Source organism: Halomonas ramblicola (genome assembly GCF_030409215.1).
Lineage (GTDB): Bacteria > Pseudomonadota > Gammaproteobacteria > Pseudomonadales > Halomonadaceae > Halomonas > Halomonas ramblicola.
Genome location: NZ_JAUFPL010000028.1, coordinates 436,519 through 493,746, shown reverse-complemented (window position 1 = coordinate 493,746; position 57,228 = coordinate 436,519). Strand labels below are relative to the sequence as shown.

The 57,228-nt window shown below is 70.0% G+C and carries 47 protein-coding genes (1 of these 47 only partly in view); 27 read left to right on the top strand and 20 right to left on the bottom strand.

From position 1 onward, the window contains the following. On the top strand, positions 1-1,439 hold the 3' portion of the coding sequence (gene clpA / locus QWY80_RS13315; RefSeq protein ID WP_290232298.1) for an ATP-dependent Clp protease ATP-binding subunit ClpA. It extends 838 nt beyond the left edge of the window; the window shows 1,439 of its 2,277 coding nt (coding positions 839-2,277); its start codon lies off the left edge, out of view; it ends in the stop codon at positions 1,437-1,439. A 108-nt stretch (positions 1,440-1,547) separates the two neighbouring features. Here clpA and infA read toward each other — a convergent pair whose 3' ends face one another. From infA to aat, 3 genes are all read right to left on the bottom strand, one after another. Further along, the gene (infA, locus tag QWY80_RS13310; RefSeq protein ID WP_010627817.1) at positions 1,548-1,766 is read right to left on the bottom strand and encodes a translation initiation factor IF-1; all 219 of its coding nucleotides are present in this window, start codon (positions 1,764-1,766) and stop codon (positions 1,548-1,550) included. A 129-nt stretch (positions 1,767-1,895) separates the two neighbouring features. Beyond that, a complete protein-coding gene (locus QWY80_RS13305; protein WP_290232282.1) occupies positions 1,896-2,633 on the bottom strand; it encodes an arginyltransferase in 738 nt (245 codons plus the stop codon). A gap of 25 nt (positions 2,634-2,658) precedes the next feature. Next, entirely contained in the window at positions 2,659-3,402 is a 744-nt protein-coding gene (gene aat, locus QWY80_RS13300) for a leucyl/phenylalanyl-tRNA--protein transferase (protein WP_290232280.1), read from the bottom strand. A gap of 152 nt (positions 3,403-3,554) precedes the next feature. Between aat and QWY80_RS13295 the strand changes: the two genes are divergently transcribed. Both QWY80_RS13295 and lolA read left to right on the top strand, forming a co-directional pair. Next, positions 3,555-6,608, top strand: coding sequence for a DNA translocase FtsK (locus QWY80_RS13295; protein ID WP_290232277.1), 3,054 nt, complete (start codon positions 3,555-3,557; stop codon positions 6,606-6,608). Positions 6,609-6,753: 145 nt separating this feature from the next. Continuing rightward, complete coding sequence (gene lolA / locus QWY80_RS13290) at positions 6,754-7,383, top strand: outer membrane lipoprotein periplasmic chaperone LolA (protein ID WP_290232275.1); 630 nt, start codon at positions 6,754-6,756, stop codon at positions 7,381-7,383. Between the two features lie 197 nt (positions 7,384-7,580). Here the strand turns inward: lolA and QWY80_RS13285 are convergent, their stop codons facing one another. Next, positions 7,581-8,918, bottom strand: coding sequence for a replication-associated recombination protein A (locus QWY80_RS13285; protein WP_290232273.1), 1,338 nt, complete (start codon positions 8,916-8,918; stop codon positions 7,581-7,583). A 166-nt stretch (positions 8,919-9,084) separates the two neighbouring features. On the opposite strand from QWY80_RS13285, the gene QWY80_RS13280 reads away from it, so the two are divergent. The 4 genes from QWY80_RS13280 (at position 9,085) to QWY80_RS13265 (ending at position 16,709) form a co-directional block, all read left to right on the top strand. Next, the gene (locus QWY80_RS13280) at positions 9,085-9,627 is read left to right on the top strand and encodes a hemerythrin domain-containing protein (RefSeq protein ID WP_290232607.1); all 543 of its coding nucleotides are present in this window, start codon (positions 9,085-9,087) and stop codon (positions 9,625-9,627) included. A gap of 145 nt (positions 9,628-9,772) precedes the next feature. Continuing rightward, entirely contained in the window at positions 9,773-10,552 is a 780-nt protein-coding gene (gene murI, locus QWY80_RS13275; RefSeq protein WP_290232271.1) for a glutamate racemase, read from the top strand. A gap of 27 nt (positions 10,553-10,579) precedes the next feature. Then, positions 10,580-11,683: a tRNA (uridine(54)-C5)-methyltransferase TrmA gene (trmA, locus tag QWY80_RS13270; RefSeq protein WP_290232604.1), complete on the top strand. Its 1,104-nt coding sequence runs from the start codon at positions 10,580-10,582 to the stop codon at positions 11,681-11,683. 184 nt (positions 11,684-11,867) lie between these two features. Continuing rightward, on the top strand, positions 11,868-16,709 hold the full coding sequence (locus QWY80_RS13265) for an NAD-glutamate dehydrogenase (protein ID WP_290232268.1): 4,842 nt from the start codon (positions 11,868-11,870) through the stop codon (positions 16,707-16,709). Positions 16,710-16,824: 115 nt separating this feature from the next. Here QWY80_RS13265 and mgtE read toward each other — a convergent pair whose 3' ends face one another. Further along, on the bottom strand, positions 16,825-18,177 hold the full coding sequence (mgtE, locus tag QWY80_RS13260; protein WP_290232266.1) for a magnesium transporter: 1,353 nt from the start codon (positions 18,175-18,177) through the stop codon (positions 16,825-16,827). Between the two features lie 175 nt (positions 18,178-18,352). Between mgtE and QWY80_RS13255 the strand changes: the two genes are divergently transcribed. Then, entirely contained in the window at positions 18,353-19,378 is a 1,026-nt protein-coding gene (locus QWY80_RS13255) for a quinone-dependent dihydroorotate dehydrogenase (protein WP_290232264.1), read from the top strand. Between the two features lie 70 nt (positions 19,379-19,448). On the opposite strand, the gene rmf is transcribed toward QWY80_RS13255, so the two are convergent. Then, entirely contained in the window at positions 19,449-19,655 is a 207-nt protein-coding gene (rmf, locus tag QWY80_RS13250) for a ribosome modulation factor (protein ID WP_290232262.1), read from the bottom strand. 225 nt (positions 19,656-19,880) lie between these two features. Between rmf and rlmKL the strand changes: the two genes are divergently transcribed. Both rlmKL and QWY80_RS13240 read left to right on the top strand, forming a co-directional pair. Next, the gene (rlmKL, locus tag QWY80_RS13245) at positions 19,881-22,067 is read left to right on the top strand and encodes a bifunctional 23S rRNA (guanine(2069)-N(7))-methyltransferase RlmK/23S rRNA (guanine(2445)-N(2))-methyltransferase RlmL (RefSeq protein ID WP_290232260.1); all 2,187 of its coding nucleotides are present in this window, start codon (positions 19,881-19,883) and stop codon (positions 22,065-22,067) included. Then, positions 22,064-22,411, top strand: a complete 348-nt coding sequence (locus tag QWY80_RS13240; protein ID WP_290232258.1) for a glutaredoxin family protein — start codon at positions 22,064-22,066, stop codon at positions 22,409-22,411. Before rlmKL ends, QWY80_RS13240 begins: the two co-directional genes overlap by 4 nt. A gap of 107 nt (positions 22,412-22,518) precedes the next feature. Here the strand turns inward: QWY80_RS13240 and QWY80_RS13235 are convergent, their stop codons facing one another. Beyond that, the gene (locus tag QWY80_RS13235) at positions 22,519-22,797 is read right to left on the bottom strand and encodes a hypothetical protein (RefSeq protein ID WP_290232256.1); all 279 of its coding nucleotides are present in this window, start codon (positions 22,795-22,797) and stop codon (positions 22,519-22,521) included. 122 nt (positions 22,798-22,919) lie between these two features. Between QWY80_RS13235 and pdxB the strand changes: the two genes are divergently transcribed. Further along, positions 22,920-24,062 (top strand): 4-phosphoerythronate dehydrogenase PdxB, encoded by a 1,143-nt coding sequence (gene pdxB / locus QWY80_RS13230; protein ID WP_290232254.1) that lies wholly within the window; start codon positions 22,920-22,922, stop codon positions 24,060-24,062. Between the two features lie 86 nt (positions 24,063-24,148). Here pdxB and htpX read toward each other — a convergent pair whose 3' ends face one another. From htpX to QWY80_RS13175, 11 genes are all read right to left on the bottom strand, one after another. After that, on the bottom strand, positions 24,149-25,054 hold the full coding sequence (gene htpX / locus QWY80_RS13225) for a protease HtpX (protein WP_290232251.1): 906 nt from the start codon (positions 25,052-25,054) through the stop codon (positions 24,149-24,151). A gap of 116 nt (positions 25,055-25,170) precedes the next feature. Then, the gene (locus QWY80_RS13220) at positions 25,171-26,400 is read right to left on the bottom strand and encodes a pyridoxal phosphate-dependent aminotransferase (RefSeq protein ID WP_290232250.1); all 1,230 of its coding nucleotides are present in this window, start codon (positions 26,398-26,400) and stop codon (positions 25,171-25,173) included. Between the two features lie 48 nt (positions 26,401-26,448). After that, positions 26,449-27,417 (bottom strand): ribosome biogenesis GTPase YlqF, encoded by a 969-nt coding sequence (ylqF, locus tag QWY80_RS13215; protein WP_290232247.1) that lies wholly within the window; start codon positions 27,415-27,417, stop codon positions 26,449-26,451. Positions 27,418-27,493: 76 nt separating this feature from the next. Beyond that, positions 27,494-27,895, bottom strand: a complete 402-nt coding sequence (gene msrB, locus QWY80_RS13210; RefSeq protein WP_290232244.1) for a peptide-methionine (R)-S-oxide reductase MsrB — start codon at positions 27,893-27,895, stop codon at positions 27,494-27,496. A 150-nt stretch (positions 27,896-28,045) separates the two neighbouring features. Continuing rightward, a complete protein-coding gene (gene ychF / locus QWY80_RS13205; protein ID WP_290232242.1) occupies positions 28,046-29,137 on the bottom strand; it encodes a redox-regulated ATPase YchF in 1,092 nt (363 codons plus the stop codon). Between the two features lie 175 nt (positions 29,138-29,312). Further along, on the bottom strand, positions 29,313-29,897 hold the full coding sequence (gene pth / locus QWY80_RS13200; protein WP_290232240.1) for an aminoacyl-tRNA hydrolase: 585 nt from the start codon (positions 29,895-29,897) through the stop codon (positions 29,313-29,315). Between the two features lie 89 nt (positions 29,898-29,986). Then, positions 29,987-30,634: a 50S ribosomal protein L25/general stress protein Ctc gene (locus tag QWY80_RS13195; protein ID WP_290232237.1), complete on the bottom strand. Its 648-nt coding sequence runs from the start codon at positions 30,632-30,634 to the stop codon at positions 29,987-29,989. A 112-nt stretch (positions 30,635-30,746) separates the two neighbouring features. Continuing rightward, positions 30,747-31,688 (bottom strand): ribose-phosphate pyrophosphokinase, encoded by a 942-nt coding sequence (locus QWY80_RS13190; RefSeq protein ID WP_290232234.1) that lies wholly within the window; start codon positions 31,686-31,688, stop codon positions 30,747-30,749. Between the two features lie 86 nt (positions 31,689-31,774). Beyond that, positions 31,775-32,632: a 4-(cytidine 5'-diphospho)-2-C-methyl-D-erythritol kinase gene (gene ispE, locus QWY80_RS13185; protein WP_290232232.1), complete on the bottom strand. Its 858-nt coding sequence runs from the start codon at positions 32,630-32,632 to the stop codon at positions 31,775-31,777. Then, positions 32,625-33,275, bottom strand: coding sequence for a lipoprotein insertase outer membrane protein LolB (lolB, locus tag QWY80_RS13180; protein ID WP_290232230.1), 651 nt, complete (start codon positions 33,273-33,275; stop codon positions 32,625-32,627). Before lolB ends, ispE begins: the two co-directional genes overlap by 8 nt. After that, positions 33,272-35,065, bottom strand: a complete 1,794-nt coding sequence (locus QWY80_RS13175) for a tetratricopeptide repeat protein (protein WP_290232228.1) — start codon at positions 35,063-35,065, stop codon at positions 33,272-33,274. The genes lolB and QWY80_RS13175 overlap by 4 nt, the downstream gene beginning before the upstream one ends. Before the next feature lie 163 nt (positions 35,066-35,228). Here QWY80_RS13175 and hemA point away from each other — a divergent pair, with 163 nt between their 5' ends. The 12 genes from hemA (at position 35,229) to QWY80_RS13115 (ending at position 48,489) form a co-directional block, all read left to right on the top strand. Beyond that, on the top strand, positions 35,229-36,497 hold the full coding sequence (gene hemA, locus QWY80_RS13170) for a glutamyl-tRNA reductase (protein WP_290232226.1): 1,269 nt from the start codon (positions 35,229-35,231) through the stop codon (positions 36,495-36,497). A gap of 9 nt (positions 36,498-36,506) precedes the next feature. Beyond that, on the top strand, positions 36,507-37,601 hold the full coding sequence (gene prfA, locus QWY80_RS13165) for a peptide chain release factor 1 (protein WP_290232224.1): 1,095 nt from the start codon (positions 36,507-36,509) through the stop codon (positions 37,599-37,601). Between the two features lie 82 nt (positions 37,602-37,683). Continuing rightward, positions 37,684-38,535 carry a peptide chain release factor N(5)-glutamine methyltransferase gene (gene prmC, locus QWY80_RS13160; protein WP_290232222.1) on the top strand — a complete coding sequence of 284 codons (852 nt, stop codon included), beginning with the start codon at positions 37,684-37,686 and terminating at the stop codon, positions 38,533-38,535. Between the two features lie 188 nt (positions 38,536-38,723). Continuing rightward, positions 38,724-39,224: an Lrp/AsnC ligand binding domain-containing protein gene (locus tag QWY80_RS13155; RefSeq protein WP_290232220.1), complete on the top strand. Its 501-nt coding sequence runs from the start codon at positions 38,724-38,726 to the stop codon at positions 39,222-39,224. A gap of 8 nt (positions 39,225-39,232) precedes the next feature. After that, positions 39,233-39,979, top strand: coding sequence for a HesA/MoeB/ThiF family protein (locus QWY80_RS13150; protein ID WP_290232218.1), 747 nt, complete (start codon positions 39,233-39,235; stop codon positions 39,977-39,979). Between the two features lie 349 nt (positions 39,980-40,328). Further along, entirely contained in the window at positions 40,329-41,615 is a 1,287-nt protein-coding gene (locus tag QWY80_RS13145) for an NAD(P)/FAD-dependent oxidoreductase (protein ID WP_290232216.1), read from the top strand. Between the two features lie 32 nt (positions 41,616-41,647). Further along, positions 41,648-42,763 carry an ABC transporter ATP-binding protein gene (locus QWY80_RS13140; protein WP_290232214.1) on the top strand — a complete coding sequence of 372 codons (1,116 nt, stop codon included), beginning with the start codon at positions 41,648-41,650 and terminating at the stop codon, positions 42,761-42,763. A gap of 10 nt (positions 42,764-42,773) precedes the next feature. Continuing rightward, positions 42,774-43,697 (top strand): ABC transporter permease, encoded by a 924-nt coding sequence (locus QWY80_RS13135; RefSeq protein WP_290232212.1) that lies wholly within the window; start codon positions 42,774-42,776, stop codon positions 43,695-43,697. Beyond that, positions 43,694-44,491 (top strand): ABC transporter permease, encoded by a 798-nt coding sequence (locus tag QWY80_RS13130; RefSeq protein WP_290232210.1) that lies wholly within the window; start codon positions 43,694-43,696, stop codon positions 44,489-44,491. The genes QWY80_RS13135 and QWY80_RS13130 overlap by 4 nt, the downstream gene beginning before the upstream one ends. Positions 44,492-44,531: 40 nt before the next feature. Then, positions 44,532-45,596, top strand: coding sequence for an ABC transporter substrate-binding protein (locus tag QWY80_RS13125; protein WP_290232208.1), 1,065 nt, complete (start codon positions 44,532-44,534; stop codon positions 45,594-45,596). A gap of 56 nt (positions 45,597-45,652) precedes the next feature. Then, positions 45,653-47,020, top strand: a complete 1,368-nt coding sequence (locus QWY80_RS13120; RefSeq protein ID WP_290232206.1) for a glutamine synthetase family protein — start codon at positions 45,653-45,655, stop codon at positions 47,018-47,020. Between the two features lie 158 nt (positions 47,021-47,178). Beyond that, positions 47,179-48,489: an NAD(P)/FAD-dependent oxidoreductase gene (locus QWY80_RS13115; RefSeq protein WP_290232203.1), complete on the top strand. Its 1,311-nt coding sequence runs from the start codon at positions 47,179-47,181 to the stop codon at positions 48,487-48,489. 2 nt (positions 48,490-48,491) lie between these two features. Here QWY80_RS13115 and QWY80_RS13110 read toward each other — a convergent pair whose 3' ends face one another. Continuing rightward, entirely contained in the window at positions 48,492-50,231 is a 1,740-nt protein-coding gene (locus QWY80_RS13110; RefSeq protein ID WP_290232201.1) for a formate--tetrahydrofolate ligase, read from the bottom strand. A 202-nt stretch (positions 50,232-50,433) separates the two neighbouring features. Here QWY80_RS13110 and QWY80_RS13105 point away from each other — a divergent pair, with 202 nt between their 5' ends. Further along, positions 50,434-51,465: a GlxA family transcriptional regulator gene (locus QWY80_RS13105; protein WP_290232199.1), complete on the top strand. Its 1,032-nt coding sequence runs from the start codon at positions 50,434-50,436 to the stop codon at positions 51,463-51,465. 87 nt (positions 51,466-51,552) lie between these two features. Here the strand turns inward: QWY80_RS13105 and QWY80_RS13100 are convergent, their stop codons facing one another. Beyond that, a complete protein-coding gene (locus tag QWY80_RS13100; RefSeq protein WP_290232197.1) occupies positions 51,553-54,120 on the bottom strand; it encodes a GcvT family protein in 2,568 nt (855 codons plus the stop codon). A 238-nt stretch (positions 54,121-54,358) separates the two neighbouring features. Here QWY80_RS13100 and QWY80_RS13095 point away from each other — a divergent pair, with 238 nt between their 5' ends. The 3 genes from QWY80_RS13095 to QWY80_RS13085 all read left to right on the top strand — a co-directional run. Further along, a complete protein-coding gene (locus QWY80_RS13095; RefSeq protein WP_290232176.1) occupies positions 54,359-55,555 on the top strand; it encodes a glycine cleavage T C-terminal barrel domain-containing protein in 1,197 nt (398 codons plus the stop codon). Positions 55,556-55,565: 10 nt separating this feature from the next. Continuing rightward, positions 55,566-56,483: a methylenetetrahydrofolate reductase gene (locus QWY80_RS13090; protein WP_290232175.1), complete on the top strand. Its 918-nt coding sequence runs from the start codon at positions 55,566-55,568 to the stop codon at positions 56,481-56,483. Between the two features lie 216 nt (positions 56,484-56,699). Beyond that, positions 56,700-57,228, top strand: a 529-nt coding sequence (locus tag QWY80_RS13085) for a glycine zipper 2TM domain-containing protein (protein WP_290232173.1), incomplete at its 3' end; no start/stop codon positions are given.

The following is a 57,228-nucleotide window of genomic DNA, read 5'->3' as shown; positions in this document are numbered from 1 at the left end:
GCAAGCAGCCCAATGCCGTGCTGTTCATCGACGAGATCCACACCGTGATCGGTGCCGGCGCCGCCTCCGGTGGGGTGATGGACGCCTCCAACCTGCTCAAGCCGCTGCTCTCCTCCGGCGAGTTGCGCTGCATCGGCTCCACCACCTTCCAGGAGTACCGTGGCATCTTCGAGAAGGACCGCGCCCTGGCGCGTCGTTTCCAGAAGGTGGACGTGCCGGCGCCCTCGGTGGAGGACACCATCCGCATCCTCAAGGGGCTGCGTTCGCGCTTCGAGGAACATCACCAGCTCAAGTACACCGACGGTGCCCTGGATAGCGCGGCGCGCCTGGCGGATCGCTACATCAACGACCGCCACCTGCCCGACAAGGCGATCGACGTGATCGACGAGGCCGGCGCCCACCAGCGGCTGCTGCCGCCGGAGGTGCGGGTCGACACCATCGACGTCGACCAGGTCGAGGCGGTAGTGGCCTCGATCGCGCGGATTCCGCCGAAGAGCGTCTCCAGCTCCGACCGCAAGCTGCTCGCCAACCTCGACCGCGATCTCAAGATGCTGGTGTTCGGCCAGGACGAGGCGATCGACAGCCTGGCGGCGGCGATCAAGTTGTCGCGGGCCGGCCTCAAGTCGCCGGACAAGCCGGTGGGCAGTTTCCTGTTCGCCGGCCCCACCGGGGTGGGCAAGACCGAGGTGGCCCGCCAGCTGTCCAAGATCATGGGCATCGAGCTGTTACGCTTCGACATGTCGGAGTACATGGAGCGCCACACGGTGTCACGGCTGATCGGCGCGCCTCCGGGCTACGTGGGCTACGATCAGGGGGGGCTGCTCACCGAGGCGATCACCAAGCAGCCCCACTGCGTGCTGCTGCTCGACGAGATCGAGAAGGCGCATCCCGAGGTCTTCAACCTGCTGCTGCAGGTGATGGACCATGGCCGGTTGACCGACAACAACGGCCGCGAGGCGGACTTCCGCCACGTGATCGTGATCATGACCTCCAACGCCGGGGTCGAGCTGGCCACGCGGCGTTCCATCGGCTTCCAGACCCAGGACCACTCCACCGATGCCCTGGAGGCGATCCGCAAGACCTTCTCGCCGGAGTTCCGCAACCGCCTGGACGGCATCATCCAGTTCCACTCCCTGCCCACCTCGGTGGTGCGCAGCGTGGTGGACAAGTTCCTGGTGGAACTGCAGGCCCAACTCGACGAGAAGCGCGTCCAGCTCGACGTGGACGAGGAGGCACGGGCCTGGCTGGCGGAGCAGGGCTACGATCCCGACATGGGCGCCCGTCCCATGGCGCGCCTGATCCAGGAGAAGCTCAAGAAGCCGTTGGCCGAGCTGATCCTGTTCGGCGAGCTCTCCGAGCATGGCGGGGTGGTGCACGTCAGCGTGGAGGATGGCGAGCTGCACCTCGCAACCGAGGCGGAGCTGGCCGACGCGCCTTGAGGCGCCTCGGCCTCCGGCACGACACAGCGCCCTGTCCACGGACGGGGCGTTGTCGTGTGCGGCGGGGGTGCCGGACGGGAACCGGTCGAGGGCGCTCGACCGCCGGGATCAGCGGGAGCGGTAGACGATGCGACCCTTGGTCAGGTCGTAGGGAGTCAGTTCCACCTTGACCTTGTCGCCGGTCAGGATGCGGATGTAGTTCTTGCGCATCTTGCCGGAGATGTGCGCGGTCACCACGTGGCCGTTCTCCAACTCGACGCGGAAAGTGGTATTGGGAAGGGTGTCGACGACGACGCCTTCCATCTCGATATGGTCTTCACGTGCCATATAGGCGATTCCTCGCTGGTGGATGAGACATGCGGGCGACGGGACATCGCGGGCCCGTGCCGGAAGAATAGCGCGATATTGTGCCGCATGCCGCCCGCCATGGCAAAGAAGCGCCGCGAATGGTGCCGTTCAGGTGGGGATCATGCGGCGCCAGTGGCGACCGTCGAGCCGCTCCAGGGGCTGGAAGGCCTGCTTGTAGGCCATCTTGCGGCATTCGCGGATCCAGTACCCCAGGTAGACGTGGGGCAGGCCGCGACGCCGGGCCTGCTCGATCAGGGTGAGCACCGCGAAGGTTCCCAGCGAGCGGCGCTCCAGGGCCGGATCGGGGTCGAAGAAGGTGTAGATCGCCGACAGGCCGTGCTCCAGCTGGTCGTAGGCCGCCACCGCCACCAGCCGGCCGGCCAGGCGGAACTCCAGCAGCCGCGCGTACTCCTGGTCGAGGGTCAGGAAGGTACGGTACTGCTCGTGGCTCGGTGGATACATGTCGCCGTCGGCGTGGCGGGTACGGATGTAGCGGGCGTAGAGGGCGTAGTGCTCGGGATCGTAGATCGCCGGACGCAGGTGCAGGCTGAGGTCGGCGTTGCGCCGGGCCAGGCGCCGCTGGGTGCGGTTGGGGGCGAAGTCGTCCACCGGGATGCGCACCGAGATGCAGGCGCTGCAGCCCTCGCAGTGGGGGCGGTAGAGGTGGCGTCCGCTGCGCCGGAAACCGAGCAGGGCCAGGGTGTCGTAGACGCCCTGGCCGGGCGACTCCTGAGGATCCAGGAACAGGGTGGTCGCCTCGCGCCCCTCCAGATAGCTGCAGGCGTGGGGCACGGTGAGGAAGAAGCGCAGGTCCCGTACGGGCTGTCGGGGGGCGTTGCTGCTCACGGTGACTCTCCCTGGAGCGAGGCGGTCAAGTGGCGTCCTCGTCGAGCCCGTCGAGGGGCGCGAAGGACCATCGGGCGGCCAGGAAGCCGGCGTCGTCGGGCTCCACCTCCGGCGGGCTCCCCAGCCACTCCTCAAGATAGCCGATGAAGGCTTCCCGAGCGATGTCGCAGGCACCCAGGCTGGCCAGGTGGTCGGTATGCATCTGGCAGTCGATCAGCCGGCCGCCGCCGACGACCATGGCGCGGGCCAGCCTGACCAGCGCCACCTTGGAGGCGTCCGGCTCGCGGGAGAACATCGACTCGCCGAAGAACACCGGGCCCAGGGCCACGCCGTAGAGCCCGCCCACCAGCCGTGCGTCCCGCCATACCTCCACGGAGTGGGCGGCGCCGAGGGCGTGCAGCCGGCCGTAGGCCACGCGCATCTCGTCGCTGATCCAGGTGCCGGGCTGGCCCCTGCGTGGTGCCGCGCAGGCCGCCACCACGGCGTCGAAGGCGCGGTCCGCGGTGACCGTGAAGCCGGCGTTGCGCAGGCGCTTGGCCAGGCTGCGGCGAACCCGGATCTCCTCGGGGAAGAGCACCATGCGCGGGTCCGGGCTCCACCACAGGATCGGCTGGTCGTCACCGTACCAGGGGAAGATACCGCGGCGATAGGCGGCCAGCAGCCAGCGGGGAGTCAGCTCGCCGCCGGCGGCGAGCAGGCCGTCGGGCTCGTCCAGGGCCTGGGCCACGGGCGGGAAGCGGACGGGGTGGGGCGGGAGCCAGGGCAGCATGGCGGACGGCATCCTTGCGGCGGGATCGACAGTGTGCCGCCCACGTCGACCCGGCTCAAGCCACACCCACTGTGATGGGCGCCGCCGGCTCGGTATGATTGGCGCCACGCAACCGGAAGAGACGCCAGGCGTGGCGCAAGGGGGATGACCACTTGAGTGTCGATAAGCAGACCTCGTCGCGTCGTGTGAACGCGGCGCATGCCAGGGAGACGGCGAAGCGCTTCGGCTTGAAGCTGCAGGGGGCGGCTCGCGAGGGAGTGGCGATCCTGCTGCTGGCCGCCTGCGTGTTCCTGCTGCTGGCCCTGTTCAGCTTCGAGTCCGCCGACCCCGGCTGGTCGCGCAGCGGTCCCGAGACCGAGGTGGCCAACTGGATGGGGCCGGTGGGTGCCTGGCTCGCCGATGTGCTCTATTCGCTGTTCGGCGTGAGTGCCCTGTGGTGGCCCGGCATGCTGGGCTTCGCCGCCTGGCGCCTGCTGCGCGCCCGCCAGGTCCACCTGGAGTGGGATGCCACGGCGCTGGCGGTGCGTGGCGGCGGCCTGGTGCTGCTGTTGCTGGGTACCACCACCCTGGGAGCGTTGCACTTCTACACCCCCGAGGGGCCCTTGCCCTATTCCACCGGTGGCATCCTCGGCGAGGGGCTGGTGGGGGCTCTGCTGCCGATGGTGGGTGCGGGCGGCACCGGCCTGCTGGCGCTCGCCGCCATGCTCTGCGGTTTCCCGCTGTTCACCGGGGTCTCCTGGCTCTCGGTGATGGACGAGGTCGGCCACCGGGCACTACGGCTGTGGGGCTGGATCGCCCAGCGCTTCGCCTTCTCGGGCGCGGGCCCTGCCGCCCCCGAGGAGCCTCGGGCCGAGACACGCCCCGCTCGCCGGGCGTCCGGTGGCGAGGCGAAGGCCGCCAGCGATGCGGCGGAAGGCGAGGCCGCCTCCTCGGAAGCGCCCCGTCGTTCCTGGTGGCGGCGCCTGCGGCCCGGCGGGCGTGAAGGCGATCCCGACCCGGCGTCAGCGGGCGGTCCCCGCCGCGAACCCGGCTTCGGCAACGATGGCGACACCCAGATCCCCTGGGAAGTCCCCGAGCGCACCCCCTCGGCCAAGCAGCCGGGAGCCGCCTACGCCGAGCGTCAGCGATCCTCGGCCTCCGCCGCCGAGGTGCGGGGCGGACGGCGCGAGCCGGGGCTCACCCTGGGGGCCGGCGAGACGCCCGACGCCCCGCGGGGCACCCCGGCGGCCGCGGGCGCCTCGCTCGCCCCGAGCGGAGCCGATACCGTCACCGCCGGGCGCCTCGGCAGCGGGGCGCCTGATGCCGGGGAGGCCCCCCGAGGGGGGATGCCCACCGCCGAGACCTCGCGGCGTGTACCGGAGACGGTGCCCGAGCCGGTGTTGCCCGACGACGACGAACCGGTCTCCGCCTGGCCGGGGGCCTCGCTGCGGGCCAGTCGGGAGGAGGCGACGGTGGCCCCTCGGACGACGCCCGAGCCGGAGGCGCCCCGGCCCGCCGGGGAGCCCCGCGACTCTGGCAAGGCCGACGCGCTGCAGCCACCGGATCCCGAGCAGCTCCCCGGCGAGGACGACGAGTCCCCGCGCCTGGCCACCGCGGACCAGGCCCGCGAGGCTACCGAGGAGGAGGGCATGCGGCTGTGGACGGTGGAGCATCTGCAGAACCAGCGTCCGGCCTTCAATGACATGCCGGAGCCGGAGGGCGAGTTGCCCAGTCTGCGCCAGTTGACCCCGCCGGAGCCCCACCAACCCAACTTCAGCCGCGAACAGCTCGCCGAGATGGCCGAGCTGCTGGAGGTGCGGCTGCGCGAGTACGGCGTCAAGGCCGAGGTGGTGGAGACCTGGCCGGGGCCGGTGATCACGCGTTTCGAGATCAAGCCCGCCGCCGGGGTGAAGGTCTCCAAGATCAGCAACCTGGCCAAGGACCTGGCGCGCTCGCTGATGGTCAAGAGCGTGCGGGTGGTGGAGGTGATCCCCGGCCGCCCCACGGTGGGCATCGAGATCCCCAACCCCCATCGCGCCATGATCCGCCTGCGCGAGGTGATCGACTCCGATCGTTACCAGCAGGAGGCCTCGGCGCTGACCCTGGCGCTGGGCCAGGACATCGGCGGCGGGCCGGTGGTGGCCAACCTGGGCAAGATGCCCCACCTGCTGGTCGCCGGCACCACCGGCTCGGGCAAGTCGGTGGGGGTCAACGCCATGCTGATCTCCATGCTGCTCAAGGCCACCCCCGACGAGCTGCGCATGATCATGGTCGATCCCAAGATGCTGGAGTTGTCGGTCTACGACGGTATCCCGCACCTGCTGGCGCCGGTGGTCACCGACATGAAGGAGGCCGCCAACGCCCTGCGCTGGTGTGTGGCCGAGATGGAGCGGCGCTACAAGCTGATGGCGTCCATGGGGGTGCGCAACATCGCCGGCTTCAACGCCAAGCTCGACGAGGCCAATCGCGCCGGCGCCCAGGTGGCCGACCCGCTGTGGGAACCGCAGCCCTGGGAGATGCACGAGACCCCGCCGGTGCTCGAGAAGCTGCCCTACATCGTGGTGGTGATCGACGAGTTCGCCGACATGTTCATGATCGTCGGCAAGAAGGTCGAGGAACTGATCGCGCGCCTGGCCCAGAAGGCTCGGGCCGCCGGCATCCACCTGATCCTGGCCACCCAGCGCCCCTCGGTGGACGTGGTCACCGGCCTGATCAAGGCCAACGTGCCGACCCGCATGGCCTTCCAGGTCTCCTCCCGGGTCGACTCGCGTACCATCCTCGATCAGGGCGGCGCCGAGAACCTGCTGGGCCACGGCGACATGCTCTACCTGCCGGCGGGCTCCGGCATGCCCACGCGGGTGCACGGCGCCTTCGTCGACGACGACGAGGTGCACCGGGTGGTGGAGGACTGGAAGCGTCGCGGCGAACCGGAGTACATCGAGGAGATCCTCTCCGGCGGCGTCTCGGCGGAGGCCCTGGCCGGGCTGGAGTCCGAGGGCGGAGGCAGCGACGGCGACGATGCCGAACAGGATGCCCTCTACGACGAGGCGGTGGCCTTCGTCACCGAGTCGCGGCGGGCCTCCATCTCGGCGGTGCAGCGCCGCTTCAAGATCGGCTACAACCGCGCCGCTCGCCTGGTCGAGGCGATGGAGATGGCCGGTGTCGTCTCGACCATGGGGACCAACGGCTCCCGCGAGGTGCTGGCGCCGCCCCCGGCGGGCGACTAGCCGGCGCGTCGCTGCGTCGGCCGGACGCGACGTGCCCCGTCAACCATGCAACCACCATGCAAGCGCCGCCCGGGCCGCAACCCGGCGGCGCTGGCGCAGTCCGAAGGGACAGGCTTCCACCGGAACCGTCCAGGGAGACACGGAGATGACAGTGAAGAAGACCCTTGCCGCCGCCGCCATCGGCCTCGCCATGCCGCTCTCGGCCCTGGCCAGCGAAGGCGCCGAGCGCCTGACCCGCATACTGGAGCCGCTCGAGACCTACGAGGCCAGCTTCGAGCAGCAGATCCTCGATGCCAGCGGCGACCGCCTGCAGGAGGCGCGGGGCCGCATGTGGCTGTCGCGGCCCGGCAGGTTCCGCTGGGAGGTGGATGCCCCCTACCAGCAGCTGGTGGTCTCCGACGGCGAGGAAGTGGTGCTCTACGACCCCGACCTGGAGCAGGCCACCGTCCAGGCGCTGGACCAGCGGGTGACCCATACCCCGGCGCTGCTGCTCTCCGGCAGCGCCGACGAGCTCACCGGCAGCTATGACGTCACGCGGCGCCAGCAGGGCAGTGCCGAGCGCTTCACCCTGGTGCCCAGGAACGCGGACACCCTCTTCGAGGAACTGGAGATGACCTTCCGCGGCGAGCGCCTGACCGCCCTGGAGATGCTCGATAGCACCGGCCAGCGTACCGCCATCGAGTTCGACGAGGTGCGCATGAATCCCGCCATCGACGATGCGCGTTTCGCCTTCGAGATCCCCGAGGGCACCGATGTGATTCGCGACAGCCAATAAGCGCCTAGCGCCGAGCTGCAAGCGCCCAGCCGCTCGGTAACGGGCAGCAGGTGCCGAGGCCGAAGACGAGAAATCCGCCGGATTCAACATTCGGCGGGTTTCTCGTTGACACCAGAATTGGCGGTACAGCATCTTGCGGCGCTCGGCGCTCGGCGCTCGGCGCTCGGCGCTCGGCGCTCGGCGCTCGGCGCTCGGCGCTACGCGCCGCCATCCGCCTCGGCGTCGAGCTGCTCCCGCCAGGCCATGAGCTGGCCGTAGCGCTTCTCCTGGCCGTACTCCGTGGGGCGGTAGAAACGCTCGTGGGGCACCGCTTCGGGCCAGCAATCGTGGGCGCTGCCGGCGGGGTAGCCGTGGGGTTCGTGGTGGGCGTAGCGGTAGCCCTGGCCGTGGCCCAGCGTCTCCATCAGTTTCGTCGGGGCGTTGCGCAGGTAGGTGGGTACCTCGAGCCGTGGCTGGCTCGCCACGAAGGCCTTGGCGGCCTTCCAGGCCTGGTCGATGGCATTGCTCTTGGGCGCCACCGCCAGGTGGATGGCGGCGTGGGCGATGGCCCGCTGGCCCTCGTAGTCGCCCAGCCGCAGGTAGGCGTCCCAGGCGGCCATCACCAGCGGCAGGGCACGCGGGTCGGCGTTGCCCACGTCCTCGGAGGCGATGGCCGCCAGGCGGCGGACGACGTCCAGGGGGTCACCGCCGCCCTGTACGAAGCGGGCGATGTAGAGCAGGGCGGCGTCGGGGCGCGAGGAGCGCACCGACTTGTGGATCGCCGAGAGCAGGTCGTAGTAGTGATCGCCCTGCTTGTCGAAGGCACTGGCCTGGTGACCCAGCACGTCCTCCAGCGCCCCGTGGCCGAGCACCTCGCCGCCGTCCTCGGCGGGTTCGGCGAAGTCGCAGGCCGTCTCCAGCAGTCCCAGGGCGCGGCGGGCGTCACCGGCAGCGGCCCGGGCCAGCAGCCCCAGCACTTCCTCATCGACCCGGATGCGCCGCCTGCCCAGGCCGCGCTCCTCGTCGGCAAGCGCCCGCCTCAGTACCTGCAGGAGTTCGGCCTCGGAAAGCGGCTTGAGCACGTGCACCCGGGCCCGGGAGAGCAGCGCCGAGTTGACCTCGAAGGAGGGGTTTTCGGTGGTGGCGCCGATCAGGGTCAGCAGGCCCGACTCCACATGGGGCAGCAGGGCGTCCTGCTGGGACTTGTTGAGGCGGTGGATCTCGTCGAGGAACAGCAGGGTGGTGCGCCCCTGGGCCTGTAGGGCCCGGGCACGCTCGACCACGGCGCGAATCTCCTTGACCCCGGCCATGACCGCCGAGAGGTGCTCCAGGTGGGCACCGGACTCGGCGGCGAGCAACTCGGCCAGGGTGGTCTTGCCGGTGCCCGGCGGCCCCCACAGGATCATCGAGCGCACCGTGCCGGTCTCGGCCATGTGCCGCAGCGGCTTGCCGGGTCCCACCAGTGCCTGCTGGCCCAGGTACTCCTCCAGCCGGCGCGGGCGCATGCGCCAGGCGAGGGGGGCGGCCTCGTCGGTGTCGCGAGCGAAGAGGTCCATGGGGCGACTCCTTATGTTCAGATGGAGGGCGGCAGGTCGTCGATCCGGCTGCTAGAGTGACTGGAGCGTCAGGGGCTCTAGCGCCTCTCGATGAACCCTGTCCATGATGGCGTATCCAATGGAGATGCTTTCTCCCATGTCTCACACAGGAGGGCCCGACATGCCCATGCTGACCCAGCTGCGTCAGGATCATGCCAATATGGCGCGCATGTTGCACGTTCTGCAGCTCAAGCAGAAGACCCTGGCCACCGGCGAGCGCCCCAACTTCCAACTGGTGCGCGAGGTGGTGGACTATATCCTCGATTACATGGACGGATTCACGATGCCGCTGGAGCGCCTCTTCACCGAACAGCTCCAGGAGGTGTCGCCGGAGGGCGTGGCGGTGACCGAGCGGCTGGCCGAGGACTACCGTGACCTCAAGAAGCGCCTCGGTCGGCTCTCCAATGACATCGACATGATCCTGATGGACGCCGTGGTGCCCATGGATCGCTTCGCCGACGATCTCAAGGCCTATCTCGACGCCCATCGTGCCTACCTGCGCGACGAGCGGGAGCTGCTCTTCCCGCTGATCCGCGAGCACTTCGACGACGAGGCCCTGGATCGCCTGGCCCGGGCCCTGCCGGAGGACGCCGCGGTCCAACTGGAACGCCTTCAGGAGGCCTATCCCGAGCTCTACGCCGAACTCAAGGAGGCACCGGTTCCCGTCTGACGCCCCCGGGCTGCGAGGTGTCGCCTGGCTGGGGTAGAATGCGCGCCATGTCCAGCCAGTACCCCGCGATGCCCACTCTGCCACACCCCGTCTCGCCACCTCATCGGTCGCGCCGCCGCTCCGGGCGCCTCGCCGGGAGGTGGCGGTGACGGCGGGCCCCATCCTGGTGTTCGATTCCGGCGTCGGGGGGCTCTCCGTGGCCGCCGCGCTGCGCCGCTGCCTGCCGGGGGCGGCGCTCGCCTATGCCTGCGACAACGCCATGCTGCCCTACGGGCGGCGCGAGGACGCCTGGCTGGTGCGACGCATCCTGGCGGTCTGCGAGGCGGCGGTGGCGGCCAGCCGCTGCAGCGGCCTGGTGGTGGCCTGCAACACGGCCAGTACCCTGGCCCTGGATGCCCTGCGCGAGCGCCTGCGGGTGCCGGTGGTCGGCACGGTGCCGGCGATAAAGCCGGCGGCGGCGCTGAGCCGCAGCCGCCACTTCGGCCTGCTGGCGACCAGTGCCACCGTGTCGCGCCCTTACACCCTGAGGTTGATCGAGGCCTTCGCCGCCGACTGCATCGTCACCCGGGTCGCCGCCGATTCCCTGGTGAGCGAGGCCGAACGGCGCCTGGCCGGCGAGGCGCCGGATCCCGAGGCGCTGCGTGCCGCCCTGGCGCCGCTGTGGGAGGACCCCGACCTGGACACCGTGGTGCTCGGCTGCACCCACTTTCCGCTGCTGCACGAGGCCCTGGCCACCGCGGCGCCGCGCCCGGTGAGGTGGATCGACTCCAGCGAGGCGATCGCCCGGCGCACCGCCCAGGTGGTGACCGAGGTCGCCACGCAGCAGGGGCCGGGGGCGAGCTTCGTCACTGCGGCGGATCCGCGCCTCACGGCCGGGTTGGCGCGCTACGGTTTCGCCGAGCCCCGGCTGCTGGCCCTCGACTGAATACCGGATACAGGAGGCTCCTTGGCCATTCCCGTCCCCGTCGTCGATCCCGCCCGCTACGAGCAGCAGCTCGAGGCCAAGCGGGAGCGCATCACACGCGACTTCGCGCGCTTCTCCCCCCCGCCGCTGGAGGTCTATCCCTCGCCGCCCAGCCACTACCGGCAGCGCTGCGAGTTCCGCCTCTGGCACGAGGGGGACGACCTCTTCTACGCCATGTTCGAGGTGGACCCGCAGGACCCCACGAAGAAGCGCGTGGTGCGCCTCGACGCTTACCCCGTGGCCAGCCGCCGGATCAACGAGCTGATGCCGGGGCTGCTCGATGCCATCCGCGACGTGCCGCTGCTGCGCCGCCGGCTGTTCCAGGTGGAGTTCCTCACCACCCTCTCCGGCGAGGCGCTGGTGACGCTGATCTACCATCGCCCGCTGGACGACGCCTGGGAGGCCGAGGCGCGTCGTCTGCAGGAGCGCCTCGGGGCGATGATCATCGGCCGTTCCCGCAAGCAGCGCCTGGTGCTCGAGCGCGACCACGTCTGGGAGCGCCTCGCGGTGGAGGGCCGCGAGTTCGTCTACCAGCAGGTGGAGAACAGCTTCACCCAGCCCAATGCCGAGATCTGCCGTGAGATGCTGGCCTGGGCCCGGGAGGTCACCCGCGACAGCCGTGACGGCGACCTGGTGGAGCTCTACTGCGGCAACGGCAATTTCACCATCGCGCTGGCCGAGAACTTCCGCCGGGTGCTGGCCACGGAGATCTCGCGCACCTCGGTGGCCAGCGCCCGGGCCAACCTGGCGGCCAACGGCATCGACAACGCCGTGATCGGCCGCATGTCCGCCGAGGAGTTCGCCGCGGCGCTGGAGGGGCGCAAGGGTGGGCGCCGGGTGGCCGAGTGGGCGCTTCACGAGTACGCCTTCACCACCGTACTGGTGGACCCGCCACGGGCCGGCCTGGACGCGGCGAGCTGCCGACAGCTCAGCGGTTATTCGCGCATCGTCTATATTTCATGCAACCCGGAGACATTGGCGAGCAACCTGGAGCATCTGACCGCGACCCACCGGATCACCCGCTTCGCGCTGTTCGACCAGTTTCCCTGGACCCACCACTGCGAGTGTGGCGTGCTGCTGGAGCGACGCTGATCCCGGACGGCGCGGCCGGGAAAGGTCAAGCGGCGATGCGCAACCGTCATGCTCCATGAGCAAGCCGGCAAGTGGCTGGGGACGGCTTCGGGACTCGCGTAAGCTGGCGACAGGGCGGCCCTTTTCGGGACGCCGTGTCGAAACTTCCGGCCGCAGGAGCGGCCGCCGGTAGCCGAGGTGAGGGATGCAGCACGTTGCCCACGACGATGCAAGGCAGGACATTCTCAAGCAGCTTCATGAACGCCTGAAGGCCCGACTGGAGGCCGGGAAGGCGGACTCGGTCGGGGCCTTCGCCGACCACTTCTATGCCGCGGTGCCCATGGACGACCTGGAGGGGCGCCGCCTCGACGATCTCTATGGCGCTACCCTCTCGGTCTGGCACTTCATCCAGCAGTTCGACCCCGGCGACCCCAAGGTCCGGGTCTTCAACCCCGACTTCGAGGAGCACGGCTGGCAGTCGCCGCACACCTTCGTGGCGGTGCTCCACGAGGACATGCCTTTCCTGGTCGACTCGGTGCGCATCGAACTCAATCGCCGCGCGATCACCGTCCACGCCATCCACAATGCCGTGCTGGCCACCGCACGGGGACGCGACCACCGCCTGGAGCGGGTCGCCTCGCCCCAGGCCGGTGATGCCCCCGCCCATCGCGAGTCGCTGATCGTCATCGAGATCGACCGCCACTCCGACCCGGCCGTGCTGGAGGAACTGCAGGCCAGCCTCCTGGAGGTGCTGGTGGACGTGCGCACCGCCGTGGCCGACTTCGAGACGATGCATGACCGGGTGCGAGAGGCCCTGGAGGAGATCCGCGCTTGCTGCCCGCCCCAGACCGATCGCGACGACCACGCCGAGGCCGTCGCCTTTCTGGAGTGGATGCTCCAGGACAACTTCACCTTCCTGGGCTACGACGCCTATGAGGTGCGCGAACGGGGCGGCAAGGAGAGCCTGGACAGGGTCGAGGGCAGCGAACTCGGCGTCTTCCGCCTCGACCAGCCGCGCTATCGCGAGCGCATCCGTACCGATCAGGGCGTCGAGGACGATCACTACGTGCTGGTGCCGCAGTTGCTCTCCTTCGCCAAGAGCGCCCATCATGCCCGGGTCCACCGGCCCACCTATCCCGACTACATCTCCATCGACCGCTATGACGAGTCGGGCCGGCTGGTCGGCGAGCACCGCTTCCTGGGGCTCTTCGCCTCCACGGCCTACAACGACTCGCCGCGCAACATCCCGCTGCTGCGCCGCAAGCTGCGCTCGGTGATGGAGATCGCCGGCTTCAACCCCAAGGGGCACAACGGCAAGCAGCTGATGCAGATCCTCGAGGTCTACCCCCGCGACGACCTCTTCCAGATCGACACCCAGGAGCTGGCCCAGACCGCCCTGGGGATCCTCGATATCCGCGAGCGGCGTCGGGTACGGCTGTTCATTCGCGAGGACCGCTCGGGGCGTTTCTACTCCTGCCTGGCCTTCGTGCCGCGGGATGTCTTCTCCACCGAGCTGCGCCTGCGCATTCAGGACCTGCTGTGCGAGGAGCTCGATGCCAGCTTCGGTGACTTCAATACCTACCTCTCCGAGTCGGTGCTGGCGCGCATCCAGTTCATCCTGCGCTTCTCCGGCGAGGCGCCGGTGGCGTACGACCTGCGGCGCCTGGAGGGCAAGGTGGCCCAACTGGCGCGCAACTGGCGCGACGACCTCCAGGCCGCCTGCATCGAGGGCTTCGGCGAGGAGCAGGCCAATCGCCTGATGGATCGCTTCCGCGACGCCTTCCCGGCCAGCTACCGCGACGACTTCAACGCGCGCACCGCGGTCTACGACCTGCATCACATCGGCGAGCTGGACGAGGGGGCGCCGCTGTCGCTCTCCCTCTACCGCCTGGTGGAGGAGGAGGGCAGCGGGGTCAACCTCAAGCTGTTCCATGGCGATGCCCCGATTCCCCTCTCCGACGTCCTGCCGATGATGGAGAACCTGGGGCTGAGGGTGATCGGCGAGCGTCCCTACGAGATCACGGCCAGTAACGCCGCCTACTGGATCCACGACTTCGACCTGGAGCACCACACCAGCACCGAGGTGAACCTTCAGGAGATGCGCGAGCCCTTCATCGAGGCCTTCCGTCGCATCTGGGCCGGCGAGGCGGACAACGACGCCTTCAATCGCCTGATCATCGGTGTCAACCTGGACTGGCGCGAGGTAGCCATGCTGCGTGGCTACGCTCGCTACCTGAAGCAGATCCGCTTCGGCATGTCCCAGGACTACATCGCCACCACGCTGGCCAACCATCCCGAGATCACCCGCGAACTGGTGACCCTCTTCGAACTGCGCTTCGATCCCGCCGAGCGTCCCGACACGGGCGAGGTCGACGATTGCCTGGCGCGCATCCAGCGGCTGCTCGACGACGTGGCGAGCCTCAACGACGACCAGTTGCTGCGCCGCTACACCGAGCTGATCCAGGTGACGCTGCGCACCAACTACTACCAGCGCACCGAGGACGGCGGCTTCAAGGACTACATCGCCCTCAAGCTGGAGCCGTCGAAGGTCACCGGCATGCCCAAGCCGCGGCCGCTTTACGAGATCTTCGTCTGTTCGCCACGGGTCGAGGGCGTGCACCTGCGCGGTGGCAAGGTGGCCCGTGGCGGGCTGCGCTGGTCCGATCGTCTGGAGGACTTCCGCACCGAGGTCCTTGGCCTGGTCAAGGCCCAGCAGGTCAAGAACGCGGTGATCGTGCCGGTGGGCGCCAAGGGTGGCTTCGTCTGCAAGCGCATGCCGGAGGGCGCGGACCGCGAGACCCTCCAGAAGGAGGGCATCGCCTGCTATCGGATCCTCATCCGTGCGCTGCTCGACGTCACCGATAACCTGGTCGGAAGCGAGGTGGTGCCGCCGCAGGACGTGGTGCGTCACGACGACGACGACCCCTACCTGGTGGTGGCCGCCGACAAGGGCACGGCGACCTTCTCCGACATCGCCAACGAGATCTCCGCCGAGTACGGCCACTGGCTGGGCGACGCCTTCGCCTCGGGAGGGGCCAACGGCTACGACCACAAGAAGATGGGGATCACCGCCAAGGGGGCCTGGGAGTCGGTCAAGCGCCACTTCCGCGGCCTGGGCATCAACACCCAGGAAGACGAGTTCACGGTGCTGGGCATCGGCGACATGGCCGGCGACGTCTTCGGCAACGGCATGCTGCTGTCCGACAGGATCCGCCTGGTGGGGGCCTTCAACCACCTGCATATCTTCGTCGACCCGACCCCGGACACCGCGGCGACCTTCGCCGAGCGCCGGCGCCTGTTCGAGCTGCCACGCTCCAGCTGGGAGGACTACGACGCCTCGCTGATCTCCGAGGGTGGCGGGCTCTTCAAGCGCAGCGCCAAGTCGATCCCCATCTCCCGGCCGATGAAGGCGGTCTTTGGCATCCAGGAGGACCGGCTCGCCCCCAACGACCTGATCCGCGCCATGCTCAAGTCGGAAGTCGATCTGATCTGGAACGGTGGCATCGGCACCTACGTCAAGAGCAGCGAGGAGACCGACGCCCAGGTCGGCGACAAGGCCAACGACGCCCTGCGCATCGACGGGCGCGAGCTCAACTGCCGGGTGGTCGGCGAGGGCGGCAACCTGGGGCTGACCCAGCGCGGCCGCATGGAGGCCGCAGCCAGGGGCGTGCGCGTCAACACCGACTTCATCGACAACGCCGGCGGCGTGAACTGCTCCGACCATGAGGTCAACATCAAGATCCTCATCGACGAGGTGGTCTCCCGCGGCGACATGACCTATAAGCAGCGCAACCAGCTGCTCGCCGACATGACCGACGAGGTCGGTGAGCTGGTGCTGCTTAGCAACTACCGTCAGACCCAGGCGCTGGACCTGGCCGAGATCCTCGCGCGTCAAGGTATCGGCCCCTTCCGGCGCTTCATCAGCGAACTGGAGGCGGCCGGCCAGATCGATCGCGAGCTGGAGTTCCTGCCCGCCGACGAGGAGCTCCAGGAGCGTGCCGCCAACCAGCAGGGCATGCTGCTGCCGGAGTTGTCGGTACTCATCTCCTACGCCAAGAGCGTGCTCAAGGGCGACCTGATCGCCTCCGACGTGCCCGACGACCCGGTGGTGACCCGCTACGTGGAGCGTGTCTTTCCCGGCGTGCTGGTGGAGCGCTACCGCGACGAGATGTACGCCCACCGCCTGAAGCGCGAGATCGTCGCCACCCAGGTGGCCAACGACCTGGTCGACCACATGGGCATCGTCTTCGTGCGCCGCCTGATCGACTCGACCAGTGCGGACCGTGCCGAGATCGCCCGCGCCTACGTGATCGCCCGCGAGGTCTACCAGATGGGCAGCATCTGGGAGCGGATCGAGGCGCTGGACAACCAGGTGGCGAGTCGCGTGCAGTACGGCATGATGCTCGACCTGATGCGGTTGATCCGGCGTGCCGCGCGCTGGTTCCTGCGGACCCGCGTCGGCCTGGATACCCGCGACACCATCGACTACTTCGCCCCGCGCCTGGCCCAGCTGCAGGAAGGCCTCGGCAAGCGCCTGCGCGGCGAGGAGCGGGAAACCTTCGAGCGCCGCCGCACCGAACTGGTCGAGGCCGGGGTGCCCGAGGCACTCGCCGCCGTCGTCGGCGCTGCCGCCAGTCTCTATGCCGGGCTGGGCATCATCCAGGCGGCCCGCCAGGCCGAGGAGAAACCGCAGAAGGTGGCCGAGGTGTTCTACGAGATCGGCGATCGCCTCGAGCTGCCCTGGATGATCCAGCAGGTCACCGATCTGCCGGTGCGCGACAGCTGGCAGGCCCAGGCGCGGGAGACCTTCCGCGACGATATCGACCGCCAGCAGCTGGCGCTGACCGTCAGTGTGCTGCAGATGGAAGGCGGCCCCCGCGATGCCGCCGAGCGGGTCGACCAGTGGCTGGCGCTGCATGCCGCCATGCACAGCCGCTGGTGCCGGCTGCTGGAACAGGTGGGCAGCGGTGCCCAGGGCGGCTTCCCGCTGTTCGCGGTGGCCGTGCGCGAACTGGTCGATCTGGCCCAGAGCAGCCGCGAGGCCTGAGCCCCGGGCGACCACCCGCCAGGACACGAACCCCGCCGCCTGGCGGGGTTCGTGCATCCTGGGAGGCGGTGGCGCCGGGTGTCGCAGCGGATCGGCGTCAAGTTCGACAGGTTGTCTAGAGCAGGAAGAGGGTGGCCAGCCCCAGGAAGGCCATGAAGCCCACCACATCGGTGACCGTAGTGAGGATCACCGAACCGGACAGGGCGGGGTCGATGCCGGCCCGGCGCAGCATCAGGGGCACCACGATGCCGGCGAGGCCCGCGGCGAGCATGTTGATCACCAGGGCGGCGGCGATGATGGCGCCGATGGCCACGCTCTTGAACCACAGCAGGGTCAGGAGCGCCACCACCAGGGCCCACAGCAGGCCGTTGAGGATGGCGATGCCCAACTCCTTGCGCAGCAGCCAGGCGCTGTTGGTGCGGCTGATCTGGCCCAGCGCCAGGCCACGGATCGCCAGGGTCAGGGTCTGGCTGCCGGCGATGCCGCCCATGCTGGCGACGATGGGCATCAGTACCGCCAGGGCCACGATCTGGTCCAGGGCGGCCTCGAAGCGGCCGATCACCCAGGCCGCCAGGAAGGCGGTCAGCAGGTTGATGCCCAGCCACACCGCCCGACGCCGTGCGCTGGGCAGCACCGGGGCGAAGAGGTCCTCCTCCTCGTCCAGGCCGGCCATGTTCATCAGCGCCTGTTCGGAATCCTCGCGGATGACGTCGACGATGTCGTCGATGACGATGCGCCCCAGCAGCAACCCCGCTTCGTCGACCACCGGCGCCGAGACCAGGTCGTGGGTCTGGAAGAGGGTGGCCACGTCGCGGGACTTCATGGTCACCTGGATGCTGTCCACCTCGCGGTCCATCAGGTCGGCCACCGCCATCTCCGGCGACTGGCTGATCAGGCGCGCCAGGGAGAGGGTGCCCTGGAAGCGGCCGTCACGGTCCACCACCATCAACAGATGGGTGTTGTCGGGCACGGCCTCCCTCCAGCGCAGGAAGCGGCAGACCGTCTCCAGGCTGACATCGCTGCGTACGGCGATGGTATCGGTGCGCATCAGGCGCCCGGCGCTGTCCTCCTCGAAGGAGAGGGTCTCCTCCAGGCGCTCGCGCTGCAGGGCGTCCATGGAGCGCAGCATGTCCTCGGCGACCTGCTGCGGGAGGTCCTCGAAGATCTCGGCGAGGTCCGTGGTGTCCAGGGCGGCGGCGGCGGCCGTGATCTCCGCATGGTCCATGTCGTCGAGCAGGGTGCTGCGCACCTCGTCGTGGACGTGCAGCAGCACCTCGCCGTCCACCTCGCCGGGTACCCGCTGCCACAGGCGGATACGCGCCGCCGGCGGCAGCGACTCCAGCATCAGGGCGACCTCGGCGGGCTCCAGGTCGGCGAGGACGGCATCGACGTCGTCGAGCCGCTCCTCCTCCAGTGCCCGGTGAATCCTCGACAGGCGGTCCTCGAGGGTCTCGGTGGTATCGGCCATGCGCGTCTCCCTGGCGTCGGCGGCGCGGCTCATACGGCGGCGCGATCGTCGAATGCAGTCCCCAGTAGATCACAAAACGGGACCCGCCATCCGCCCGGAAGCGCCGTCGTCTCGACGCGGCGACGCTGCTATACTCTCGGCCGCCCGCCCCCCACCCACGACGCCCGGAGTCGCCATGTATTCCCTCGCCCGTTCGCTGCTCTTCCGCCTGGATGCCGAGACCGCCCACGGCGTGGCGCTGCGTGGCCTCGACCTGGCGGGACGCCTGGGCCTGGCGGCACGGCTCGGCGGCGCGCGCGTGGCGGATCCCTTGGAGCTGATGGGGCTGCGGTTCCCCAACCGCGTGGGCCTGGCCGCCGGGCTCGACAAGAACGCCGATCACCTGGATGCCCTCGGCGCCCTGGGATTCGGCTTCGTGGAGGTGGGCACCGTGACGCCGCTGCCCCAGCCGGGCAATCCGCGGCCGCGGTTGTTTCGACTGCCCGAGGCGGGGGCGATCATCAACCGCATGGGTTTCAACAACGCCGGGGTCGACCACCTGGTGGCCCGGGTCAGGGCGAGTCGCTACGACGGGGTGATCGGCATCAACATCGGCAAGAACCTCACCACCCCGGTGGAGAAGGCCGTGGATGATTACCTGGCGTGCCTGGAGAAGGTGCACGCCCATGCCCACTACGTCACGGTGAACCTCTCGTCGCCCAATACCCCGGGACTGCGCGACCTGCAGTTCGGCGAGCACCTCGACACCCTGCTGGGCGCGCTGCGCGAGGCCGGCTCGCGGCTCGACCGTGCCAGCGGGCGCCGCGTCCCCCTGGCGGTGAAGATCGCCCCGGACATGGCGGCCGAGGAGGTGGGCCTGGTGGCCAGGGCGCTCTCTGCCAACGCCATCAATGCGGTGATCGCCACCAATACCACCGTCTCGCGGCAGGGGGTGGCGGGGCTGCCTCACGCCGAGGAGGCCGGCGGGCTGTCGGGGCGGCCGGTGTTCGAGGCCTCCAACACGGTGATCCGCGAGCTGCGGCGCCGGCTGCCCGAGATGCCGATCATCGGGGTGGGCGGTATCGATGGCGGCGAGGCGGCGGTGGCCAAGCGGGACGCCGGTGCCGACCTGGTGCAGCTCTATTCGGGCTTCATCTACCGCGGACCGGCGCTGGTGGGGGAGTGTGCCCGGGCACTGCGGGCGCGGACGGTGGGGGCATGACGCAAAAAGCCCGTGGACTCGCCACGGGCTTGATCGGGGTGTGAACCATAAAGAAGTAAGGGGGAGGGGTTCACATCACCATGGGGTTCTTGTGGATGCCGGAGACACCCGTCATGCCGGCCCAATGATCCCCACGACCTTCACGCCAACCGCTCATCCAGTATTCGCGAAGATTGATGTCCTGACTGGGGCAATCATCGCGGGAGCGACCTGATACACCTGCCTTGTAGCCATGAATATAGGCACGCTGGAAGCGATCACGTTTCTGTCGTTTCATTGGACTACCTCTTGATAAGGTATCTGACAGACCCGGACCCCAGAACAGGGCCGAGCCATAACGTGCCCCGGGCGGGGCCCGGTGACAGGAACGCATGCGTCGTGCAGTAGCTACTGTCTTATTGATAGCCCATCCCGTTGCGGATTGTCGACCGGCGATTTGTAACAACCCGTACACCCGCCTGTCATGGCGGCCATCCATGAACTGCCTTGCGGTATTGCCCAGATGAATCCCTCAACGAACGCCCGTCCCCTGGACCTCCTGGTCATCTGCCCCCGGGGGCTCGAACAGCTGCTCGCCGAGGAGCTGGCGGCCCTCGGCGCGGAGCCGGGCAAGACCACCGTGGGTGGGGTGAACGCCCATGCCGATCTGTCCACCGCCTATCGGCTCTGCCTCTGGTCGCGGCTCGCCAACCGGGTGGTGCTCTGCCTGGCCCGCGCGGAGGGCATCGAGACCCCCGAGCAGCTGCGCGACGGCGTGGCCGGGGTACCCTGGGAGGCGCACCTGGCGCCCGGCACCACCCTGGCGGTGGATTTCCATGGTCGCAGCGAGGCGATCCGCCACACCCGCTTCGGCGCCCAGACCGTCAAGGATGGCGTGGTCGACCGCCTGCAGGCCGGGGGCCGGGCCCGTCCCACGGTGGACCTGGAACGTCCCGACCTGCGCCTCTATGCCAGCCTGCATCGCGGCCGGCTGGTGCTGGGAATCGATCTCGCCGGGGAAAGTCTGCACCGTCGTGGCTACCGACGCGACCTGGGCCATGCCCCCCTCAAGGAGAACCTGGCGGCGGCGCTGCTGGTGCGCGCCGGCTGGCCGGAGATGGCGCGGCAGGGCGCTCCCCTGGTGGACCCGCTGTGCGGTGCCGGCACCCTGCTGATCGAGGCGGCGATGATGGCCGCCGACCTGGCCCCGGGCCTGGCACGCCGACGCTTCGGGTTCCACGGCTGGGCCGGCCACGACGAGGGGTCGTGGCGGGAACTCAGGCGCGAGGCCGAGGCCCGGGCCAGCATCGGACGCAAGCGCTGCCGATCGCGGCTATACGGCTTCGACCAGAGTCCGGCGGCGCTATCGGCGGCCAAGGCCAACGCCATGCGTGCCGGCGTCCCGGCGCTGGTCGAGCTGCACGGTGGCGGGCTCGCCGAGCTGGTCCGCCCCGGGGGACTGCCGGACGCTCCCGGCCTGGTGATCACCAATCCGCCCTACGGCGAGCGGCTCGGTGAACTGCCCGAGCTGGTCGGGCTCTACACCACCCTGGGCGAGCGCGTGCGCGCCGCCTTTCCCGGCTTCCGGCTGGCGGTGTTCACCGCCAACCCCGACCTGGGGCACCGCATCCGGCTGCGTGCCCACAAGCAGTATGCGCTGCGCAACGGTCCGCTGGAGGCCAAGCTGCTGCTGATGGCGGTACCCGAGGGCGAAGAGCAAGCCGTGGCGGGCGAGGGGGCGAGGCGCTCCGAAGGGGCCCGGATGTTCGCCAACCGCCTGGCCAAGAACCGCCGTCGCTTGAAGAAGTGGCTGAAGAAGAGCGGCGAGAGCTGCTATCGGCTCTACGACGCCGACATGCCGGAGTACGCCCTGGCCATCGACGTCTATGGCAGCCGGGTGCATGTCCAGGAGTATGCCGCGCCGAAGTCGGTGGACCCCGCCCAGGCCCAGAAGCGGCTGTTCGAGGCGCTGGCGGTGATTCCCGAAACGCTCGGGGTGGACCCCGGCAGCGTGGTGATCAAGCGCCGCCAGCGCCAGGCCGGCCGCGCCCAGTACCAGAAGCAGGCGGCCAGCGGCGAGCGCTTCGAGGTGCGCGAGGGGCGGGCCAGGCTGTGGGTCAACCTGCGTGACTACCTGGACACCGGCCTCTTCCTGGACCACCGGCCGGTGCGGCGGATGCTCGGCGAGATGGCCGCCGGCAAGCGCTTCCTCAACCTCTTCTGTTACACGGGCGCCGCCACCGTGCAGGCAGCCCTGGGCAGCGGCGATATCGGCGGGGCCAGCGAGAGCGTCAGCGTGGATCTCTCCAATACCTACCTGGAGTGGGCGCGGGACAATTTCGCCCTCAACCGGCTCGACCCGGGCCGCCACCGGGTGGTGCGCGACGACTGCCTGCGCTGGCTGGAGACCGCCCGGGCCGAGTTCGACCTGATCTTCTTGGACCCGCCCACCTTCTCCAACTCCAAGAAGATGGACGCCACCCTGGACGTCCAGCGCGACCATGGCCGCCTGGTGCGCCTGGCCATGGCGCGCCTGGCCCCCGCTGGCACCCTGGTGTTCTCCAACAACCAGCGGCGCTTCCGGCTGGATGCCGACCTGGCCGAGCAGTATGCGGTCGAGGATATCTCGTCGCGCACCTTCGACCCGGATTTCAACAGGAACCCCGACCTGCACCATGTGTTCCTGATTCGCCACCGGGAGGACGCATGATCCGGCTCACGCTCTATACCACGCTGGGCTGCCATCTCTGCACCGAACTGGAGGGGCTGCTGGCGATGCTGTGCGCCCCCGAGTACCGCCTGGAACGGGTCGAGATCAGCGAGGAGGACGCCCTGATGGCGCGCTACGGGATGCGCATCCCGGTGTTGGCGGACGCGCGGGGCGAGGAGCTGGAGCGTGGCTTCGAGGCGGAGCGCCTGGCCGAGTGGCTGGGGGAGCGGGGCTGGCTCGACGAGACGGCCTGGCAGGCGCTGCAGCGCCGGTTGGCGGGGGAGGACGAGCCTCGCGAGGTCAAGGACGCATCGTTCAGGGGGGGGCGGCGCTATCTGGGATAGCCCGGCTTCGCCGGGAGCTGGAAGATCGCCCGCTTCGCGGGCTTAAGCTTGAAGCTGGAAGAAAAACCCTTGACGTCAGGGCTGGTGGCACCATGCCAGCTTCCAGCTTACGGCTCGAGCAGCGATAGCTGGCTGACCGCCTCGCGCCCCTCGGGGCTGTGGTCCTCCACCTCGAGCACCTTGCGGAAGCCCCGGGAGGCCTGGATGGTGGTCTCGTCGGCGAGCCACATCCTCGCCTGGTCGTGGTCGTCGGCGAGCCGATGCTTGAGGCCGCCGAACTGGGTGCCGATCTGTCCCCAGGCGCGACTGAAGATCCAGTCGCCGAACATGTCTTGATGGATATGCACCAGGACGTAGTCATGGTCGGTTTCCCAGCGAACGATCACGGTGACTCCCGAAGCGTTGGCGCTGCCGCCTGGCAGCACTCATGTATCATTTGGCTAGGGTATTGTAAGGCCTCGTGCCGTCCTAACAAGTCGTGCCATCCAGGGAGTCAGGAGAAGACGCCATGCGAATCCTCGTCGACGCCAACGTACCCGCCGCCGAGACCTGCTTCGGCCCGCTGGGCGAGGTGGTGCGCCTGCCCGGCCGGGAGATCGATGCCGCCGCGCTGCGCGGCGTCGATGCCCTGGTGGTGCGCTCGGTGACCCGGGTCGACGCGGCCCTGCTGGCCAGGGCCGACCGCCTGTGCTTCGTGGGCACCTGCACCATCGGTACCGACCACGTCGACCGCGACGCCCTGGCCGAGCGCGGCATCGCCTTCGCCAGCGCCCCCGGCTGCAACGCCGAGGCGGTGGTGGACTATGTGCTGGTGTGCCTCGCGACCCTGGCCGAGCGCCAGGGCTGGTGGCTCGCCGAGCGCCGGGTGGGCATCGTCGGCGCCGGCAACGTGGGGGGGCGGCTGCAGGCGCGCCTCAAAGCCATGGGCATCGACTGCCTGGCCTGCGATCCCCCCCGCGCGGAGCGCGAGGACGGCTTCGTCGACCTCGAGACGCTGATCGGGGCCTGCGACGTGCTCTGCCTGCATACCCCCCTGGTGCGCGAGGGGCCGCACGCCACCCATCATCTGCTGGACGCCGAGCGTATCGCCGCCCTGGCGCCCGGCACCCTGCTGCTCAACGCCGGGCGCGGCGACTGTGTGGACGGCCAGGCGCTGCGCGCCCGGCTGGCGGGGGAGGGGGACCTCACCGCGGTGCTCGACGTCTGGGAGGCGGAGCCGGCCATCGATGCCGCACTATGTGACCTGACGGCGATCGCCACGCCCCACATCGCCGGGCATAGCCTGGATGGCAAGCTGCGTGGCACCCATCAGGTCTATCGGGCCCTGGCACACCGGTTCGGGCTGCCGGTGCGCATCGCCCTCGGCGACCTGCTGCCGCCACCGCCGCTGCGCCGCCTCGAGCTCGGCGAGGGGCTAGACCCCGAGGCGGCGCTGCGGGTGTGTCTGCGGGCGGTCTACGACGTGCGTCGCGACCACGATGCCCTGCGGCGCGAGTGCCGCCGCCGGGGCATGACCCGGGGCTTCGATGCCTGCCGGGCGAGCTACCCGCTGCGTCGCGAGCTGGCGACCCTGGAGGTGGGCATGGCCGAGGGAGATCCTGATGTGGCCACCCTGCTCGAAGGGGCCGGTTTTCGCCCATCGTCGCATTGAGCCACGAGCACGAGCCAGAACGAACGCCACCGCCCCGAGGGGCGGTGGCGTTCTGGTCCGGGCGAAGCAGGCCGATTGGCCCGCAGCTACTGCCGATAGGCGGCTTCCTTCAGCGCGCGGATGCGGTCATCCAGGGGGGGGTGGCTGGCGAAGAGTCGCTCCAGCAGCGAGGCCGTCTGGCCCTTGGTGATGGCCATGGCCCGCAGGGTGTCCGGCATCTGGTCGGGCATCTCGGTCTCCGCCTTGAGCCGGGCCAGGGCGTTGATCATGGCGCCGGAGCCGGCCAGCTTCGCCCCCGCGGCGTCGGCCCGGTACTCGCGGAAGCGCGAGAACCAGGCGACGATGGCCGAGGCGATGATGCCGAAGACGATCTCGGCGACGATCACCACCGCGAAGTAGCCCATGAAGCCCAGGCCCCCCTCGCCGTCGCTGCGCGCGCGCAGGAACTGATCGACCAGGTGCGCCACCACCCGGGCGAAGAACATCACGAAGGTGTTCACCACGCCCTGGATCAGCGCCAGGGTGACCATGTCGCCGTTGGCCACGTGGCCGATCTCGTGGGCCAGCACCGCGCGCACCTCCTCGGGGCGCATGCGGTTGAGCAGGCCGGCGGAGACCGCCACCAGGGCGTCGTCCTTGTTCCAGCCGGTGGCGAAGGCGTTGGACTGCTGGGCCGGGAAGATGCCCACCTCGGGGGTCTTGATGCCGGCGTCGCGGGCCAGCTCCGCCACGGTATCGAGCAACCACTGCTCGGTGGCGTTGGAGGGTGACTCGATGATCACCGTGCCGGTGGCGCGCTTGGCCATCCACTTGGAGATGAACAGCGAGATCAGCGAGCCGGCCATGCCGAAGATGAAGCAGAAGATCAGCAGGGCGTTGAAGTTCATGCCCTGCTCGGTGAGGTAGCCCTCCAGCCCCAGCAGGCGCAGGGTGATGCTGGCCACCAGCAGCACCGCCAGGTTGGTGCCCAGGAAGAGCAGGATTCGCATCATGGAACGGATCTCCGTTGTCGTCGAAGGGGGGCCGTGCCGGGGCACGGCGTTCACAAGCTGTTGCTTAGATACGGCCTTGCCCCGCGGGTTTCAATATGCGTGCGAGGGCGTTGCCGCTACTGGCGATAGCGCGACAGGAAGCGCGCGAAGCGGTCCAGGGCGTCGCCCAGTTGCTCGGCCCAGGGCAGGGTGACGATGCGCACGTGGTCGGGGTCCGGCCAGTTGAAGGCGGTGCCCTGCACCAGCAGGATCTTCTCCTGCAGCAGCAGGTCGAGGACCAGTTGCTGGTCGTCGCGGATGTTGAACACCCGGGGGTCGAGTCGCGGGAAGGCGTAGAGCGCCCCCCGGGGTCTGACGCAGGAGACGCCGGGGATGGCGTTGAGCTTGTCGAAGGTGATGTCGCGCTGGGCCAGCAGGCGTCCGCCGGGCAGGATCAGGTCGTTGATCGACTGGTAGCCGCCGAGTGCCGTCTGGATGGCGTGCTGGGCCGGCACGTTGGCGCACAGGCGCATGGAGGCGAGCATGGTCAGGCCCTGGATGAAGTCCGCGGCGTGCTGCTTGGCCAGGTCGCCGGAGAGGATCATCCAGCCGGAGCGGAAGCCGGCGCAGCGGTAGCTCTTGGACAGCCCGTTCATGGTCACCACCAACTGGTCGTCGCCGGCCAGGGCGCCGGTGGAGACGTGCTCGACGTCGTCGTAGAGGATCTTGTCGTAGATCTCGTCGGAGAACACCACCAGGTCGTGCTGGCGGGCGATCTCCAGCAGCTCGCGCAGCACCTCCGGCGGATAGACGGCGCCGGTGGGGTTGTTGGGGTTGATGATCACCAGGGCGCGGGTGTGGCCGGTGATCTTGGCGCGGATGTCGTCCAGGTCCGGCGCCCAGTCGGCCTGCTCGTCGCACAGGTAGTGCACGGAGTGGCCGCCGGAGAGGTTGGCCGCGGCGGTCCACAGCGGGTAGTCGGGGGCCGGGATCAGCACCTCGTCGCCGTCGTTGAGCAGCGCCTGCATGGCCATCACGATCAACTCGGAGACGCCATTGCCGATATAGATGTCCTCGATGCCGACGTTGGGTATATTCTTGCGCTGGCACTCCTGCATGATCGCCTTGCGCGCCGAGTAGAGCCCCTTGGAGTCGCAGTAGCCCTGGGCGGTGGGCAGGTTGCGCATCACGTCCTGGAGGATCTCCTCGGGGGCCTCGAAGCCGAAGGGGGCGGGGTTGCCGATGTTGAGCTTGAGGATGCGCTGGCCTTCCTCTTCCAGGCGCTTGGCGTGATCGAGGACCGGGCCGCGGATGTCATAGCAGACGTTGTCGAGCTTGTGGGATTTGCGAAGCGGTGTCGTGTCCATGGCGTCGGGTGTCCAGTGTCGTCCGGGGTCGGCAGGGGCGAGGGGTGATTATGCGGGCTGGCCGGGCGGGGTACCATCCTCGTCGGGGGCCGGTTCGGCCGCAGGCTCCGCGGGGATGTCCGCCGGGGTCTCCAGGGTCAGGCGGCCGAGCTTGCCGTCGCGCAGCTCGTGGAGCAGCACCTCGGCGCCGCGATGCAGGTCCACCTCGCCGCCCGGGCGCAGCCCGCCGCGCCGGGCGGCGATCTCGGCGAGGATCGTATGGCCGTCGAAGCCGGCGAGCGCCAACAGGTCGGGACGGGCCGGCCCATCGGCCTCGACCCGGTCGGCGTCGGGGTGCGGCGCATAGGCGGGCAGGGCCCCCAGCTTGTAGCGCGCCTGGAGCGCCTCGGGATAGCGGCGCGCCAGTTCGGCGGCGGTGACCACCGCCACGTCCACGTAGTCGATGGCGGTGTCGCGGATGGCACCACTGGCCGCCAGGCGGTAGGCGCTGGCCTGGTCCTCGATCTTGGGCCACAGCACCCCGGGGGTGTCGATCAGCGCCACCCGGCCGCCGATGCGCACCTTCTGCTGGCGTTTGGTCACCGCCGGCTCGTTGCCGGTCTTGGCGATGCGCTTGCCGGCCAGGCCGTTGATCAGCGTCGACTTGCCGACGTTGGGGATGCCCATGACCATGACGCGCACGTCGCGGTCGGCGCGCACCTGCCCCGCCAGCTCGTGGCACAGCCTGGGGATGCGCTTGAGTTCCCGGGCGTTGGTGGTGGTCACCGGCAGCGCCCGGGTATCGGCCTGGGCGTCGAAGTGGGCGACCCACTCGCGGGTGCGCTCGGGGTCGGCGAGGTCGGCGCGCGACAGCACCTCGAGCACCGGCTTGTGGCGGGTCAGCTCGGCGAGCATGGGGTTGGCGCTGGAGTAGGGCAGGCGCGCGTCGAGCACCTCGATCACCACGTCGATCTCGGGCAGCGCCTCGGTGATCTGGCGCCGCGCCTTGTGCATGTGTCCCGGGTACCAGCCGAGCATGGGGCCTCTCCTGCCTGACAATCGAAACGGCCGCCCATCTTAGCAGATGCGCGGCCGCGGCAGGATGGCAGGAAGGCTATTCCCCGGCGTGGAACTCCAGGGCCACCGAGTTGATGCAGTAGCGCAGGCCGGTGGTCTCGGCCGGGCCGTCCGGGAAGACGTGGCCCAGGTGGGCGTTGCAGCGCGCGCAGGTCACCTCGGTGCGGCGCATGCCGTGGGAGGTGTCGAGATGGTCCTCCACGCAGCCCGGCGTCAGCGGGCGGTCGAAGCTCGGCCAGCCACAGCCGGCCTCGAACTTGTGCTCGTTCTCGAACAGCGGGGCATGGCAGCAGACGCAGTGGTAGATGCCGTGCTCCTCGGTGACCGTGCAGTCGCCGCTGAAGGGGGGCTCGGTGCCCTTCTCGCGGGTCACCCGATACTGCTCGGGGGTGAGTTGGGTGCGCCACTCGGTGTCGGGCTTCTCGATCTTCCTGCGCATGGCGTCTCTCCTCGTCGTCCGGGCGGGTCATATTCCCATTGTGACACCTGCGGCGTGCCGTGTGTGTCCGGCAAGGGGGCGGCCGGTCACGCCGGCTCAACGCAACGCGCCCCCGGGATGCCGGGGGCGCGTCGTCGCCAGGGGCGGGGCTCAGACGTTGAAGCGGAAGTGGATGACGTCGCCATCCTGTACCACGTACTCCTTGCCCTCCAGGCGCCACTTGCCGGCGTCCTTGGCGCCCTGCTCGCCGCCCAGGGTCACGAAGTCATCGTAGGCGATGACTTCCGCGCGGATAAAGCCCTTCTGGAAGTCGGTGTGGATCACCCCGGCGGCCTCGGGGGCGGTGGCGCCCACCCTGACCGTCCAGGCGCGCACCTCCTTCACCCCGGCGGTGAAGTAGGTCTGCAGTCCGAGCAGCGCATAGCCGGCGCGGATCACCCGGTCGAGCCCCGGCTCCTCCATGCCCATCTCGTCGAGGAACATGGCGCGTTCCTCATCGTCCAGCTCGGCGATCTCGGCCTCGATCTGGTTGCACACCGGCACCACCACGGCATCCTCCTCGGCGGCGATCTCGTGGACCACTTCCAGGTAGGGATTATCCGTGAAGCCGTCCTCGTTGACGTTGGCGATGTACATGGTGGGCTTCAGCGTCAGGAAGCCGAAGCTCTTGAGCCGCTGCTTCTCGTCGTCGTCGAGGCCGAAGCTGCGCAGTGGCTGGCCCTCGGCGAGGTGCGGCTGGATGCGGTCGAGGATCGCCTTGGTGGCGATGGCCTCCTTGTCGCCGCTCTTGACCACCCGGGTGAGACGCTGGATGGCGCGCTCCACGGTATCCAGGTCGGCCAGGGCCAGCTCCAGGTTGATGGTCTCGATGTCGGTGCGCGGGTCGATCTGGTTGGCCACGTGGATGACGTTGTCGTTGTCGAAGCAGCGCACCACGTGGGCGATGGCCTGGGTCTCGCGGATGTTGGCGAGGAACTGGTTGCCCAGTCCCTCGCCCTTGGAGGCTCCCGCCACCAGGCCGGCGATGTCGACGAACTCCATGGTGGTGGGCACCACCTTCTCGGGCTTGACGATCTCGGCCAGGGCATCGAGGCGCGGGTCGGGCATCGGCACGATGCCCACGTTGGGCTCGATGGTGCAGAAGGGGAAGTTCTCGGCGTCGATGCCGGACTTGGTCAGCGCATTGAAGAGGGTCGACTTGCCGACGTTGGGCAGGCCGACGATACCGCAGTTGAAACCCATGGGATCGTCCTGGAAAGCGTGTTCGCGATTGGAAAGTGGCGAGTATTCTACGGGACGCCTTCGGCGCGAGCCAGAAGAGGGAAGAAGGAAGAGCGGCGCTGCGCGCCTGGAAGAAACACCTGCGCTCGGCGAGACGTCGGTATTCTCTTCCTTCTTCCCCCTTTCCTCTTCCCTCTTATGGCTTGAAGCTGTGCAGCCGATTCATGGCCCGGGCCCACTGGCCGTCGAGGGCATCGGGCAGGGTAGCCAGACACTCGTCGATGGCGGCCTCGATGGCGGTGTGCTCGGCCTTGCCGGGGCGCCCCAGCACGTAGGGCGTCACCTGGCGCGAGTCGCCGGGGTGGCCGATGCCGATGCGCAGGCGATGGAAGCCGCGCGCGTTGCCGAGTGCACTGATGGTGTCGCGCAGGCCGTTGTGGCCGCCATGGCCGCCGCCGGTCTTGTAGCGGGCATTGCCCGGGGGCAGGTCCAGCTCGTCGTGGGCCACCAGCAGCTCCTCCGGGGCGAGCTTGTAGAACTGGCAGAGCGCCGCCACGGCGCCGCCGCTGCGATTCATGAAGGTGGTGGGATTGAGCAGGTGCAGGTCGTGGCCCTCGAACTGCACGCGGGCATGCAGGCCGAGGAACTTCCTGTCGGGGCGCAGCTCGCCGCCGGCGTGGCGAGCCACCGCCTCCACCAGCCAGGCGCCGGCGTTGTGGCGGGTGGCTTCGTAGTCGGCGCCGGGATTGCCCAGTCCGATGATGGCTCTGACCTGGCTCATGGGGGTCGCCTCCAAAAAAAATCAAGCGCCGGGGCGCTTGATCGTCAGCGGGAGGGCCGCGCCTGGCGCGGCCCCGGAGCGGATGAGGATCACTCCTCGCCCTGCTCGCCTTCTTCTTCGCCCTCGGCGGACTCGCCGCCTTCTTCGCCACCGCGAACCTTGGCCTTGGTGATGCTCAGCACCGCCTGGTCATGGTCCTCGCCGTGGGTCAGCTCGACCAGGGCCACGCCGGCCGGCAGCTTGAGGTCGGAGAGGTGCAGGGTGCTGCCCAGCTCCACCGCGGCGATGTCCACCTCGAGGTAGTCGGGCAGGTCCTTGGGCAGGCAGCTGACCTGGACCTCGTTGGCCAGCACGTGCAGCTCGCCGCCCTGGTCCTTGATGCCCGGGCACTGCTCCTCGCCGACCACGTGCAGCGGCACGTTGAGGGTGATCTCGTGGGTGGCGTCCACGCGCATGAAGTCGGCGTGGGTGACCAGCGGCTTGTAGGGGTGGCGCTGCAGGTCACGCACCACCACCTGCTCGCTCTTGCCGTCGATGACCAGGTTGATCACGGAAGAGAAGAAGGCCTCCTCCTCGATCGCCTTGTAGAAGGCGGATTTCTCGACGGCGATCGGCTGCGGGGCCTGCTCACCGCCGTAGACGATGGCCGGCACCTGCTCGTTCGCACGACGCAGGCGGCGGCTCGCACCTTTCCCCAGGTCGTTGCGAACGCTGGCGTTAAGGATGAAATCGGACATGGATATTGCCTCTTGCTAGAAGTAGGGAAGACGCCGGGGTCCGCGACCAGATCCCCGACGCTTCCGGGTGCCCCGAAGGGCGCGCTTCCGGCGCCGTGCCGCTGATGAGGGATCAGTGGAACATGGCGCTGACGGATTCCTCGTTGCTGACCCGGCGGATCGCCTCGGCGATCAGCCCGGCCACGCTCAGTTGGCGAATCTTGCCGCTGCGCCGCGCACTGTCGGACAGCGGGATGGTGTCGGTGACCACCACCTCGTCGAGTACCGAGCCGGTGATGTTGTCCACCGCCGGCCCCGAGAGGATGGGGTGGGTGGCGTAGGCCACCACGCGATGGGCGCCGTGGTCCTTGAGCGCCTCGCCGGCCTTGCACAGGGTGCCGGCGGTGTCGATCATGTCGTCCACCACCACGCAGTTGCGCCCCTCGATCTCGCCGATGATGTGCATCACCTGGGCCTGGTTGGCCGAGGGGCGGCGCTTGTCGATGATCGCCAGGTCGGCGTTGAGCTGCTTGGCGATGGCTCGGGCGCGCACCACGCCGCCCACGTCGGGGGAAACCACCACCAGGTCCTCGTAGTTCTGGCGCTCGATGTCGTCGAGCAGGATCGGCGAGCCGTAGACGTTGTCCACCGGCACGTCGAAGAAGCCCTGGATCTGGTCGGCGTGCAGGTCCATGGTCATCACCCGGTCGACACCGGCCTTGACCATCATGTCGGCGACGATCTTGGCGGAGATCGGCACCCGGGCGGAGCGTACCCGGCGGTCCTGGCGGGCGTAGCCGAAGTAGGGCACCACCGCGGTGACGCGGGTGGCGGAGGCCCGACGCAGGGCGTCAACCATCAGGATCAGCTCCATCAGGTTGTCGTTGGTCGGCGCACAGGTGGACTGCAGCACGAAGACGTCCTTGCCGCGCACGTTCTCGTTGATCTCGACCGCGATCTCGCCGTCGCTGAACTGACCGACCGTGGCATTGCCCTGGCGGGTGTCCAGACTCTCGGCGATCTTCCGAGCGAGTTCGGGATTGGCGTTCCCGGCGAAAACCATCAATTTTGACACGCGCAGCCACCTATGCAGTGTTGGGTCATCAGGGTTGCAACCAGCACCATGTCGAAGCGCATTGCCGGCCGCCTCGACGGGAGCGATCAGCGATCCAGGGCGTCATGGAGAGGAGAGCGGTTGAGCCCGCGGGCCTTGAAGGCCTGCCAGCGGCCGGCGATCTCGTCGAGGAGCCGGTCGGCTTCCGCCTCGCTGTCCAGCCGGGCGAACACGCAGGCACCGGTGCCGGTCAGCAGGGCCGGGGCACGCGCCGACAGCCAGTCGATCGCCTTCGCCACCGGTGGATGGAGTCCCCTGACCGTGGCCTCGCAATCGTTGCGCCAGCTCGACGCTCCCCCCTGCAGTGCGCGCGCCATGGTAATCGGGGGGGTGTGACGTGTCAATTCGGGGGCCCCGAACACCGCGGCGGTGGCGACCTCCACGCCGGGGTGGACCACCACGAACCAGGGGGTGTCGAGCGCGACCGGGGTGAGGCGCTCGCCGACCCCCTCGCCCCAGGCGGCGTGGCCGCGCACGAAGACCGGGACGTCGGCGCCCAGCGTCAGGCCCAGCTCGGCCAGGCGGTCCAGCGGCAGCGCCAGGCCCCAAAGGGCGTCGAGGCCGAGCAGGGCGGTGGCGGCATCCGAACTGCCACCGCCCAGGCCACCGCCCAGGGGCAGACGCTTGTCGAGGCGGATGTCGGCGCCGAGCCGGCAGCCGGTCTCGGCCTGCAGCGCCCGGGCGGCACGTACGATCAGGTTCTGCCCGGTCGGCACGCCGGCCATCGCCGGGCAGAGGCGGATTGCGCCGTCGTCGCGACGGCGCAGGTGCAGGGTGTCGCCGTGATCGAGGAACTGGAACAGCGTCTGCAGCTCGTGGTAGCCGTCCGCCCGCCGTCCGGTGATATGCAGCAGGCGGTTGAGCTTGGCCGGGGCGGGCAGGCTGAGTGGGCCCGGCTCAGGCATCGTCGACCACCGGGCGCCAGTCGTTGACCACCAGGGTGACGCGCAGGTCGCCGTAGGTCATCACCAGGCGCCGCGGCAGCCACAGGCCCTCCGCCCGGGTCCAGTCGCGATACTCGACGTGCCAGCCGTCCTGCTCCAGGGTCGCCGGGAAGCCCAGTTCATCCTCCTCCAGGTCGTAGTCGCCGCCCTCGCCGGGCAGGCCGCGGATCCAGTCGGTGAGCGCGCCCAGCGGCAGCGACCAGCCGAGCCGCTGCTCCATCAGCGCCTCGGGGCTCTCGGCCTCGAAGCGGCCCTCCGCGGTGGTCAGCGAGAAGCGTCCCTGGCGTCCCTCCAGGGTGCTGCGACCGCTGCCGAAGGGGCCGCTGATCAGCAGGCGGTAGTAGTGGGGGTGCTGGCTCCAGTCGAGGTTGGCGCTGGTGGACTCCTCCGGGGTACGCAGCCCGGCCTTGCCGGCCAGCATCCAGGTGTCCAGGGCCGCGAGCCGCTCGGCCTGGGCCTGCCACTGGCCGGCGGCCCGTTCGCCCTCGGGCACGGGGGCGGGGCCGGCACAGCCGACGAGCAGGGCGAGGGCCAGCAGCATGGCCGGGAGCCGGGCCCGGGTGGCAGGACCGGTACGATCCAGGGGGCGAGAGAGCAGGGTCATGGCGACGTCTCGTGGTTAGCGGATGACTCGTCGGGGGTCAGCTCGGGAATGCGCTCCAGCAGGGCGTCCACCAGCGGGCGGTCGTCGAAGCGCTCGCGGGCCTCGCGGATCAGGGCCCGGGCCTCGTCGCGGCGTTCCAGGGCCCACAGCACCTCGGCCAGGTGGGCGGCGATCTCCTGGTCGGGCATCGCCGCGTAGGCGCGCTCCAGCCAGGGCAGGGCGGCCTCCGGGTCGCCCTGGCGATAGCGTACCCAGCCCAGGCTGTCGAGGATGGCGGGGTTGTCGGGGTCGAGCTCGTGGGCGCGTTCGATCAGCTCGCGGGCGTCGTCCAGGCGCTCCTCGGGGCCCTGGTCGGCCAGGGTATAGCCCAGGGCGTTGAGGGCCATGGCGTTGTCGGGGTCGTGCTCGATGATGCGGCCGAGGTCGCGCTCCATGCCGTCCAGGTCGCCGTCCTCCCAGGCGCGCATGGCACGCAGGTAGAGCAGCGACTCGTCGTTGGGGGTGCGCGCGAGCTCCCGATCGAGCAGGGCATCGGCCTCGGCGGAGCGTCCCTCCTCGTCGAGCAGTTCCACCTCCAGGGTGACCAGGTCGCCGTAGTAGGCCTCGTGGCGTTGCCGCTCGATGCGCAGGAAGGTCCGGGCGTCGGCCAGCCGGTCGTCCTCGACCAGCATCCGCGCGGCGCGCAGCCGGGCGGCGAGGAAGGCCTCGCCGGAGGGCACCTGGCGGTAATAGAGGAGGGCGTTGTCCACCTCGCCCTCGGCCCGGGCGATGTCGCCGAGCACGAAGAAGGCCTCGGGCGGGGCCTCGGCCTCCTCCACCAGGGGCAGCAGCAGGCGGCGGGCCGGCTCGGGGTGTCCCTCGTCCAGGTAGAGGCGGGCCAGGGCCAGGTGCAGCTGGGCATTGCCGGCATGCTCCTCGAGCAGGCCGTCGGTCTGGGCCTCGGCGGCGGCGACATTGCCCAGGCGCAGCTCGCTCTGGGCCAGCAGCAGGATGAAGCGGGCGTCCCCCGGCGAGACCGCCAGGCCCCGTCGGGCGGCGTCGCGGGCGGCCGCGTGGTCGCCGTCCTCCTGGGCCAGCCGGGCGCGGGTCAGCCACAGGGCGGGGAGTTCCGGCGCCCGGGCGCCCAGCCGGTCGAGACGGCGCTCGGCGGCGGCGGTCTCGCCGGCGGCGACCTCGAGCAGGGCGGTGGCCAGTTCGGCGTCATGGCGGCGGGCGTCCTTGGGGGCCGTCGCGAGGTGCTCGCGGAGCAGGGTCAGCAGCGGGCGCGGGTCGGCCTCCTCGGCCAGCGCCGACTCGGCGAAGGCGGTGAGGTCGCTGTCACCGCCGCGGCGTACCTGGGCCAGACGCTGGCGCAGCGCCTCGGGCCAGTCGCCGCGCTGCATCGCCAGGCTGGCCAGCAGGCGCGAGGGGGCCTCGGCGCCGGGGGCGAGCGCCTGCCAGCGATCCGCGGCCCGCTCCAGCAGCTCGTGCTCGCCGCCGAAGCTGGCGGCCAGGGCCGCCCGCTCGGCCAGGGTGGGGGAGGGGTAGCGCTGCGTGGCCGCCAGGTAGCCCTCGGCCGCGCGGCGGTAGTCGCCGCGCTGACCGGCCAGCTCGGCACCCAGCAACCCGGCCAGCCCCTCGGCGTCCAGGCCGCGTTCGATGGGCGGAGCCCCGGCCAGGGGGTCGTCCATCCGCTCCGGAGCGGCATCGCCGGCGGTCAGCGCCTGGCAGCCGGCGATCAGGGGAACCAGCGCCAGGGCCGCCAGGCGGTGGCGTCTAGCTGGGAAGGCAGGGCGGGTGGCGGAGGCCATGGGCGTCTCGCTTGCGGTGCTGAGCGCCCAGCATAACGGCTCGGCCGCGGCGGGCAAAGCGCTCGGGGGGAGGGCACCCAATCGGGTCGGCCTATGGTAGACTCTCGGCGCAATATTCCCGACGCCGCCCTGGCCGGCGATCACTAGCGAAGACGCCCGACGCATGACGCTGCTTGCCCTAGGAATCAATCATCGGACCGCCACCGTGGAGGTGCGCGAGCAGGTGGCCTTCGCCCCCGCCGAGCTGGAGGCGGCGCTGGGCGAACTGCGTGGCCTGCCCGAGGTGCAGGAGGCGGCGGTGCTCTCTACCTGCAACCGCACGGAGCTCTATTGCGTCACCGAGCCCCAGGGGGAGCGGGCGATCCTGCAGTGGCTGGGGCGCTTCCACGGCCTCGCCACGGAGGACCTGACGCGATGCGCCTACCACTACCTGGACGACGCCGCCGCCCGCCACCTGATGCGGGTGGCGGTGGGGCTCGATTCCATGGTGCTGGGCGAGCCGCAGATACTGGGCCAGCTCAAGGACGCCTACCAGGCCAGCCGTCAGGCCAGCGGGCTGGGCCGCGAGCTCGAGAGCCTCTTCCAGCATACCTTCGCCGTGGCCAAGCAGGTGCGCACCGAGACCGGCATCGGCAAGAACCCGGTGTCGGTGGCCTACGCCGCGGTGAGCCTGGCCAGCCGCATCTTCGAGGACTTCGGTCGCGCCCGGGCGCTGCTGATCGGTGCCGGCGAGACCATCGAGCTGGTCGCTCGCCACCTCCATGAGGCCGGCGTGAGCCAGCTCACCGTGGCCAACCGGACCCGCGAGCGCGGCGAGCAGCTGGCCGGCCCCCTGGGCGGCCGGGCGGTCACCCTGAATGCCATCCCCGACGCCCTGGTCGAGGCCGACATCGTCATCTCCTCCACGGCGGCGCCCCTGCCGATCCTCGGCAAGGGCATGGTGGAGCGGGCGCTGAAGAAGCGCCGTCACCGGCCGATCTTCATGGTCGACATCGCCGTGCCCCGGGACATCGAGCCCGAGGTGGGCGAGCTGGCCGATATATTCCTGTATACGGTGGACGACCTGCAGGAGGTGATCGAGGAGAACCGTCGCCATCGCCAGGTGGCCGCCGACCAGGCGGAGTCGATCATCGAGCACGGCGTCGGCGCCTGGCTGCATGATCGCCGCGTGCGCAGCGGCGGCGAGCTGATCCACGACTACCGTGCCCGCGGCGAGGCGCTGCGCGACCGCTCCCTGGAGCAGGCCCTGGCGCGCCTGGGGCGCGGCGAGGACCCGGAAGCCGTGGTGCGCCGCCTGGCCCACCAGCTCACCAACCGCCTGCTGCACGGCCCCACGGTGGCGCTGCGCGAGGCCGCCTCCGCCGAGCGCCACGACCTGCTGGAGGCGGCCGGCACGCTGCTGGTCGACGCCACTCCCGACAAGACCCGATAGGACCGACTCATGAAAGCTTCCCTGCGTCAGCGTCTCGACGCCTTCGGCGAGCGCTTCGAGGAGCTCGCCGCCCTGCTGGCGGAGCCCGAGGTGATCGGCGACCAGGCCCGCTTCCGCGACTACTCCCGCGAATACGCCGAGCTCGAGTCGCTGGTGGAGGCGTGGCGCGAGTTCCGTGCCGTGGAGGGCGACCTCGAGGCCGCCGAGCAGCTCGCCTCCGACAGCGACCCCGAGATGCGCGAGCTGGCCGAGCTGGAACTGGCCGAGGGCCGCGACAGGCTCGAGGCCCTGGAGGCGCGCCTCAAGCGGCTGCTGGTGCCCCGGGACCCCGACGACGGCCGCAACGTCTTCCTGGAGATTCGCGCCGGCACCGGCGGCGACGAGGCGGCGCTGTTCGCCGGTGACCTCTTCCGCATGTACTCCCGCTACGCCGAGCAGCACGGCTGGAAGGTCGAGGTGGTCAGCGTCAGCCACGGCGACCAGGGCGGCTACAAGGAGATCATCTCGCGCATCAAGGGCGAGGGCGTCTACGCCCGGCTCAAGTTCGAGTCCGGGGCGCACCGCGTGCAGCGGGTGCCGGCCACCGAGTCCCAGGGCCGCATCCACACCTCCGCCTGCACCGTGGCGGTGATGCCCGAGGCCGACGAGGTAGGCGACATCGACCTCGACCCCAACGACCTGCGGGTGGATACCTTCCGCTCCAGCGGCGCCGGCGGCCAGCACGTCAACACCACCGACTCCGCCATCCGCATCACCCACCTGCCCAGCGGCGTGGTGGTGGAGTGCCAGGAGGAGCGCAGCCAGCACAAGAACCGCGCCAAGGCGATGGCGCTGCTGGCCGCGCGCCTCAAGCGGAGTGCCGTGGACAGCCAGCGCCAGCGGCAGGCCGACGCCCGGAAGAGCCTGGTGGGCTCCGGGGATCGCAGCGAGCGCATCCGCACCTACAACTTTCCCCAGGGGCGGGTCACCGACCACCGCATCAACCTCACCCTCTACAAGCTGGGGGAGGTGGTGAGCGGCGAGCAGCTCGACGAGGTGATCGAGCCGCTGATCCACGAGTACCAGGCCGAGCAGCTGGCTGCCCTGCAGCAGCAGGAGGCGTGATGCGCCTCGATGCTCTGCTGGTGGAGGCCGCGGCGCGCCTGGTAGCGGCCGACTCATCCCGCGCCCTGCAGCAGGAGGGCTGATGCGCCTGGACGCGCTGCTTACCGAGGGGGCCGCACGCCTGGCCGCGGCCGGCTCGCCGAGCCCGCGACTGGATGCCGAGGTGCTGCTCTGCCATGTGCTGGGCGTCGATCGCACCTGGCTCTACACCTGGGGCGATCGCGCGGCCGGGGAGGACCAGGCCGAGCGCTTCGTGGCCCTGCTGGCACGGCGCGCGGCGGGGGAGCCGGTGGCCTATCTGACCGGCGAGCGCGAGTTCTGGGGGCTGCCCCTGGCCACCAATCCCGGCACCCTGATCCCGCGCCCGGACACCGAGACCCTGGTGGAGGCCGCCCTGGAGAAGGCCCCGGCCGCCGCGGGGCGGTTGCTCGACCTGGGCACCGGCAGCGGTGCCATCGCCCTGGCGTTCGCCAGCGAGCGGCCGGGCTGGGAGGCACTGGGCGTCGACATCCGCCCAGAGGCGGTGGCCCTGGCCCGGCGCAACGCCGCACGGCTGGGCCTCGACAACGCCGTCTTCCGCGAGGGCGACTGGTTCGCCGCCCTCGATGCCGATGAGGGCGGCGGGCGCTTCGAGCTGGTGGTGTCCAACCCCCCCTACATCGCCGCCGACGACCCCCACCTGGGCCAGGGCGACGTGCGCTTCGAGCCCTCGAGCGCCCTGGTGTCCGGCGACGCCGGCCTGGCCGACCTGCGCCAGCTGGTACGCGAGGCCCGCGCCCATCTGCTGCCGGGTGGCTGGCTGCTGCTGGAGCACGGCTGGCGGCAGGCCGCGGCGGTGCGCGCCGCGCTCGACGCGGCCGGCTACCTCGAGGTGGCCAGCCGCCGCGACCTGGGCGGCCACGAGCGGGTCAGCCTGGGGCGGGTCCCGGGCTGAGCGCCGAGCCGCAAGGCCCGCTGCGCCTGCCTCGCATCAGCCCAGGCGTGGCTGGCGGCCGATGGTCCGGGTGTGGTACACCTTGAGTAGATGATTTTTCCGAATGCCGTCGCATTGCCGGGCGATTTCCAGTCGATTCCGCTGCCGCGATGGCGCTCCCGACCATCCGACCGGTGTCCGCCCATACGATGAAAGCCAAGACCCGCGCCCTCGACCGTATCGACCTCAAGATCCTGCGCTGCCTGCAGGAGAATGCGCGCATCTCCTACGTCGACCTGGCCAGCCAGGTGGGGCTCTCCACCACGCCCTGCCTGGAACGGGTCAAGCGCCTGGAGCGGGCCGGGGTGATCCGCGGCTACAAGGCCTTGCTCGACCCCCGGGCGCTCAAGGCCAACCTGCTGGTGTTCGTGGAGATCAGCCTGGAGACCCAGTCGCCGGCGGTGTTCGACGAGTTCCGTCGCGCCGTGGCCAGGCTGCCGCAGATCCAGGAGTGCCACCTGGTCTCCGGCCAGTTCGACTACATCCTCAAGTGCCGCATCCCCGAGATGTCCGCCTACCGCCAGTTGCTCGGCGACGTGGTGCTGACCCTGCCCGGCGTCAAGGAGTCCAAGAGCTACGTGGTGATGGAGGAGGTCAAGGAGGAGTTCGCCCTCCACGTGCCCGATATCGAGGAGTTCGAGGACAAGTGAGCACCCCCATGAATGACCAGGACCTGTTGCGCTACAGCCGCCAGATCATGCTCGAGGCCATCGACATCCCGGGGCAGGAGCGGCTGCGGGCCGGCCATGCCCTGGTCGTCGGCGCCGGTGGCCTGGGCTCGCCGGTGGCCCTCTACCTGGCCGCCGCCGGCGTGGGGCGGCTGACCCTGGCCGACGCCGACGCGGTGGAGCTCTCCAACCTGCAGCGCCAGATCGCCCATGGCCAGGCCGACCTGGGGCGCAACAAGGCCGAGTCGGCGCGCGACGCGGCCCTGGCGCTCAACCCGGGCTGTCGGATCGAGGCGCTGACCACCCACCTCGACGGCGAGGCCCTGGACGCGGCCGTGGCCAGCGCGGACGTGGTGCTCGACTGCACCGATCGCTTCTCCAGCCGCTATGCCATCAACGCCGCCTGTCGCGAGGCCTGCGTGCCGCTGGTCTCCGGGGCGGCGATCCGCTTCTCCGGCCAGCTGGCGGTGTTCGATCCCCGCGATCCCGCCTGCCCCTGCTACGCCTGCCTCTACCCCCCGGACGGCCGGGGCGACGAGGCGCTCTCCTGCGCCGAGAGCGGGGTCGTGGCGCCGCTGGTGGGGCTGATCGGCAGCTTCCAGGCGCTGGAGGCGATCAAGCTGCTCAGCGGCGCCGGCACGCCCCACGCCGGGCTCTCCACCTTCGACGGCCTGACCGGCGAGTGGCGCCGCTTCCGAGTGCCCCGCGACCCGGCCTGTCCCACCTGCGGAGGCTGAGTGCGTCTCCACGCCCCGGGCCGCCCCGGCCCGGGGCGCCGCCTGCGACCCGCGCCTGCCGGTGTCCTTCCCCACCGAGCTCCCTGTGACCGAATGACTGGTATTTCTTGACGCCCGGGTGGCGGCCATGCGCCGGTGACGGCTCCCTTCGTTGCGCGAGGAAGGCCTTTGTCGAGGCCTGTGCCGAGGATGGGGAGGACCTTTCGGCCCCTGTGTCAGACGATTGAGTCACGATGGTTGTTATTGAATACTTGACATGGGCGTCCCGCCTGGTGTCAAACTGATCGGCAGCAAGACACCGTCTTCCACAACAACGAGCGCACCGCGCCACCATCCACGGGGACCCCGCATGTCTGCCTTCGACTCGCCCGCCGCTTCCTGGTATCGCGATTCCGTCGCCGTGGCGCTCGGCGACTTCCCGCCGCTGGAGGGCGAGGCACGTGCCGACGTCTGCGTGATCGGCGGTGGCGTCACCGGCTGTTCGGCGGCGCTCGAGCTGGCCGAGCGGGGCTATTCGGTGGTGCTGCTCGAGGCCGGGGAGATCGGCTACGGCGCCTCGGGGCGCAGCGGCGGGCAGATCCTGCCGGGGCTGGGTACCGACATGGCCACCGTGGAGAAGGCCCTGGGACGCTCCGCGGCCCGCGATATCTGGGCGATGAGCCGCGAGGCGGTGCGTCTCACCGCGGAGCGGGTCGAGCGCCACGCCATCCCCTGCGACCTGGCCTGGGGCTACCTGCATGCGGCGGTCAAGCCGCGCCACGTGCGCGAGCTCGAGGCCTTCCGCGAACGCATGGCCCGCGACTACGACTACCCCGGCCTGACGATGCTCCACGGCGAGGCGCTGCGCGAGCGCGTGGTCACCGACGCCTACCCGGCCGCCCTGCACGAGCGCGACGCCGGCCACCTGCATCCCCTTAACTACACCCTGGGCCTGGCCCGTGCCGCGCGCGACGCGGGCGTGGCCATCCACGAGAACAGCGCCGCCACGGCCATCCGCCGCGGCCAGCCGGCGCGGGTCGATACCGCCCGGGGCCGGGTGACGGCGGACTTCGTGGTGCTGGGCACCAACGCCTTCCAGGCGGGGCTGGTGCCGGAGCTCTCGGGGCGGGTGATGCGTGCCGCCAACTACATGATCGCCACCGAGCCGTTGTCACCGGAGCAGGCGGCCCGGGTGCTGCCCCGCAACGATGCCCTGTCCGATGCCAACTTCGTGCTCGACTACTACCGGCTCTCCGGCGATCGCCGGCTGATCTACGGTGGCGAGGTGAGCTACGACGGCCGTGAGCCGCCGGGACTGGAGACGCGCATGGACGCCAAGATCGCCCGGCTCTTCCCGGTGCTCGAGGGCGTGAGGATCGAGTACCGCTGGGGCGGCGACGTGGCCATCACCCTGGATCGGGCCCCCGACTTCGGTCGCCTGGGCGCGAACCTCTACTACGCCCAGGGCTACTCGGGCCACGGCATGGCCCTGGCCGGGCTCGCCGGCCGGCTGATGGCCGAGGCCATCGCCGGGCAGAGCGAACGCTTCGACGCCTTCGCCGCCATGCCGCACCGCCGCTTTCCCGGCGGTCCCTGGCTGCGCACCCCACTGCTGGTGTTGGCGACCCATTTCTACAAACTGCGCGACCGGCTGTGAACGGGCCGGCAATAACAAGAGAGGGCAAGCCCATGAACGATACCCTGATCGCGGATGCCGCCGACGCCCAGGTCCGGCGAACCGCCACCGTCGAGTCGGCCCGGGAGGCCTCCGCCATCCAGATGCAGGGGCTGCACAAGCGCTTCGGGCGCGACACCGTGGCCCTGGACGGGGTGGACCTGACCATCCAGGCCGGCGAGTTCTTCACCCTGCTGGGGCCGTCCGGTTGCGGCAAGACCACATTGCTGCGCATCCTCGCCGGCCTCGAGGAGGCCGACGACGGTCGCCTGGCCATCGGTGGTCGCGACGTCACCGAGGTGCCGCCCCACCGCCGCAGCGTCAACACCGTCTTCCAGTCCTATGCGCTCTTCCCGCACCTCTCGGTGCGCGAGAACCTGGCCTTCGGCCTCAAGATGCGCGGCATGCCCCCGGAGGAGCGCGAGGCCCGGGTAGCGAAGATCGCCGAGTTCATCCAGCTCGGCGACCTGGTGGACCGTCGCGTCGACCAGCTCTCCGGCGGCCAGCGCCAGCGTATCGCCCTGGCCCGCGCCCTGGTCTGCGAACCCGACGTGCTGCTCCTCGACGAGCCGCTGTCGGCCCTGGACGCCGGGTTGCGCAGCCAACTGCAGGTGGAACTGCTGCGGGTGCAGAAGCGCCTGGGCATGACCTTCGTCTTCGTCACCCACGACCAGCAGGAAGCGATGGTGATGTCGGATCGCATCGCCGTGCTCAACGGCGGGGTGATCCAGCAGGTGGGCGCCCCGCGGGAGGTCTATGAGCACCCGGCCAATGCCTTCGTGGCGCGCTTCATGGGCCACGACAACCTCTATCCGGTCAGCGCCCGCTCGGGCAACCGGCTGACCACGCCGCTCGGCGAACTGATCGCCGAGGCCCCGGGGGAGGGCGGGCTGCTGCTGATCCGCCCCGAGACCCTCGATCTGCTGCCCGGCGAGGTGGTGGGCGACAACCACCTGCCGGCCACCGTGGCCGAGCGGCTCTACCGCGGCAGCCACGCCGAGTATCGGCTGGAGATCGGCGAGACGACCCTGCAGGCCACGCTCAACAACCGGGGGCGGCGGCTGCCCGAAGTGGGCGATCGGGTCACCGTGACGGTGGCGCCGGAAGACCTCGCCACCCTGAGCGAGTGAGGAGACGACCATGTCCTATTCCGGCGTAGTTCCCTCCGCCCGCAGTCGCGCCATGGTGCGCGAGAGCCGCCACCTGCTGTTCACCGTGGCCCCCGGGGCGACCTGGATCGTGATCTTCCTGGTGCTGCCCAGCGCCTACCTGATGGGCGTGGCCTTCATGACCAACGGCCCCTACGGCCTGCCGGAGATGCCGTTGTCGCTGGAGTCCTTCCGGCGCCTGGCGGGCTTCGGCTTCCTGGGCTGGAGCCCGGGCAACCTCTACACCCTGTTGCGCTCGCTGTGGCAGACCCTGGTCTCCACCGGCCTAGTGGTGCTGGTGGCCTATCCCATCGCCTACTACATCACCACCTGCCGCGAGAAGTGGCGCCCCATCATGCTGCTGCTGGTGGTGGTGCCCAGCTGGACCAACCAGGTGATCCGCACCTTCGGCTGGATGAACCTGCTGGCGCCCGGCACCCCGCTCTCGGAGCTCGCCGAGGCGCTGGGCCTGATCAGTGCCAACATGGGGCTCTACCCCTCCAACTTCGCGGTCACCCTGGGCCTGGTCTACAACTTCCTGCCGTTCATGGTGCTGCCGCTCTACGCCGCCTTCGAGAAGCTCGACACCGCCCAGGTGGAGGCCGCCCAGGACCTCTACGCCTCGCCGGTGCGGGCCTTCTGGCACGCCGTCTTCCCCCAGACCCTGCCGGGGCTGCTGGCGGGCATCGTGCTGGTGGCGATTCCCGCCTTCGGCATGTACGTGATTCCCGAGCTGCTGGGCGGCGGCAAGGGGATGATGCTGGGCAACCTGGTGGCCAACCAGTTCGCCGGCGCATCCAACTGGCCGTTGGGGGCGGCCGGCGCGATCCTGATGCTGATCGCCACCTTCGTGGGGCTCTTCGCCATGCGTCGCATCGGCAAGCGCCTGGGTGGCGGCGAGGAGGTGGTGATATGAGAAAACGGACCCTCAAGCGCGGCCTGACCGCCTTCTGGTGGCTGACCCTGGCGTTCCTCTACCTGCCGCTCGCCGTGGTGGTGCTGTTCTCCTTCAACGCCTCCAACAGCGCGGCAACCTTCACCGGCATCTCGCTGCGCTGGTATCACCGCCTGCTGGGCAACGAGGAGATCCTCTCGGCCTTCGCCAACAGCATGGTGCTGGCCATCGTCTCCTCGGTGATCGCCCTGGTGATCGGCTGCCTGATCGGCTACGGCATGTATCGCCACCGCCACCGCAAGCTGGGCTGGCTGATCGTGCTGATCTACCTGCCCATCGTGCTGCCGGACATCGTCTTCGGCATCTCGGAGATGGCCTTCTTCGTGCAGGTCCACCGCCTCACCGGGCTGCTGCAGCCGGGGCTGCCCACCATGATCATCGCCCACGTCACCTTCCAGGTGCCCTTCGTGGCGCTGATCGTCTACTCGCGCTTCGTGGGCCTCGACCCGACGCTGTTCGAGGCGGCCAAGGACCTCTATGCCACGCCGGCCAAGCGGGCGGTGCACTTCATGCTGCCGACCATCAAGCCGGCGTTGATCTCCGCCTTCTTCCTCTCCTTTACCCTGTCGGTGGATGACTTCGTGATCAGCTTCTTCACCGCCGGGCCGGAGAGCGCGACCCTGCCCATCTACATCTGGGGCGCGATCAAGAAGGGGGTGTCGCCGGAGATCAATGCCATCGCCACCCTGATGATCGGCGCGGTGGCCATCGCCGCCATCATCAGCCTGGTGTTCAGCCGTCGCCGGCCGGCCTGAGCCGGCACCTGCCAACCCTAGGGGAAACGAGGAGAGCAAGATGACAATCAACAAGACCGCCCTGGCCCTGTCCCTCGGTGGGCTGCTGCTCGCCGGCAGCGCCCAGGCCCAGGAGAACAAGCTCTACCTGTTCAACTGGACCGAGTACATGGACCCGGGGATCATCGAGGCCTTCGAGGAGGCCCACGACGTCGAGGTGGTGCAGAACTACTTCAACTCGCTGCCCGAGATGTTCGCCAAGCTCAACGCCGGCGGGGTCTCCCAGTATGACATCATCGTGCCGTCCAACTACTACATCCCGCGGCTGATCGAGACCGGCCTGGTACAGAAGCTCGACAAGTCGAAGCTCGAGAACCTGGACAACGTCATGGAGCAGTTCCGGGACCCCAGCTACGACCCCGGCGCCGAGTACAGCGCGCCCTACCAGTGGGGCACCACCGCCGTCGTCTACAACACCGAGACCTTTCCGGACGCCCCCAAGAGCTGGTCCTTGATGTTCGACCCCGAGGTCAACCCCGAGCATCCCTTCGCGATGATGGGCGACGGCCAGGTGACCATGGGGGCGGCCTGCGCCTACCTGGGCCACGGCTACGACTGCACCGATCCCGAGGCGTGGCGGGAGGCTGCCCGGCTGATCATCGACACCAAGGGGCGCGACAACTTCAGCGGCTTCACCGACGGCACGCCGGCCCTGCAGCAACTGGCCCGCGGCGTCACTCACGTGGGCATGAGCTACAACGGTGACTACCTCTTCTTCAAGGACGAGGACCCGGAGACCTTCGCGACCCTGGACTTCATGATCCCCGACGAGGGCGCCGAGATGTGGGTGGACGCCATGCTGATTCCGGCCGAGGCCCCCAATCCCGACATGGCCCACGAGTTCATCGACTTCATCCTGGATGCCGAGGTGGGCGCCCGGCTCTCCAACTACAACTACTATGCCAGCCCCAACGCCGCCGCCGAGCCCCACCTCGACGAGGTGCTCACCCAGCCGCCGGTGACCCCCAGCGAGGATGACATGGTGCGCCTGAGCTTCACCCCCAGCCTGGAAGGCGATGCCCTGCAGACCTTCCAGCAGCTGTGGTCCGAGGTCCAGTCTCGCTGAGCGGCAGGCCCCCGGCCGCGCCGGGGGCCGCCTTACCACGAGCAAGGAAGATCCCCATGAGTAACCGCCAGGAGCAGCCGCTCCTCACCGATTGGTTCCAGACCCACGGCATCACCGAGGTCGAATGCCTGGTGACCGACCAGACCGGCATCCTCAAGGGCAAGATCATGCCCGCCGGCAAGTACCTGGGCGGCGGGCGACCGCGCCTGCCCGACTCCATCTTCATCCAGACCGTCACCGGGGGCTATCCCGACGACGAGGACATCCGCTTCTGGAATCCCGCCGAGCGGGACATGGAACTGGTGCCCGACCCCGACGCCATCTACCCGGTGCCCTGGGCCGAGGACCCCACCGCCCAGATCATCCACGACTGCTACTACCTGACCGGGGAGCCGGTGGAGCTCGCGCCCCGCCACGTGCTCAAGCGGGTGCTCTCGCTGTACGCCGATCGCGGCTGGAAGCCGGTGATCGCCCCGGAGGTGGAGTTCTACCTGGTCAAGACCAACACCGACTCCGACTATCCGCTGGAGCCGCCCATCGGCCGCACCGGTCGCCAGGAGAGCAGCCGCCAGTCCTTCTCCATCGACGCGGTCAACGAGTTCGATCCGCTCTTCGAGGAGATGTACGACTACTGCGAGGCCATGAACCTCGACCTGGACACCCTCATCCACGAGGAGGGGGCGGGGCAGATGGAGGTCAACTTTCAGCACGGCGACCCGCTCCTGCTGGCCGACCAGGTGGTGATGTTCAAGCGTACCCTGCGCGAGACGGCGCTGCGCCACGGCATGTACGCCACCTTCATGGCCAAGCCCATGGCAGGCGAGCCGGGCAGCTCCATGCACATCCATCAGAGCCTGCTCGACGCCGAGCGGGGCAACAACCTCTTCGCCGGCGACGACGGCCAGCCCAGCCGGCTCTTCCACCACTTCATCGGCGGCCTGCAGGAGTACCTGCCCGCGGCCATGCCGCTGCTGGCGCCCAACGTCAACTCCTACCGCCGCCTGATGCGCACCGACAGCAGCGGTTCGGCGCCGATCAACGTGGAGTGGGGAATGGACAACCGCACCGTGGGCCTGCGGGTGCCGGTCTCCGGTCCCGAGGCGACCCGAGTGGAGAACCGCCTGGCCGGTGCCGACGCCAATCCCTACCTGGTGATGGCCGCCTCCCTGGCCTGTGGCTATCTGGGCATGCTGAGACAGCTCGACCCGCGTCCGCCCATGGTGGGCTCGGCCTGGTCCGGCGGCCACAAGCTGCCCGACGATATCGGCCCGGCCCTGGACCAGCTCCATGAGTGCCAGGCGCTGGCCGACATCCTCGGCGAACGCTTCACCCACAGCTACCTGGCGGTGAAGCGCGCCGAACACCGCGCCTACTTCCAGGTGATCAGCTCCTGGGAGCGCGAGCACCTGCTGCTCAGGGTGTGAGCCGCGCTCCTGCATCGCCACGACCGCCGGGTCGGCCCAGGGCCGGTCCGGCGGTCTTTTTTGGTGAGTATTGCATGGCGTATGAATTGCCATTTCCGCGGAGTTAGGCGTATCATGGCTTTCAAGTGTTGAATAAAATCACCATAAAGGGGGCTCCGATGTCCATCTCACCCGTCTCTTCCGCCTCTTCCGTTATTGGCCACGCCGCGTCCTGGTACGCCGCCACCGCCAATCCCGCGCCCGAGCGTCCCGCCCTGGAAGGCGAGGTGACGTGTGACGTCTGCGTGGTGGGGGCCGGCTTCACCGGCATCTCCGCCGCCCTGCACCTGGCCGAGCGCGGCCTCTCGGTGGTGGTGCTCGAGGCCTCGCGGGTCGGCTTCGGCGCCTCCGGCCGCAACGGCGGACAGATCGTCAACAGCTACAGCCGCGACCTGGACGTCATCGAGGCGAAGTACGGCTTGGATACCGCCCGCGCCCTGGGGGATATGGCCTTCGAGGGCAACCGCATCATCCGCGAGCGGATCGACCAGTACGCTATCGACTGCGACCTCAAGGACGGCAACCTCTTCGCCGCCTGCAATGCCAGGCAGCTCGAGGGGCTACGCGAGCACCAGGCGTTGTGGGAGCGCTACGGCTACCACGAGCTGGAGCTGTTGGAGGGCGAGGCGGTGAAGCGCGAGGTGGGCTCGGAGCGCTACACCGGCGCCCTGGTCGACCACGGCGGCGGCCACCTGCACCCCCTCAACCTGGTGCTGGGGCAGGCGGCGGCCCTGGAGTCGCTGGGCGGGCGCATCCTCGAGGGCTCGCCGGTGACCGGGCTCGACCATGGCGAGCCGGTGAGGGTGCATACCGCCCGCGGGAGCGTGCGCGCCGAGCGGGTCGTGATGGCCGGCAACGCCTACCTCAAGGGCGTGCTGCCGGAGATCGAGGGCAAGTCGATGCCCTGCGGTACCCAGATCATCACCACCGAGCCGCTGGGCGAGGAGCGTGCCCGCTCCCTGCTCCCCAATGGCCTGGCGGTGGAGGACTGCAACTACCTGCTGGACTACTACCGCCTGACCCGCGACAACCGCCTGCTCTATGGCGGCGGGGTCAACTACGGCGACGACGACCCCGGCGACATCGAGGCGGTGATCCGGCCCAAGCTGGCGAGGACCTTCCCGGAACTGGCCGACGTCAGGGTGGACTACGCCTGGAGCGGCACCTTCCTGATGACGCTCAGCCGCCTGCCCCAGTTCGGGGTGATCAACGGCAACGTCTACTATGCCCAGGGCTACTCCGGCCACGGCGTCACCTGCACCCACCTGGCCGGCAAGCTGATCGCCGAGGTGATGCATGGCCAGGACGAGCGCTTCGACGCCTTCGCCGGCCTGCCCCACCTGCCGTTCCCCGGTGGCCGCCTGCTGCGGGTACCGCTCTCGGCGCTGGGCGCCTGGTACTACGCCACCCGCGACAAGCTCGGCTTATAAGGTCAGTAGAGTCCCACGGTTTCGCCATTCTCGTCGATGTCGAGCCGGGTGGCGGCCGGCGAGGCGTTGAACCCGGGCAGGGTGCGGATGTCACCGGCCAGGGCATAGACGAAGCCGGCGCCGGCGGAGAGGCGCACCTCGCGCACCGGTAGCCGCCAGCCGGTCGGGGCCCCGAGCAGGCGCGCATCGTGGGACAGCGACATATGCGTCTTGGCGATGCACACCGGCAGCTCGCCGTATCCCTGGCGCTGCCAGGCCTCGAGCCGCTCCCGGGTACCGGGGGCGAAGTCGACCCCATCGGCGCCGTAGAGGCGCGTGGCGATGCGCTCGATCTTTTCCGCCAGGGGCAGCTCGGCGGGGTAGAGGTAGTGGAAGTCGCTCCCGGCTTCGTCGGCTTCGTCTATCGCCTCGAGCAGTGCCTCCGCCAGGGCCAGGGCCCCTTCGCCGCCGTCGCGCACATGGTGGGAGACCTCGGCGCGCACCCCCACCGAGGCGGCCAGTTCGCGGATGGCGGCATACTCGCTGGCATGGTCGCCGGGGAAGGCGTTGATCGCCACCACCGGGGTGAGGCCGTGGGCGCGCACGTTGTCGATCTGCTTGAGCAGGTTGGCCCCGCCCTCCCGGACTTCCTCGGGGGACTCCCCCAGCAGCGAGACGGGGAGTGGCTGGCCGGGTACCACCCGGTGGCGACCGCTGTGGTACTTCAGGGCGCGCACCGTGACCACCAGCACCGCGGCGTCGGGCTCGAGGCCCGAGGCCCGGCACTTGATGTTGAAGAAGCGCTCGGCGCCCATGTCGGCGCCGAAGCCCGCCTCGGTGACCAGGAAGTCGCCGGCGTGCAGGCCGATGCGGTCGGCGACGATCGACGAGTTGCCGTGGGCGATGTTGCCGAAGGGCCCGGCGTGGATCAGCGCCGGGGCATGCTCCAGGGTCTGCAGCAGGTTGGGCTTGAGCGCCTCCTTGAGCAGCACCGTCATGGCGCCGGCGGCGCCGACCTGCTCGGCGGTGACCGGCTCGCCCGCGCGATCCAGGCCCACCACCAGTCGTCCCAGCCGCCGGCGCAGATCGGCCAGTGAGTCGGCCAGGGCCAGCACCGCCATCACCTCGGAGGCGGCGGTGATCTCGAAGCCGCCCTGGCGGGGCACGCCGTCGCCGTGGCTGCCGAGGCCCAGCACCAGATGCCGCAGGGCGCGATCGTTGAGATCGATGACGCGCTGCCAGCGGACCTCACGGGGGTCCAGTTCGGGCTCGAGACGATGGTGCAGATGGTTGTCGACCATGGCCGCGAGCAGGTTGTGGGCCGCCCCCACCGCATGGAGGTCGCCGGTGAGGTGCAGGTTGATGCGCTCCATGGGCAGCACCTGGCTGTAGCCGCCGCCGGTGGCGCCGCCCTTGAGCCCCAGGGTGGGGCCCATGGAGGGCTGGCGCAGGGCCACGCTGGCGATGTGGCCGAGGCGTTGCAGGCCCTGCACCAGGCCGATGGCGGTAGTGGTCTTGCCCTCGCCGGGCGGGGTCGGGGTCATCGAGGTCACCACCACGTAGCGTCCTCGCGGGCGCTCGGCCAGGGCCTCCACGGCCGCCAGGTCGAGCTTGGCGATGCCCCGCCCATAGGGTTCCACCGCCTCGCCGGGCAGGCCCAGGCGATGGGCGATCTCCTCGATGGGCCAGAGCCGCACCGCGCGGGCGATGCTCAGATTGTCCGCCGGCCGGGACGGAGCCTGTTCGGTCGCTTGGGGTGCCATCGTCGTGCCTCCTCGGGGGCTGGGGCGCCGCTCGTCGTTAGGCTCAGTATCGCGCGCCGTGCAAGACGGATTTGCCTGCCGACGTCGGCGGCCTTGGGCGCAGCGACACCTCGCGGGAGCGGGACGACCTTGCCGGTGGTCCAACGGGTAGGCTATCCCTGAGGGGAAACGGTGTCCGGCACCACCGAGGAGGAGGCAGACGATGGAATCTCCCGTACCGGCCAAGGGCCACTACGATATCGGCTTCCTGCTGCTGCCGGGCTTCTCCCAACTCGCCTTCTCCTCGGCGCTGGAGCCGTTGCGCATGGCCAACCACCTGGCCGATCGCACCCTCTACACCTGGCACCTGGTGAGTCGTGACGGTGCCGCGGTGGAGGCCAGCAACGGCCTGGCCATGGCGGTGGATCAGGCGCTGGAGCCCATGCCGGCCCTGGACCTGCTGCTGGTGTGCGGCGGGGTCGAGGTGCAGCGTCACGACGATCGCGCGACCCTGTCCTGGCTCCGGCGCCTGGCCGAGCGGCACATCCCCCTGGGGGCGGTGTGTACCGGCGGCTATGTGCTGGCCCGGGCGGGGCTGCTCGACGGCTATCGCTGTACCCTGCACTGGGAGCACATCGGGAGCCTGCACGAGGCGCGGCGCTTCCCCGCGGTGACCTTCACCTCCCAGCTGTTCGTCATGGATCGCGACCGTTACACCTGTTCGGGCGGCATCGCCCCCCTGGACATGATGCTCAACCTGATCGGCCGCCAGCAGGGCCTGGCAGTGGCCGAGGCGATCGCCGAGGAGTTCATCCACGAGCGGATCCGCGGCGTGGGCGACCGCCAGCGCACCCCGCTGCGGGTGCGCCTGGGTCACAGCCACCCCAAGTTGGAGGAGGTGGCCACCCTGATGGAGGCCAACCTGCAGGAGCCGCTGGCCCTGGACGATCTGGCCAGCTACGCCGGGCTGTCGCGGCGCCAGCTGGAGCGGCTCTTCCAGCGCTACGTGGGCTGCTCGCCGCTCAAGTACTACCTGGAACTGCGCCTGGCCCGGGCACGGCTGCTGCTGCAGCAGACCCATATGCCGATCACCGAGGTGGCCCTGGCCTGCGGCTTCGTCTCGCCACCGCACTTCACCAAGTGCTACCACGACCACTTCGGCCACTCCCCGAGCGGCGAGCGCAAGCGTCGGCATGACCGCCAGGCGGACCTGAGGCCGCCGACGACCCCGAGCGACTCGGCGCTGGAGGGCTGAAGGCCCGAGATCGCGGCGGACCGAACGCGACATCGCCGCCCTTCGAGGGCGGCGATGTCGTTCGATGCGCGGCCGAGACAAGCCGGGTCAGCCGCGTGGGCGGACGCTCTCCGGATCGTAGAGCGCCCGATAGCCCACCGCCGCCACGCGCATCGGGTAGTGCTCGGCGAAGTACTCCAGCAGCAGGGGGCGCCCCTCCTCGGCGACCTCGACGGGCAGGTAGGCCAGGGCGATGTTGCAGCCGAGCGAGGGGCCATAGGCGATGCTGGTCACATAGGAGCGCCGGCCCCGATCGTCCACCGGCACCTCGCCGCTCTCCGGGTCGAGCAGCGGTGACTGGCCCACCGGGTAGCGGGGCCGGCCCGCGGCGTCGTGGTGGTCCTCCATGACCAGGGTGCACAGGTAGGCCGGCTGGCGCTGCCGGCCGCGCTGCTCCAGGTAGGCGGCCTTGCCGTGGAAGTCCGCGGCCTTCACCCTGGGCCGCGCCAGGCCCGCCTCGACGAGGTTGTAGTCGGTGAGCAGGTCGACGTTCTGCAGTCGCAGGCTCTTCTCCAGGCGACGGCTGTTGGCGTAGGTCTCGATGCCCACCGGCGTCACCCCGGCCTCGAACAGCAGGTCCCAGAGCGCCAGGCCGTAGCTGAAGGGCACGTAGAGCTCCCAGCCCTGCTCGCCCACGTAGGAGATGCGGAAGGCCCACACCGGCAGGCCCCGCACGCGGATCTCCCGGGCGGTGGCGAAGGGGAAGCGCGCGTCGGTCAGCCCCTCGGGGTCGTCGACCAGGGCCTGCAGGGTGCGCCGGGCATTGGGGCCCCACAGGCCCAGGGTGGCCAGGCCGTCGCTGCGATCCTCCAGGTGCCAGCGGGTCAGCCCGGCTTCCTCGGCGCGGCGGGTGATCCACATCAGGTCGCGGTGGCCGGTGTCGCCGCCACAGATCACCCGCCAGGCGTCCGCGGCCAGGCGCACGATGGTCAGGTCGGAATGGACGCCGCCGAAGGCGTCGAGGAAGTGGGTGTAGACCCCCTTGCCGACGGGGGTGTCGCCGCCCACCCTGGCCACCGAGAGCCATTCCAGCAACGCCTCGGCGTCGCGTCCACGTAAGTCATAGATGGCGAAGTGGGAGAGGTTGATCATGCCCACGTCGTCGCTGAGCGCCAGGTGCTCGGCGTTGGCGACCCGCCAGAAGTGGCGGGCGTCCCACTCCACCGGGCGTTCGGGCACCCGCTCGGCGTAGCGCTCCAACCGCGCCTCGTTGGCGGCGTAGCCGTGGGCGCGCTCCCAGCCCGCCGCCTCCATGAAGTAGCCGCCGAGCTCCTTCTCGCGGGGCCAGAAGGGGCCTCGCCGCAGGTCGCGGCCGGTCTCGAAGGGTTCGCGGGGATGCACCGGCGGGTCGTAGATCTTGCGGGCGATCTCCTGGCAGCGGCCGTGCACGTGGTGGGGCGTCTTCTGCACCGGATAGAAGCGGGCGATGTCGATGCCGCAGGGGTCGAGTTCGGGACGGCCGTGGGTCAGCCAGTCGGCGAGCAGCTTGCCCATGCCGGGGCCGTCCTTGACCCAGACCGCCTCGCAGAACCACAGGCCGCGGGTCTCCGGCGACTCGCCCACCAGGGAGCCGCCGTCCGGGGTGACCGAGAGCAGGCCGTTGAAGGAGTGCTTCTCGTCCCAGCCCAGCTCGCCGAGGATGGGGGCGAGCTCGAGGGCCCGCTCGAAGGCCTCGGCCACCTGGTCGGCCTCCAGGTCGCGCATGGAGGGCGAGAGGCGCGCCTGGTCACGTTCGAGGATGGCGGTGGGATCCACCAGCCGGGGCTCGCGGGACTCGTAGTACCCCCACTCCAGCTGCCCCCCTTCGGTGCTCGTCGGGTCGCCGGTGTCGCGCATATAGGCGGAGTTGCCCTGGTCGCGCAGCAGCGGGTAGCCGATCTCCTTGCCGGTGCCGGCGAAGGTGTCGAAGGGGCCGAAGAACATCAGCGGGTGCTCCACCGGCATCAACGGCAGGGCCGCGCCGCCCATGGCCGCGGGAATCGGCCCCCAGATGCCCGAGGTCACGATCACCAGTGGGGTGGCGACATAGCCCTTGGCGGTCTCGACGCCGCACACCCGGCCGTCCCGGACGTCGATGTCCAGCGCCGGGGTCTCGGCGAAGGCGCGCAGGTGGCCGCTAGCCACCGCGCGCTCGATCAGCTCGCCGGCCACCCGCTGGGAGCGCGGGATCACCAGGCCGGCGTCGGGATCCCACATGCCGCCCAGCACCAGATCGCGATCGAGCAACGGGAAGCGTTCCACCACCTCGTCGGCGTCGACCATGCGGACCTTGGTGCCGAAGGCCTTGCCCGAGGCCACCTTGCGCTGTAGCTCGGCCAGGCGCGCCTCGTCGCCGACCCGGGCGATCTCCAGTCCGCCGACCCGATGGTAGTGGCCCAGGGCCTCGTAGAAGCGCTGGCTGTAGGTGGTGGTGTAGCAGGCCAGGCGATCGTGGGCGGTCATGAAGCAGAAGTCGGAGGCGTGGGCGGTGGAGCCGATGTCCGAGGGGATGGCGGACTTCTCGAGGCCCACCAGGTTCGTCCAGCCCTGCTCGATCAGGTGATGGGCCACCGAGGCACCGACGATGCCGCCCAGTCCGATGATCACCGCGTCTGCCTGCGAGGGTAGGGTCGCCATGGCCGTCCTCCTGGGAGCTACCGGTTTTCCCGCAGGATAAGGCAGGGCCAGGGGGGCCACGCTGTCCCGCGGCGACGCCCCCTTGCCTCGCGGCGACAGGGAGGCCGTTGCTCTGTCGCCCACGCCAAAGAGCTCGACGTCCACAGCGAGATACGCCGCCACCGCCGGGGCTAGTGTCGAACACAAGGGCGGCCGGTGGGTGCCGGTCCCCGCCATCGAGACAGTGGAGGAGGCGGTCATGTCCCAGGTCCTAGAGAGCATCCAGCACACCCAGGCGGCGCCGGAGATCCTGCTCTATCCGCGCATCCGCAAGTCGCCGTTCTTCTACGCCTCGCGGCGGCACGGGGTGCGCAAGTACAGCGTCTACAACCACCATTACCATCCGCGCCTCTACACCGACCCGGTGGACGAGTACTGGGCCCTGGTGCAGGGCGTCACCCTGTGGGACGTGGGCGTGGAGCGCCAGATCGAGATCAGCGGTCCCGATGCCTTTGCCTTCACCCAACGGCTGGTGCCCCGCGACATGCGCCACTGCCAGGTGGGGCAGTGCAAGTACGTCTTCGTCACCGGCCCCGACGGCGGCATCCTCAACGACCCGGTACTGCTGCGCATCGAGGAGAACCGCTTCTGGCTGTCGCTGGCCGACAGCGACATCCTGCTGTGGTGCCGCGGCCTGGCCTACCACTCCGACCTCGACGTCACCATCCAGGAGGTGGACGTGGCGCCGGTGCAGGTCCAGGGGCCCAAGGCCAAGGCGGTGATGGTCGACCTGTTCGGCGAGGCGGTGCTGGCGATGCCTTACTACCACCTGATGGAGGCCGAACTCGACGGCATGTCGGTGGTGATCTCGCGTACCGGCTACTCCGGCGAGATCGGCTACGAGATCTACCTGCGCGATGCCACCCGTCACGGCGAGGCGCTCTGGCAGCGGGTCTTCGAGGCCGGTCGCCCCCACGACATGCAGGTGATCGGCCCCTGTCACATCCGCCGCATCGAGGGCGGCATCCTCGCCTTCGGCTGCGACATCTGGTACGACACCAACCCCTTCGAGGTGGGCATGGGCTACGACTGGATGGTCGACCTGCGTGGCGAGGACGACTTCATCGGCCGCACCGCCCTGGAGCGCATCAAGGCCGAGGGGGTGTCGCGCAAGCTGGTGGGGGTGGAGATCGACGGGCCCAGCGTCGGCTACTTCACCGACGGCTCGATGATCGACGTCTTCCCGGTGTTCAACGCGAGCGGGACGCGTATCGGCCGGGTCACCTCGGCCACCCGCTCGCCGCGCCAGGAGCGCAACATCGGCTACGCCATGGTGCCGGTCGAGTACGCCGAGCTGGACACCCCGCTGCGCATCGAGGCCAATACCGGCCTGCAGGACGCCGTGGTAGTGCCCAAGCCCTTCCACGACCCGACCAAGGAAATACCCAAGGGGTGAAGGAGGCGCCATGAACGACGCCAATCGGGCCGCCCTGGCGGCGGCCCTCGCCCGACCCGCCTGGCAGGCGACCCGTTACGAGCTGCTGCCGATCGCCGGCATGCAGGAGGCGGCCGGGGCCCTGCCCGAGGGCGCCGTGGTCACCGTGACCTGCTCGCCGCGCCACGGCCTCGAGCGCACCCTGGAGGCCACCGAGTGGCTCGCCGGGGCCGGTTTCCGGGTGGTGCCGCACCTCGCCGCGCGCCTGGTGCGCGACCGCGCCCACTTGGAGCGATTGCTGGGGCGCCTGGCGGTAGTGGGCGTCGACGACGCCTTCGTGGTGGGCGGCGATGCCGAGCGGCCGGTGGGGGCCTATCCCCATGGCCGGGCGCTGCTCGAGGCCATGGCCGGCCTGACGCAGCGCCCGGCGCGCCTCGGCGTGCCCGCCTACCCCGAGGGGCATCACCGTATCGGGGCGGCCGACCTGCAGCATGACCTGGAGGCCAAGGCGGCGCTGGCCGACTACGCCGTCACCCAGCTCTGTTTCGAGGCGAGGCCGCTGCAGGCCTGGCGCGAGCGGCAGCGGCGGCTCGGCCTGTCCCTGCCGGTGCATGCCGGCATCCCCGGGGTGATGGAGCCCAGGCGGCTGCTGGCCATCGCCCTGCGCCTGGGGTTGGGGCCCTCGGTGCGCTCGCTGCGCCGCCGGTCGGGCTGGGTGGCGCGACTGTTGCGGCCCGCCGACTACCGTCCCGAGGCGCTGGTGGAGGAGCTCAGGCCGGCCCTGGGCGACCTCGCCGGTGGCTTCGTCGGCCTGCATGTCTACACCTTCAACCGGGTCGAGCCCACCCGTCGCTGGCTGGAAGGGCTCCAGGACCGGGTGCCGATCCGCGCATCGGCCGACGAGCCGGATGCCCAGGCCGCCACTCCCGCCGGCGAGCCCCTGGCCTGAGATGCCCGTCTGTCGTCATGCGGCGACAGGCGGGGAGAGAGTGTGGAAGCCGTCGGCATCGCCTCACGGCCGGGGCGTGACGGCCTATACTGAGCCTCGTCGGGCGGCGCCGGATCGCGCCGCTCCTCTCATCGCCGCATTGCGTCCCGGTCATGCACGCCTGGAGCCCGGTAGCGTTTCAGCGAGTGGCGCCCTGCGCCCTTCAGGAGGTGACAGATGAGCAAGTCGATCGTCGTCGGGGCCACCCTGGCCGTGCTGGGCCTGGGCGGCCTGGCCTTCGGGGCCTGGCAGGTCCAGCAGCAGCGCGGTCCTGAGTATGCCGAGATCGTCGGGGTCGAGGCCCTGACCCGCACCGTGGAGACCCCTCGCGAGGTATGCGAGGACGTGGTCGTTCAGGTGCAGCAGGAAGCGCCGTCGGGGCAGGGCGCCAGCCGTGATCCCCACCGCGTGCTGGGCACCGCGGCCGGCGCCATCGTCGGCGGCCTGCTCGGCAACCAGGTCGGTGGCGGCAGCGGCAAGAAGATCGCCACGGTGGCCGGGGCCATCGGCGGCGGCCTGGCCGGCCGCGAGGTCCAGGAGCGCGTGGAGGCGCGCCAGCATGCCCAGGCGGCGGCGCAGTCCCAGCCGCGCACCACCACCCGCCAGGAGTGCCGTACCGTGGTGGATACCCATGAGGAGACCGAGGGCTACGAGGTCACCTGGCGCCACGGCGAGGAGGTGCAGACCAGCCGCCTGGACAGCCCGC

What these genes read in the sequence shown, in the direction of transcription:
- infA (WP_010627817.1), bottom strand. Translation starts at nt 1,766, where the DNA reads ATGGCACGTGAAGACCATATCGAGATGGAAGGCGTCGTCGTCGACACC.
- aat (WP_290232280.1), bottom strand. Translation starts at nt 3,402, where the DNA reads ATGCTGCCCTGGCTCCCGCCCCACCCCGTCCGCTTCCCGCCCGTGGCC.
- lolA (WP_290232275.1), top strand. Translation starts at nt 6,754, where the DNA reads ATGACAGTGAAGAAGACCCTTGCCGCCGCCGCCATCGGCCTCGCCATG.
- QWY80_RS13285 (WP_290232273.1), bottom strand. Translation starts at nt 8,918, where the DNA reads ATGGACCTCTTCGCTCGCGACACCGACGAGGCCGCCCCCCTCGCCTGG.
- QWY80_RS13280 (WP_290232607.1), top strand. Translation starts at nt 9,085, where the DNA reads ATGCTGACCCAGCTGCGTCAGGATCATGCCAATATGGCGCGCATGTTG.
- QWY80_RS13265 (WP_290232268.1), top strand. Translation starts at nt 11,868, where the DNA reads ATGCAGCACGTTGCCCACGACGATGCAAGGCAGGACATTCTCAAGCAG.
- mgtE (WP_290232266.1), bottom strand. Translation starts at nt 18,177, where the DNA reads ATGGCCGATACCACCGAGACCCTCGAGGACCGCCTGTCGAGGATTCAC.
- QWY80_RS13255 (WP_290232264.1), top strand. Translation starts at nt 18,353, where the DNA reads ATGTATTCCCTCGCCCGTTCGCTGCTCTTCCGCCTGGATGCCGAGACC.
- rmf (WP_290232262.1), bottom strand. Translation starts at nt 19,655, where the DNA reads ATGAAACGACAGAAACGTGATCGCTTCCAGCGTGCCTATATTCATGGC.
- rlmKL (WP_290232260.1), top strand. Translation starts at nt 19,881, where the DNA reads ATGAATCCCTCAACGAACGCCCGTCCCCTGGACCTCCTGGTCATCTGC.
- QWY80_RS13240 (WP_290232258.1), top strand. Translation starts at nt 22,064, where the DNA reads ATGATCCGGCTCACGCTCTATACCACGCTGGGCTGCCATCTCTGCACC.
- pdxB (WP_290232254.1), top strand. Translation starts at nt 22,920, where the DNA reads ATGCGAATCCTCGTCGACGCCAACGTACCCGCCGCCGAGACCTGCTTC.
- htpX (WP_290232251.1), bottom strand. Translation starts at nt 25,054, where the DNA reads ATGATGCGAATCCTGCTCTTCCTGGGCACCAACCTGGCGGTGCTGCTG.
- QWY80_RS13220 (WP_290232250.1), bottom strand. Translation starts at nt 26,400, where the DNA reads ATGGACACGACACCGCTTCGCAAATCCCACAAGCTCGACAACGTCTGC.
- ylqF (WP_290232247.1), bottom strand. Translation starts at nt 27,417, where the DNA reads ATGCTCGGCTGGTACCCGGGACACATGCACAAGGCGCGGCGCCAGATC.
- msrB (WP_290232244.1), bottom strand. Translation starts at nt 27,895, where the DNA reads ATGCGCAGGAAGATCGAGAAGCCCGACACCGAGTGGCGCACCCAACTC.
- ychF (WP_290232242.1), bottom strand. Translation starts at nt 29,137, where the DNA reads ATGGGTTTCAACTGCGGTATCGTCGGCCTGCCCAACGTCGGCAAGTCG.
- pth (WP_290232240.1), bottom strand. Translation starts at nt 29,897, where the DNA reads ATGAGCCAGGTCAGAGCCATCATCGGACTGGGCAATCCCGGCGCCGAC.
- QWY80_RS13195 (WP_290232237.1), bottom strand. Translation starts at nt 30,634, where the DNA reads ATGTCCGATTTCATCCTTAACGCCAGCGTTCGCAACGACCTGGGGAAA.
- ispE (WP_290232232.1), bottom strand. Translation starts at nt 32,632, where the DNA reads ATGCCTGAGCCGGGCCCACTCAGCCTGCCCGCCCCGGCCAAGCTCAAC.
- lolB (WP_290232230.1), bottom strand. Translation starts at nt 33,275, where the DNA reads ATGACCCTGCTCTCTCGCCCCCTGGATCGTACCGGTCCTGCCACCCGG.
- QWY80_RS13175 (WP_290232228.1), bottom strand. Translation starts at nt 35,065, where the DNA reads ATGGCCTCCGCCACCCGCCCTGCCTTCCCAGCTAGACGCCACCGCCTG.
- hemA (WP_290232226.1), top strand. Translation starts at nt 35,229, where the DNA reads ATGACGCTGCTTGCCCTAGGAATCAATCATCGGACCGCCACCGTGGAG.
- prfA (WP_290232224.1), top strand. Translation starts at nt 36,507, where the DNA reads ATGAAAGCTTCCCTGCGTCAGCGTCTCGACGCCTTCGGCGAGCGCTTC.
- prmC (WP_290232222.1), top strand. Translation starts at nt 37,684, where the DNA reads ATGCGCCTGGACGCGCTGCTTACCGAGGGGGCCGCACGCCTGGCCGCG.
- QWY80_RS13155 (WP_290232220.1), top strand. Translation starts at nt 38,724, where the DNA reads ATGAAAGCCAAGACCCGCGCCCTCGACCGTATCGACCTCAAGATCCTG.
- QWY80_RS13150 (WP_290232218.1), top strand. Translation starts at nt 39,233, where the DNA reads ATGAATGACCAGGACCTGTTGCGCTACAGCCGCCAGATCATGCTCGAG.
- QWY80_RS13145 (WP_290232216.1), top strand. Translation starts at nt 40,329, where the DNA reads ATGTCTGCCTTCGACTCGCCCGCCGCTTCCTGGTATCGCGATTCCGTC.
- QWY80_RS13140 (WP_290232214.1), top strand. Translation starts at nt 41,648, where the DNA reads ATGAACGATACCCTGATCGCGGATGCCGCCGACGCCCAGGTCCGGCGA.
- QWY80_RS13135 (WP_290232212.1), top strand. Translation starts at nt 42,774, where the DNA reads ATGTCCTATTCCGGCGTAGTTCCCTCCGCCCGCAGTCGCGCCATGGTG.
- QWY80_RS13130 (WP_290232210.1), top strand. Translation starts at nt 43,694, where the DNA reads ATGAGAAAACGGACCCTCAAGCGCGGCCTGACCGCCTTCTGGTGGCTG.
- QWY80_RS13125 (WP_290232208.1), top strand. Translation starts at nt 44,532, where the DNA reads ATGACAATCAACAAGACCGCCCTGGCCCTGTCCCTCGGTGGGCTGCTG.
- QWY80_RS13120 (WP_290232206.1), top strand. Translation starts at nt 45,653, where the DNA reads ATGAGTAACCGCCAGGAGCAGCCGCTCCTCACCGATTGGTTCCAGACC.
- QWY80_RS13115 (WP_290232203.1), top strand. Translation starts at nt 47,179, where the DNA reads ATGTCCATCTCACCCGTCTCTTCCGCCTCTTCCGTTATTGGCCACGCC.
- QWY80_RS13110 (WP_290232201.1), bottom strand. Translation starts at nt 50,231, where the DNA reads ATGGCACCCCAAGCGACCGAACAGGCTCCGTCCCGGCCGGCGGACAAT.
- QWY80_RS13105 (WP_290232199.1), top strand. Translation starts at nt 50,434, where the DNA reads ATGGAATCTCCCGTACCGGCCAAGGGCCACTACGATATCGGCTTCCTG.
- QWY80_RS13100 (WP_290232197.1), bottom strand. Translation starts at nt 54,120, where the DNA reads ATGGCGACCCTACCCTCGCAGGCAGACGCGGTGATCATCGGACTGGGC.
- QWY80_RS13095 (WP_290232176.1), top strand. Translation starts at nt 54,359, where the DNA reads ATGTCCCAGGTCCTAGAGAGCATCCAGCACACCCAGGCGGCGCCGGAG.
- QWY80_RS13090 (WP_290232175.1), top strand. Translation starts at nt 55,566, where the DNA reads ATGAACGACGCCAATCGGGCCGCCCTGGCGGCGGCCCTCGCCCGACCC.